Annotated in this window: 56 protein-coding genes, 1 tRNA gene, 3 pseudogenes and 1 riboswitch (1 of these 61 running past the window's edge); of the genes and pseudogenes, 32 read left to right on the plus strand and 28 right to left on the minus strand. The window is 63.7% G+C overall.

Features of this window, described 5'->3' with window-relative positions:
* The 3 genes and pseudogenes from ACOERD_RS19720 to ACOERD_RS19730 form a co-directional block, all read right to left on the minus strand.
* A pseudogene (locus tag ACOERD_RS19720) lies at positions 1-515 on the minus strand (hypothetical protein); the annotation flags it as partial.
* Positions 512-835 carry a hypothetical protein gene (locus ACOERD_RS19725; RefSeq protein WP_419737803.1) on the minus strand — a complete coding sequence of 108 codons (324 nt, stop codon included), beginning with the start codon at positions 833-835 and terminating at the stop codon, positions 512-514. The gene ACOERD_RS19725 and the pseudogene ACOERD_RS19720, both read right to left, overlap by 4 nt.
* Positions 832-1,569, minus strand: a complete 738-nt coding sequence (locus ACOERD_RS19730; protein ID WP_419737804.1) for a helix-turn-helix domain-containing protein — start codon at positions 1,567-1,569, stop codon at positions 832-834. The genes ACOERD_RS19725 and ACOERD_RS19730 overlap by 4 nt, the downstream gene beginning before the upstream one ends.
* Positions 1,570-1,842: 273 nt before the next feature.
* Here ACOERD_RS19730 and ACOERD_RS19735 point away from each other — a divergent pair, with 273 nt between their 5' ends.
* Positions 1,843-2,112, plus strand: coding sequence for a hypothetical protein (locus ACOERD_RS19735; RefSeq protein ID WP_419737805.1), 270 nt, complete (start codon positions 1,843-1,845; stop codon positions 2,110-2,112).
* A gap of 400 nt (positions 2,113-2,512) precedes the next feature.
* Here the strand turns inward: ACOERD_RS19735 and ACOERD_RS19740 are convergent, their stop codons facing one another.
* Positions 2,513-2,794 (minus strand): hypothetical protein, encoded by a 282-nt coding sequence (locus tag ACOERD_RS19740; protein ID WP_419738681.1) that lies wholly within the window; start codon positions 2,792-2,794, stop codon positions 2,513-2,515.
* Between the two features lie 44 nt (positions 2,795-2,838).
* Positions 2,839-3,069: a hypothetical protein gene (locus ACOERD_RS19745; RefSeq protein WP_419738680.1), complete on the minus strand. Its 231-nt coding sequence runs from the start codon at positions 3,067-3,069 to the stop codon at positions 2,839-2,841.
* Positions 3,070-3,376: 307 nt separating this feature from the next.
* Between ACOERD_RS19745 and ACOERD_RS19750 the strand changes: the two genes are divergently transcribed.
* Together ACOERD_RS19750 and ACOERD_RS19755 are read left to right on the plus strand one after the other, a co-directional pair.
* On the plus strand, positions 3,377-4,801 hold the full coding sequence (locus ACOERD_RS19750) for a S24 family peptidase (protein WP_419740176.1): 1,425 nt from the start codon (positions 3,377-3,379) through the stop codon (positions 4,799-4,801).
* Positions 4,802-4,841: 40 nt separating this feature from the next.
* Complete coding sequence (locus ACOERD_RS19755) at positions 4,842-5,237, plus strand: hypothetical protein (protein ID WP_419739072.1); 396 nt, start codon at positions 4,842-4,844, stop codon at positions 5,235-5,237.
* Between the two features lie 32 nt (positions 5,238-5,269).
* Here ACOERD_RS19755 and ACOERD_RS19760 read toward each other — a convergent pair whose 3' ends face one another.
* Together ACOERD_RS19760 and ACOERD_RS19765 are read right to left on the minus strand one after the other, a co-directional pair.
* Complete coding sequence (locus ACOERD_RS19760) at positions 5,270-5,752, minus strand: DNA adenine methylase (RefSeq protein ID WP_419739073.1); 483 nt, start codon at positions 5,750-5,752, stop codon at positions 5,270-5,272.
* Between the two features lie 185 nt (positions 5,753-5,937).
* Positions 5,938-7,119: an ISNCY family transposase gene (locus ACOERD_RS19765; RefSeq protein WP_419737631.1), complete on the minus strand. Its 1,182-nt coding sequence runs from the start codon at positions 7,117-7,119 to the stop codon at positions 5,938-5,940.
* Between the two features lie 161 nt (positions 7,120-7,280).
* On the opposite strand from ACOERD_RS19765, the gene ACOERD_RS19770 reads away from it, so the two are divergent.
* Entirely contained in the window at positions 7,281-7,826 is a 546-nt protein-coding gene (locus ACOERD_RS19770; RefSeq protein ID WP_419740177.1) for a hypothetical protein, read from the plus strand.
* A 70-nt stretch (positions 7,827-7,896) separates the two neighbouring features.
* On the opposite strand, the gene ACOERD_RS19775 is transcribed toward ACOERD_RS19770, so the two are convergent.
* The 4 genes and pseudogenes from ACOERD_RS19775 to ACOERD_RS19790 form a co-directional block, all read right to left on the minus strand.
* Positions 7,897-8,571: a 3TM-type holin gene (locus ACOERD_RS19775; protein WP_419740178.1), complete on the minus strand. Its 675-nt coding sequence runs from the start codon at positions 8,569-8,571 to the stop codon at positions 7,897-7,899.
* Positions 8,572-8,582: 11 nt separating this feature from the next.
* Positions 8,583-9,119, minus strand: coding sequence for a holin-associated N-acetylmuramidase (locus ACOERD_RS19780; protein WP_419740179.1), 537 nt, complete (start codon positions 9,117-9,119; stop codon positions 8,583-8,585).
* A gap of 97 nt (positions 9,120-9,216) precedes the next feature.
* The gene (locus ACOERD_RS19785) at positions 9,217-10,959 is read right to left on the minus strand and encodes an IS1634 family transposase (RefSeq protein ID WP_419737624.1); all 1,743 of its coding nucleotides are present in this window, start codon (positions 10,957-10,959) and stop codon (positions 9,217-9,219) included.
* A gap of 136 nt (positions 10,960-11,095) precedes the next feature.
* Positions 11,096-11,296 (minus strand): annotated as a pseudogene (locus ACOERD_RS19790) (glycosyl hydrolase 108 family protein); the annotation flags it as partial.
* A 192-nt stretch (positions 11,297-11,488) separates the two neighbouring features.
* Between ACOERD_RS19790 and ACOERD_RS19795 the strand changes: the two are divergent.
* The 19 genes from ACOERD_RS19795 (at position 11,489) to ACOERD_RS19885 (ending at position 30,498) form a co-directional block, all read left to right on the plus strand.
* A complete protein-coding gene (locus ACOERD_RS19795) occupies positions 11,489-12,907 on the plus strand; it encodes a hypothetical protein (protein ID WP_419740180.1) in 1,419 nt (472 codons plus the stop codon).
* Complete coding sequence (locus tag ACOERD_RS19800) at positions 12,904-13,473, plus strand: hypothetical protein (RefSeq protein ID WP_419740181.1); 570 nt, start codon at positions 12,904-12,906, stop codon at positions 13,471-13,473. The genes ACOERD_RS19795 and ACOERD_RS19800 overlap by 4 nt, the downstream gene beginning before the upstream one ends.
* Positions 13,474-13,719: 246 nt before the next feature.
* On the plus strand, positions 13,720-14,751 hold the full coding sequence (locus ACOERD_RS19805) for an IS110 family transposase (protein ID WP_419737613.1): 1,032 nt from the start codon (positions 13,720-13,722) through the stop codon (positions 14,749-14,751).
* A 57-nt stretch (positions 14,752-14,808) separates the two neighbouring features.
* Entirely contained in the window at positions 14,809-15,864 is a 1,056-nt protein-coding gene (locus tag ACOERD_RS19810; RefSeq protein ID WP_419737933.1) for a hypothetical protein, read from the plus strand.
* A gap of 12 nt (positions 15,865-15,876) precedes the next feature.
* Positions 15,877-16,407, plus strand: coding sequence for a hypothetical protein (locus ACOERD_RS19815; protein WP_419740182.1), 531 nt, complete (start codon positions 15,877-15,879; stop codon positions 16,405-16,407).
* Positions 16,404-16,844 carry a phage protein Gp36 family protein gene (locus ACOERD_RS19820; RefSeq protein ID WP_419740183.1) on the plus strand — a complete coding sequence of 147 codons (441 nt, stop codon included), beginning with the start codon at positions 16,404-16,406 and terminating at the stop codon, positions 16,842-16,844. Before ACOERD_RS19815 ends, ACOERD_RS19820 begins: the two co-directional genes overlap by 4 nt.
* The gene (locus ACOERD_RS19825) at positions 16,841-17,410 is read left to right on the plus strand and encodes a phage virion morphogenesis protein (RefSeq protein WP_419740184.1); all 570 of its coding nucleotides are present in this window, start codon (positions 16,841-16,843) and stop codon (positions 17,408-17,410) included. Before ACOERD_RS19820 ends, ACOERD_RS19825 begins: the two co-directional genes overlap by 4 nt.
* Positions 17,407-17,838 (plus strand): phage tail terminator protein, encoded by a 432-nt coding sequence (locus ACOERD_RS19830; RefSeq protein WP_419740185.1) that lies wholly within the window; start codon positions 17,407-17,409, stop codon positions 17,836-17,838. The genes ACOERD_RS19825 and ACOERD_RS19830 overlap by 4 nt, the downstream gene beginning before the upstream one ends.
* Positions 17,839-17,862: 24 nt before the next feature.
* The gene (locus ACOERD_RS19835) at positions 17,863-18,645 is read left to right on the plus strand and encodes a hypothetical protein (RefSeq protein ID WP_419740186.1); all 783 of its coding nucleotides are present in this window, start codon (positions 17,863-17,865) and stop codon (positions 18,643-18,645) included.
* 4 nt (positions 18,646-18,649) lie between these two features.
* On the plus strand, positions 18,650-19,177 hold the full coding sequence (locus tag ACOERD_RS19840) for a DUF6631 family protein (RefSeq protein ID WP_419740187.1): 528 nt from the start codon (positions 18,650-18,652) through the stop codon (positions 19,175-19,177).
* A 147-nt stretch (positions 19,178-19,324) separates the two neighbouring features.
* Positions 19,325-20,536: a hypothetical protein gene (locus ACOERD_RS19845; protein WP_419740188.1), complete on the plus strand. Its 1,212-nt coding sequence runs from the start codon at positions 19,325-19,327 to the stop codon at positions 20,534-20,536.
* A complete protein-coding gene (locus ACOERD_RS19850) occupies positions 20,449-21,948 on the plus strand; it encodes a phage tail tape measure C-terminal domain-containing protein (protein ID WP_419740189.1) in 1,500 nt (499 codons plus the stop codon). Before ACOERD_RS19845 ends, ACOERD_RS19850 begins: the two co-directional genes overlap by 88 nt.
* On the plus strand, positions 21,948-22,352 hold the full coding sequence (locus ACOERD_RS19855) for a hypothetical protein (RefSeq protein WP_419740190.1): 405 nt from the start codon (positions 21,948-21,950) through the stop codon (positions 22,350-22,352). The genes ACOERD_RS19850 and ACOERD_RS19855 overlap by 1 nt, the downstream gene beginning before the upstream one ends.
* On the plus strand, positions 22,349-22,852 hold the full coding sequence (locus ACOERD_RS19860; RefSeq protein ID WP_419740191.1) for a DUF1833 family protein: 504 nt from the start codon (positions 22,349-22,351) through the stop codon (positions 22,850-22,852). The genes ACOERD_RS19855 and ACOERD_RS19860 overlap by 4 nt, the downstream gene beginning before the upstream one ends.
* A gap of 13 nt (positions 22,853-22,865) precedes the next feature.
* Positions 22,866-23,330, plus strand: a complete 465-nt coding sequence (locus tag ACOERD_RS19865; protein ID WP_419737945.1) for a hypothetical protein — start codon at positions 22,866-22,868, stop codon at positions 23,328-23,330.
* Positions 23,327-28,951, plus strand: a complete 5,625-nt coding sequence (locus tag ACOERD_RS19870; protein WP_419740192.1) for a host specificity factor TipJ family phage tail protein — start codon at positions 23,327-23,329, stop codon at positions 28,949-28,951. The genes ACOERD_RS19865 and ACOERD_RS19870 overlap by 4 nt, the downstream gene beginning before the upstream one ends.
* Positions 28,952-28,979: 28 nt before the next feature.
* Positions 28,980-29,690 (plus strand): DUF4376 domain-containing protein, encoded by a 711-nt coding sequence (locus ACOERD_RS19875; protein ID WP_419737949.1) that lies wholly within the window; start codon positions 28,980-28,982, stop codon positions 29,688-29,690.
* 45 nt (positions 29,691-29,735) lie between these two features.
* Positions 29,736-29,912: a hypothetical protein gene (locus ACOERD_RS19880; protein WP_419737950.1), complete on the plus strand. Its 177-nt coding sequence runs from the start codon at positions 29,736-29,738 to the stop codon at positions 29,910-29,912.
* Positions 29,902-30,498, plus strand: coding sequence for a hypothetical protein (locus tag ACOERD_RS19885; RefSeq protein ID WP_419740193.1), 597 nt, complete (start codon positions 29,902-29,904; stop codon positions 30,496-30,498). Before ACOERD_RS19880 ends, ACOERD_RS19885 begins: the two co-directional genes overlap by 11 nt.
* A gap of 122 nt (positions 30,499-30,620) precedes the next feature.
* On the opposite strand, the gene ACOERD_RS19890 is transcribed toward ACOERD_RS19885, so the two are convergent.
* The 4 genes from ACOERD_RS19890 to ACOERD_RS19905 all read right to left on the minus strand — a co-directional run bounded on the left by ACOERD_RS19890 (position 30,621) and on the right by ACOERD_RS19905 (position 33,841).
* Positions 30,621-31,463 (minus strand): DMT family transporter, encoded by an 843-nt coding sequence (locus tag ACOERD_RS19890; protein ID WP_419740194.1) that lies wholly within the window; start codon positions 31,461-31,463, stop codon positions 30,621-30,623.
* 54 nt (positions 31,464-31,517) lie between these two features.
* Positions 31,518-32,189: an HD domain-containing protein gene (locus ACOERD_RS19895; RefSeq protein WP_419740195.1), complete on the minus strand. Its 672-nt coding sequence runs from the start codon at positions 32,187-32,189 to the stop codon at positions 31,518-31,520.
* Positions 32,164-33,264, minus strand: a complete 1,101-nt coding sequence (gene aroC / locus ACOERD_RS19900) for a chorismate synthase (RefSeq protein WP_419740196.1) — start codon at positions 33,262-33,264, stop codon at positions 32,164-32,166. The genes ACOERD_RS19895 and aroC overlap by 26 nt, the downstream gene beginning before the upstream one ends.
* A 139-nt stretch (positions 33,265-33,403) precedes the next feature.
* Positions 33,404-33,841 (minus strand): 6,7-dimethyl-8-ribityllumazine synthase, encoded by a 438-nt coding sequence (locus tag ACOERD_RS19905; RefSeq protein ID WP_419740197.1) that lies wholly within the window; start codon positions 33,839-33,841, stop codon positions 33,404-33,406.
* A gap of 75 nt (positions 33,842-33,916) precedes the next feature.
* A riboswitch (FMN riboswitch) is annotated at positions 33,917-34,071 on the minus strand.
* Positions 34,072-34,125: 54 nt separating this feature from the next.
* Between ACOERD_RS19905 and ACOERD_RS19910 the strand changes: the two genes are divergently transcribed.
* Positions 34,126-34,755 (plus strand): FMN-binding negative transcriptional regulator, encoded by a 630-nt coding sequence (locus tag ACOERD_RS19910; protein ID WP_419740198.1) that lies wholly within the window; start codon positions 34,126-34,128, stop codon positions 34,753-34,755.
* A 56-nt stretch (positions 34,756-34,811) separates the two neighbouring features.
* Positions 34,812-35,420, plus strand: a complete 609-nt coding sequence (locus ACOERD_RS19915; RefSeq protein WP_419740199.1) for a glutathione S-transferase — start codon at positions 34,812-34,814, stop codon at positions 35,418-35,420.
* Between the two features lie 3 nt (positions 35,421-35,423).
* Here ACOERD_RS19915 and ACOERD_RS19920 read toward each other — a convergent pair whose 3' ends face one another.
* Positions 35,424-35,867, minus strand: coding sequence for a c-type cytochrome (locus ACOERD_RS19920; protein ID WP_419740200.1), 444 nt, complete (start codon positions 35,865-35,867; stop codon positions 35,424-35,426).
* A 153-nt stretch (positions 35,868-36,020) separates the two neighbouring features.
* Here ACOERD_RS19920 and ACOERD_RS19925 point away from each other — a divergent pair.
* The 4 genes and pseudogenes from ACOERD_RS19925 to ACOERD_RS19940 form a co-directional block, all read left to right on the plus strand.
* Positions 36,021-36,119: pseudogene (locus ACOERD_RS19925) on the plus strand (hypothetical protein); the annotation flags it as partial.
* 210 nt (positions 36,120-36,329) lie between these two features.
* Positions 36,330-36,914: a ubiquinol-cytochrome c reductase iron-sulfur subunit gene (gene petA / locus ACOERD_RS19930; protein ID WP_170379708.1), complete on the plus strand. Its 585-nt coding sequence runs from the start codon at positions 36,330-36,332 to the stop codon at positions 36,912-36,914.
* 14 nt (positions 36,915-36,928) lie between these two features.
* Positions 36,929-38,260, plus strand: a complete 1,332-nt coding sequence (gene petB / locus ACOERD_RS19935) for a cytochrome b (RefSeq protein ID WP_170379706.1) — start codon at positions 36,929-36,931, stop codon at positions 38,258-38,260.
* Positions 38,261-38,277: 17 nt separating this feature from the next.
* Positions 38,278-39,066: a cytochrome c1 gene (locus ACOERD_RS19940; protein ID WP_419740201.1), complete on the plus strand. Its 789-nt coding sequence runs from the start codon at positions 38,278-38,280 to the stop codon at positions 39,064-39,066.
* Positions 39,067-39,206: 140 nt separating this feature from the next.
* Here ACOERD_RS19940 and mtaB read toward each other — a convergent pair whose 3' ends face one another.
* Positions 39,207-40,463: a tRNA (N(6)-L-threonylcarbamoyladenosine(37)-C(2))-methylthiotransferase MtaB gene (mtaB, locus tag ACOERD_RS19945; protein WP_419740202.1), complete on the minus strand. Its 1,257-nt coding sequence runs from the start codon at positions 40,461-40,463 to the stop codon at positions 39,207-39,209.
* Complete coding sequence (gene dapF, locus ACOERD_RS19950; protein ID WP_419740203.1) at positions 40,460-41,302, minus strand: diaminopimelate epimerase; 843 nt, start codon at positions 41,300-41,302, stop codon at positions 40,460-40,462. The genes mtaB and dapF overlap by 4 nt, the downstream gene beginning before the upstream one ends.
* Positions 41,303-41,513: 211 nt before the next feature.
* Here dapF and ACOERD_RS19955 point away from each other — a divergent pair.
* Positions 41,514-41,589 (plus strand) — tRNA-Lys (locus ACOERD_RS19955).
* A 576-nt stretch (positions 41,590-42,165) separates the two neighbouring features.
* On the opposite strand, the gene ACOERD_RS19960 is transcribed toward ACOERD_RS19955, so the two are convergent.
* From ACOERD_RS19960 to ACOERD_RS19980, 5 genes are read right to left on the minus strand one after another with little or no spacing between them, the layout of a single operon-like run.
* On the minus strand, positions 42,166-42,708 hold the full coding sequence (locus ACOERD_RS19960) for a DUF3833 domain-containing protein (RefSeq protein WP_419740204.1): 543 nt from the start codon (positions 42,706-42,708) through the stop codon (positions 42,166-42,168).
* The gene (locus tag ACOERD_RS19965) at positions 42,705-43,322 is read right to left on the minus strand and encodes a DUF3833 domain-containing protein (protein ID WP_419740205.1); all 618 of its coding nucleotides are present in this window, start codon (positions 43,320-43,322) and stop codon (positions 42,705-42,707) included. The genes ACOERD_RS19960 and ACOERD_RS19965 overlap by 4 nt, the downstream gene beginning before the upstream one ends.
* On the minus strand, positions 43,319-44,542 hold the full coding sequence (locus tag ACOERD_RS19970) for an MFS transporter (RefSeq protein WP_170379558.1): 1,224 nt from the start codon (positions 44,540-44,542) through the stop codon (positions 43,319-43,321). The genes ACOERD_RS19965 and ACOERD_RS19970 overlap by 4 nt, the downstream gene beginning before the upstream one ends.
* On the minus strand, positions 44,542-45,087 hold the full coding sequence (locus tag ACOERD_RS19975) for a hypothetical protein (RefSeq protein WP_419740206.1): 546 nt from the start codon (positions 45,085-45,087) through the stop codon (positions 44,542-44,544). The genes ACOERD_RS19970 and ACOERD_RS19975 overlap by 1 nt, the downstream gene beginning before the upstream one ends.
* A complete protein-coding gene (locus ACOERD_RS19980; protein WP_419740207.1) occupies positions 45,041-46,372 on the minus strand; it encodes an NAD(P)/FAD-dependent oxidoreductase in 1,332 nt (443 codons plus the stop codon). The genes ACOERD_RS19975 and ACOERD_RS19980 overlap by 47 nt, the downstream gene beginning before the upstream one ends.
* Before the next feature lie 228 nt (positions 46,373-46,600).
* Here ACOERD_RS19980 and ACOERD_RS19985 point away from each other — a divergent pair, with 228 nt between their 5' ends.
* On the plus strand, positions 46,601-47,326 hold the full coding sequence (locus tag ACOERD_RS19985) for an SDR family NAD(P)-dependent oxidoreductase (RefSeq protein WP_419740208.1): 726 nt from the start codon (positions 46,601-46,603) through the stop codon (positions 47,324-47,326).
* 16 nt (positions 47,327-47,342) lie between these two features.
* Here ACOERD_RS19985 and ACOERD_RS19990 read toward each other — a convergent pair whose 3' ends face one another.
* Together ACOERD_RS19990 and ACOERD_RS19995 are read right to left on the minus strand one after the other, a co-directional pair.
* Positions 47,343-48,995 (minus strand): DUF6504 family protein, encoded by a 1,653-nt coding sequence (locus tag ACOERD_RS19990; RefSeq protein ID WP_419740209.1) that lies wholly within the window; start codon positions 48,993-48,995, stop codon positions 47,343-47,345.
* A 61-nt stretch (positions 48,996-49,056) separates the two neighbouring features.
* Complete coding sequence (locus tag ACOERD_RS19995; RefSeq protein WP_419740210.1) at positions 49,057-49,344, minus strand: I78 family peptidase inhibitor; 288 nt, start codon at positions 49,342-49,344, stop codon at positions 49,057-49,059.
* A 130-nt stretch (positions 49,345-49,474) separates the two neighbouring features.
* Here ACOERD_RS19995 and ACOERD_RS20000 point away from each other — a divergent pair, with 130 nt between their 5' ends.
* Positions 49,475-50,587, plus strand: coding sequence for an S-(hydroxymethyl)glutathione dehydrogenase/class III alcohol dehydrogenase (locus ACOERD_RS20000; RefSeq protein WP_419740211.1), 1,113 nt, complete (start codon positions 49,475-49,477; stop codon positions 50,585-50,587).
* A gap of 54 nt (positions 50,588-50,641) precedes the next feature.
* Here the strand turns inward: ACOERD_RS20000 and ACOERD_RS20005 are convergent, their stop codons facing one another.
* From ACOERD_RS20005 to ACOERD_RS20015, 3 genes are all read right to left on the minus strand, one after another.
* Complete coding sequence (locus tag ACOERD_RS20005) at positions 50,642-51,580, minus strand: DMT family transporter (RefSeq protein ID WP_170661794.1); 939 nt, start codon at positions 51,578-51,580, stop codon at positions 50,642-50,644.
* A 142-nt stretch (positions 51,581-51,722) separates the two neighbouring features.
* Positions 51,723-52,136: a group III truncated hemoglobin gene (locus tag ACOERD_RS20010; RefSeq protein ID WP_419740212.1), complete on the minus strand. Its 414-nt coding sequence runs from the start codon at positions 52,134-52,136 to the stop codon at positions 51,723-51,725.
* Positions 52,137-52,184: 48 nt separating this feature from the next.
* Positions 52,185-54,623, minus strand: the 3' portion of a protein-coding gene (locus ACOERD_RS20015) for an error-prone DNA polymerase (protein WP_419740213.1). 480 nt of this gene lie beyond the right edge of the window; the window shows 2,439 of its 2,919 coding nt (coding positions 481-2,919); its start codon lies beyond the right edge, outside the window; the stop codon is at positions 52,185-52,187.

A 54,623-nucleotide genomic window follows, 5' to 3' on the forward strand; every position in this document is an offset into this window, starting at 1 on the left:
CCTGCCTCGATATCGGCGCGCACACCATCAACCACGCGCCGCGCCGCATCGGGCCCCGCCCGCTCGGCCTTCAGCGCCTCGATCTCCGCCTTCAGTCGCGCGTTTTCACGCTCGGCACGGCCCCTTGCGGAGCGCTCCGCCATCACGCCGCGCAGCCGGTCCACGGACCAGTTGTAAAGCGAGGCCTCGGCCAGAACCGCGTCGCCCTCTTCCGGCTCCAGCCCCGCCACTTCGGCATGATGCGACCAGCTCAGTTCGTCCCGGCGTCGGGACGGTTCGATCCGCCGCGCCACCGAGGCGCGGTTCTTCAATGTGCCCAAAGGCACGTCCAGCTTTTCCGCCAGCCGCGTCATGTCGCCATAGGCCGTCGGGCGCTCGGCAACCCAGTCACCCATCTCCCAGGCAATGCCGTCAAGGCCACGGTCGAACGCCCTTTCGCGCGCCACAATCGAAAGACCCTTCTCTTCCCATTCGGCATCAAGGCGCGCCTCTATCTGTTCGCGGGGCTCAATCATTGCGCGTCCTCTTTTCCAGTGTGGCCTTGCTGATCTTCGGGTTCCGGCAACACGGGGGCGCGTTCGGGCGCCCCTTGAGCCGGTGGCGGGACCGGCCTCACAAGCCGGTAGAGAAAGATGCGCTCCATCGTCATCGGATCGATACCCTGGCGGCAGGCAATCTCCGCGCCGTTGGCGCGCAATTCCGCCACGGCCGCATTCACGGCGCAGACATCCGCCCCCGTCACGATCTCGCGCGTCGAGTGCTCCCGCCCGTCGCGCAAAAACGCGTGCAGGCGCTGCAGGCGCGGGGAGCGGGAGAGGCGCGCCGCATGCATCATGAGCGCCCTCCCCCACAGGGCGCACCGCCACCCGCAGGGGTCTCGTTGAGATGCGCAAGCACCTCCGCCACCATCAGCGCCGCCCCATCACAGGCCTCGATGCGCGCCTGCGCCCGGGCAATGCCACGGGTCACCGCCTTATGATCGCGCCCGCCAAGGGCCGCACCGATGCGCCCATACGTGGCTTGCGTGAGGGCAGCGCACAGGCACATGGCCATCTGCCGCGCCTGTGCAACCTCCCGATCCTTGAAACCCCCGCGCAGCGCATCCGCCTCCAGCCCGGCCACATGGGCGCTCACCAGGACAATCCGCGCCAGCGCGCGGTCCTGCCCGCCCGGCAGATGCGGCAGCGGCGCAAGCTCGCTGAGCAGGGCGCGCAGCTCCGCGCGCGAAAGGGGCGGTGTGTCGCTTTGCGGGACGGGTGCGTGCCCCGTCGCAGGGGATGTTTCCGGGGTTATCTCGGGGAGTGTTTCGGGGGCGGTCTTGTCGTCCGCCTCGCGCCCGATCCTGTCGCCCGTCTCAAACGCCATCACGCCGGTGAGCGCCGCCTCTGCGCGGGCCATCGCGCCGCAGGCTTCAAGCTCTGCGCCAAGGGCCGCCGCCTTGCGCAGTCCGCCCAAGGTGGCTTTGGCGGTGCGGGCATCCATGCGGCCGCAGGGTTCGGCCGGGCCGATCGACCGGCCCGCCTCCGCAAGGGCGCGGCGCAATTGCCGGAAATCGGAGGCGGCGCTCATGGGCTCACCGCCCAGGCAAGCACCAGCAGAACCCAGAGTGCCCCGAACAGCGAGACCGCGCCAATGAGATCGCTCAGCCAGTGATCGTCCAGGGCGCGGACGAGCCGGGCAAGAAGGCCTCCACGGACAGGGCCGTGGGGGCAGGTGCTGCGCGCTACAGGCGGGCGCGCAGAGCCAGGGAGTAACCGGTCAGGGGTGGCGGCCGGGTCAGGCGTGACGCCCTCCCCCGCCGCCGGTACCATCGGAGATGCAAACCAACCGATGGAGGAAAAGATGGATCCAGATAACGCCGAAATAATCGCCAAGGTCGCAAGCCGCTCAGCCCGAAGCACACACCATTTACTGATCGCGCTGATTGCCTCCCTGATCGACAGCGGCGCGCTATCAGCGGAGGTATTTGCGGAAAAACTCAACGATATGGAGCGCACCATTCGGAGCGTCAGCCCCGAAGACGCCTGGGATGAACTGGAGATGAGGGTCACGATCAGCCTCATTGATCAAATTCGTGATCTTGTTTCTGGCGGCGAGAAAACGTCACCCTGAGCGCGGCGGCGATCGGCCCCCTGCAATCCATCTCGTCGACGAGCACATTGATCAGCCGATCAGCCGGATCGGCAATCTCGTCAAGATTCGGAGTAGGATGGTTATGCATGGCCGTTACCTCGTTGCTGCAGGGGTGTCGGGCGGGCGGATCATGACAGACCCTCCGCTTTGGCAGGACCGGGCGTAACGCCTGGTCCCGCCGCCGGTTCCATCGGAGATGCAAACCAACCGATGGAGAGATAAATGGATGCGGAAAAATACATGTTAATGACGGAGATCGACCGGCGTATAAGTGAGGCCGGCAATCGGGATTTTGAAACGATCATGAGCATTATGCGCCCCCTCATGGCTGTGGTCAGGGCAGGCCTGCTTTCGGGCGCGATTTCTGTTGATGACGCCATTAAGCTGCTGCCCCCGGGCCGGAATGAGGATCAGGATCGCGGGACGATTGAGCAGTGGGCAAACCCGCGATCCGGCGAATGAACGCACGATCATAGTCGTTTATCTCGATACCCGCCCCGGAGAGATCGTACTCAATCCAGAACACGCCAAGGTCCGAAGATGCGGTGGCAAAGGCGGCGATGACCTTGCGGGTCGCAAGGCGTTCCACCGGGTCTTTCCGGGTTGCCAGAACATCCACGCCACAGATGTATTGTTGCCTGTCGAAGAGTGTGGTGATCATGCAGTCCGGTCCTTGTTCATAGCGTGAGGCGGGCGTGGGGGAGATCATGACAGGCCCTCCGCTTGCGGCCCGGGCGTGCCGTCCCCGCCGCCCTCCCAGACCGGCAAGAGGCCCGCCACGCGGGTGGCCAGCGCGTCCCGGCACGGTGCGCAAAGTGCTGTCATGCGCGCGCAGGCCACGGCGTCGGGCTCCATCAGGTGATCATCCACCCGGATCAGCGCCAGCTCGTAGACGCCCGCAGGGCCGCCGCCGCAGTGATCGCAGCGCCCGCTCATGCAGCCGCCTCCGCAGCAGGCGAGCCCGGCGTCGGTGTCGGGCGCGGGATGTCAGAGGGCCAGTCAAGGTCCGAAGGCCAGTGGTCGGAAAACCATTGGGTGACGCGGATGTGGAGACCGGTCGTACAGGTCCGCTTTCCCGAAGCGAGGTCCACGAAGAAAGAGCCCCGACCAGCAGCAAGATGCCCAGCCCGCCACAAGCCGATATTGCGGGCTTTGGCGTAGGTGCGCGCAAGGATGACGAGTTTTGCGTCTAGGACATTCATACCCCACCTAATGGGGTAAATATGTCCTTGTGTCAACTTAGATGATGACGAATAGGGTAGATATGACCTATTTGAATCCCGTATTTGAAGCACTGGCCGCGAGCGGTCGCTCTGCCCGCGATGTTTCATTAGAAGCCGTTGGTCACGATGCAGCAGTTAAAAACATAAAGCGGGGGGTTGATCCAAGAGGGCTTACGCTCATTAATCTCTGCCGCGCCCTTGGCCTCGAGTTCTACATCGGCCCGCCGCGCGATGGCGCGCCTGTCGAATCGCCGCGCGTGCCGAACTGGAGCGCCTTCACCAATGCGACCCTGCCGCACCGGGGGCTGGCCACCTGCTCGGTGCAGGGCTGGTCGAAGAGCCAGCCCTTGCGCGACCCCCTGCCCAGACCGGAGGATATCATGGACGATGACGCTTTCTGGGTTTCGGCCACGGGGCAGTCGATGATCCCCGAAGGCATCGACGGGGGCTGCGTGTGTCTTGTTTCGCCGGGCCGTGAGGTGCGGGACGGGGACCGGGTCTGGATACTGGATTTTCAGGGGCGCGCGGCGATCAAGCGTCTGGTGGAAAAGACAGAAACCGGTTCCCTCAAACTCCGGGGCTGGCTGCCCAAACGCGACGGCGAGCAGCAGAGCTTTGACGAGGAGCGGCTGCCGGCGGGCATCCGCGAGGTCTACCCGGTGGTGGCGGTGTTCCGGGGCAAGCCGGGTACGGAAGGGGCCGAATATATCCCCGACCCGAAAGCGCCTGCCCCCGCCGCGCCACCCGAGGGATCAAATGTCGCCCCTGTGGAGCGGGTGCCGAAGGCGATCACCGACATGCTGGGCCTGCCCGAGGGCGCAAGCGCGGATGCGGTGCTGAAAGCGATGGAGGCAAAGATTGCCACCCGGGGCACGGCCCATGCCACGCCCGTGGCGGCGCTGGAGCGGAAGGTGGCGCGCACGCTCAAGTCCGAGACGCGGTCCCTGAAGGACGATCTGGAAGCCAAGCTGGATGCGCTTGCCGCCCGCCTGCCGCCCGCACCGGACGAGGACGAGACCCGAATCAGTCTGCCCTTTGCCGGCGACGTGCGCGCGGCGGCGGGTGCGGGCGAAGAGGTGTTCGAGGAAACGGAAATGAACTTAAGCATTCCGAGCGAGGCCCTGCCACCGGGCCTGAAGCCCGAGCGCGCCATTGCGCTCCGCGCCGAGGGCACATCAATGCACCCCACGATTCGCTCGGGCGATATCCTGGTGATCGATCACGGCGACCGGGAGGCGCGCGAGGGCACGGCTTTCGTAATCCGCACCGAGACCGGTCTTGTGGTCAAGCGGCTCAGACAGAAGGGGCACGGGGGCACGGGGGAATGGATCATGACCAGCGACAACCCTGAGGGCTACCCGCCGCGCCCGGTCGGGCCGGGGGACCATATCCTGGGCCGGGTGATCTGGTTCGGGCCGGAGAAGGCCGTTGTGGTGGGGGGGTGATGATAGGATCAAACGGCGAATCAGTGATGAGGATGGAGATATGGACAGCAACCGAATTATTAACGGCGCTATTAACGGCGCGATAAGTGCAGTATTGGCAACGGTGTTTATTGGGCTGCTCACCGCCGCCGCAAATTTGTTGTCCAACGGCAAAATGGCTGAAGCCCTGGGCGCGGTATCTGATCGAGAGATGAAACAGGTCATCAGCGATTTCGACAAAAAGATCGCACCGAAGCTTGAGGCTTGCAGGGTGTGTTTTCGGGAGGTGGCTAAATCACCAAATCAGTGCAAGCCTCAATATCCGGAAGCGGAAACTTGTAGCGGGTGGAGCACATCGTCTGCAAAAGGCCCGTGGACGCAGATATTTCTCGACGACACAGACGATGGTGCGGGCGGTTGCAAGTATCAATGGCGTCTTGAGTGCCGCGCGAATTAGCCTTCATCAATGGCTTGAACTCCAGCAGTGCCTCACCCGCCGCCTGAGATCAGCAACTCGCTGACCCGCTTGCTGGCCTTTGCATTGGCCGAATAGCGCGTCTCGACCTCTTCGCAATCGGCCCATGCGAAGATCTCGCGGATCTCTGCCCGGTCATTGATCGACAGGATGAACCTTCCCTTGATGCCTTTCAGCAATTCCGCCATGCGCGCAAAATCGGCGCGCGCGAACATGTGCGGGCCATAATCGCCCTCATGGCCCAGGTAGGGCGGGTCGAGATAGAAGAGCGTGCCCGGCGCGTCATAGCGGGCAATGAAGGCCTCCCAGTCCAGGCATTCGATCACGACCCCTGCCAGGCGGGTGTGCAGGTCTTCCAGCAGGGGCTCCAGCGTTGTGAGGTTGAAGCGCGCGGGCCGCTCCTTGCTGACCCCGAAGCTGCGCCCGGTGACCTTGCCGCCAAAGCTTGTGCGCTGCAGGTAGAGAAAGCGCGCGCCGCCCGTCTTGCAGCGGACCATGGTCCGCTGACATTCACGGCGAAGTGTTGGCCCCTTCGGGCGATGGTGTCGAGAACATTCTGAATTGTCCGGTGTAGGTAACATGCCAATTGTCCGCTTCAGTTGATTGCGCGGTGGCCCAATTCGGAGGGAGCCGTAGGCGACCGTAGATTTGGGCCACCGCGTTCGCGCCACGTCGAAGCGGGTCACGCGACTTTGTGTTTGCTATCCTCCTGTGTGATGGGTGATCCGTCAGGCTGGTAGCGGCCAATGCATCTCGGGCCGTGGAAGATGACCAGTTGACCATCGGGGTATTCGTGGACCCTGACCTTCGCCTTGACGAAATGATGACGGTGCCTGTCTGCCGCGATCTGCATGACCAGGCCCTTGTAGCGCACCGTATTGTCGTTGCCGACGACGCGGTCTTCCTGCACACACAGGGTGTCGCGCACATTGCCTGTAAACGGCACGAAGGCCGAGGTCGTATCCTCCGGCTCCTTTGCAAACAGGGCATTGTGTTCGGGAAGATAGACCTCTTTCAGGAACTGATTGGCCTCTTCAATGGTTGTGATCCCATGGGACCGCAGTTCCTGCGGCAATCGGTTCTGGAACGTGCCAAACATGCGTTCAGACCGTCCACGGGCCTGCGGTGAATAGGCCGGGATCAGCTCAATGCCGAGTTGCTGCAAGGCGCGCCCGACCTGGGTCAGATTGTCCTTGTCCACTTTGCCGCCCGCTTCGGGCGTATGCCAGTAATGAGAGCCCCGATCGGCATAGAGCGAGCAAAACAGACCTTGCGCCTCGATCACCTCTGTCAGCCCCTGAAAACTGCTCATCGTCCCTTCTTCCTCGACAAAGAATGCCGAATAAACCCGGTTGGTGGCATCGTCCATGGTGACGATCAGATCCCACCACTGACCCGGAACCCATTCATGGCTGGAGCCGTCCTGATGCAACATCATGCCAACCATCGGACGGCGGGGCCGCTTGCGCCGATGGGCACCTCGTCGGGGTGCTGCCTGAACCCGGCCGTGGCGCTGCAGTGTAAGCCGCACCCAGTTGTAGCTCTGTGTGAAACCATGGTGGGCCACCAGCTTCTCGTGGAAATGCTTCGGCGTGTAATCCCAGTACTTGGTATCAAACAGTTCAAGCATCTCCATGACCTTATCCGTGGCAACACGATTGTTGGCCAGTTTGCCAAGCCGACGGTCGTACAGACCTTCTGCACCATCCGCCTCAAATCGATCCTCCCAACGCCTGACGGTGCGCACGGATACACCCAGTATCTCAGCCGCCTGTTCTTGCGTCAGCTTGTTCGCGCTTCGCCGCGAATACACATCTTCAAACTTCATCAGTCGAACTTCCTGTAACACTTCTGCTCGGTTCATAACGCCTCCTCTCAGAGACAGAATAGAACCGGACAGATCGCATGTTACATACACCGGACATATCGCGTGTTAGCGACAGCCCCTTCGGGCGATGGTTGCGGTGAGATTCACGGGGACATAAGCTGTAAACGTGGGGGAATCTGAATCGGAAGGAGAAATTGATGGGCGATTTTGATCCGACATGGATAGCTGTCAGCGTTACATTACTGGCCTTCCTTTGCGGCGCGGGCATATGGATCGGCTCCGTGAATGCAGACCGCAAGTCCTTCAAAGCCTTTATGGCGGAGGTCAGGGATAAGCTGGACAACATTCTGTCACGGCTGCCGCCGCCGCGAGGGGTGGCACCGGGAAGCCCTTTGCAGTTGACGCCATTTGGCGAGAGGCTTTTCAAGGAGATTGAGGCAAGCGTGATCGCAACCAAACTTCTCGGCGAACTCCGCGACAAAATCACGGAGGAAATGACGAACTACGACGTTCAGCAAATGTGCTTCGATTATGTGAAGTTGGAATGGGAGCCGCCGCGCGAAACTGAATTGGCGATCAAGGAAACTGCATATCAAAACGGCACGGATATCGAGACAGTACAGGATGTTATCGCGCTGGAAGCATTTTCATTGCTATCCATGGACGCTGTCGAACAGGAAAGGTCCGCTCCAGATCTGCAAAGTGAACAAAGCAGTTCGCACATTTCTGAATCGGACAGTTGATTTTCACGTCGAGATCACAGACCGCCGCTCGGACATCGAGGAACCGGTCGGCCGCCTCAATCGTGTCTTCTCACGCCGTTCCGGCCAGCCATTCATCAAGGGCGGCATTGCCTGTGGTTTTGCGGGGCTGTTGGGCCTCGCGCCTGGCGGTGCCTGCCCCGGTGCCGGGTACGCGCGGTTCGGCACCCGCGCCCGCTGACATGTCGTGGCCTTCGGGCTCTGCCGGGGTGCCGTGATGCGCGCCTGTTTCCCCTGCCGCTTCCCCTGATGCCGTTTCGCCCGATGGACGATCCTGAGCCGGTCTCAGCCCTTCGATGGCGGCCATGGTCTTGAGGGTGCGGGCGACGTCTTTTGGCGGGCGGGACCTGCGCATTTTCTCAAAAGTGCGCGCCCCGAAATAAAAGCTCATGATCATGCCCAGGATGATCCAGAGATTGTCGGGAACAAGCTCGAGCGCGGTCATGCGGATGGCAAAGCCCTGGGGGTCCCACATGGCGAAGGCAAAAAGCGCGATGGTGCCGAGCGCCATGACCGGGCGTGGCAGGCGGTTGAGCGCGTTGACGACGCGGTCGAAGGCTCCGGCGGGCGGGCTTGCGAACTCGGCGGCAAACTGCGCCAGGGCGGCGGCTTTGGCATCGGCGGCGCGCTGTGCGGAACTTTCCGCATTGGGGCGGAAGGTTTCGATCACCTCGGTGGCGACATTGCGGGTGCCGCCGAAGAGGCCGGAGAGGATGCGCAGGAACATGTGGGGCCTCCTCAGGTCCAGGTGGCAATGCGGGTTTCGAACTGGCGCTGCGAGAGATGGAAGCGCGGGGCGATGAAGTCTTCCGCGCGGCGGATCCAGCCGCCCTTGCCGCCATCGCGGCGGCGCACGTATTTGCGGAACTGCGCCCGGCGCTCGGCGAGGCGGAAGTAATAATCGCGCCGGGCGATGCCATAGGCGTCCGCCAGAGGCGCGCCCTGTGCGGCCAGCGCGTCTGCTGCCCGCGCGGTCTGGGGTCCGATGGCGCCATCGACGCTGACGTCCTGGCCGCAGAGCCGCAGCAGGCGCTGGAGGATCTTGATGGCGTTTGAGCCCGCGTTGACCTGCATGTCGAAGACGCTGGCGTGCAGCGCCTGCGGCAGCCAGTCGATGCGGGGCGCGCGAAAATAGTGCCGCAGGAAGATATCGACGGCCATCTCCTGGGTGAGGCACCTGACATCTTCGCCATCCACATCGCCGTCGCCGTCAAGATCAAGCATGAGGGTGCGCATGGTGTGGATCGTCACGCCCCATTTCCTGACTTCCGACATTTTTTCGTATAAGTCATTGATATTATTATGCCTTGGTTGCCAAAAGGCACTACACGGACTTTTTTCGCCAGCGATTGTTTCGGAGTGTTGAGGGAGCTCAGGCTTTGGTCTGGCCAGTTTTTCGGGTGCGCCCGGGGGGTATCTTGAAAGGGGCTTCGTTCCAGGTCAGGCCGACGCAGGTGAGGATGCGTCTGGCATCGACCGTGGCATGGCTTGGCATGCCGTAGCGGTCAGGGGTGCCTTTGTGGCGCAGGATCGAGAGCTGCAATGCGTTCAACTCGTTGCGGATACGAGCCGGGCTCATCGGGTGTCCGAGCAGGTCCAGATGCTTGCGCAGGTGCTGCAGGCAGCAGAAGGCCATGTAGCAGATGGCGATATGGGCCCGGACCCGACGCGGCGACCAGTGATAGATGGGCCGGATTTTCAGATCGTGCTTGTTGGTGCGGAAGCAGGCTTCGATCTCCCACAACTGGTGATAGCGGGCAATGACGTCCTGTGCCTCCAGTTCGTCCGCACCATGAACAACAATGGCATGCAGCCCGTCCCATTGTGCCGCTGCCTTGATCTTTGCATCATCCAGCGTGACGTCCCCGCTGTCGGGGAAGGCCAGGAAGCGGCCATATCCCCGGCTGCTGAAGCTGCCGGGTTTGCGAGAGCGCTTGAGCTTCTTGTGCAGCTTTTCGATTGCCTTGTCGCGCTTGTGGGCATCATTGCGTGCCCGGGTGGGTGACCAGGTCACAATGACCCGCGCTCCCTCCTGGTCGATCACCTTGTACCAGCCCTTCTCGGTTGCCTCTTCAGAACCGTGTCCAGCCCAAGGCTGGCGTCCCTCCGGGCTCAAAATGTTCGCCTTCACGGCGGCCGGGGCGGACTTCATGCGATAGCCGAGGATGTAGGGCAGACCCTTGTTCTGCAACATCTGCTGGTTGTCCTTGCTGAGCATGGCGGCATCGGCCACGAACGTGACCCTGGCCACGTCGAAGCGTCCCTCCAACGCCTTCAGCGCAGCTTCCAGCGTATGACCTTCCCAGGTGTTTCCCGGGAAGAGTTCATAGCCCACAGGCAGCCCATCGGAGGTGACGATCAGCGCCAGCATGACCTGAGCGCGGTGATGCTTGCCATCCTTGCTGAAGCCCTTGGCCAGAAGATGATCCTGCTCGACCCCGTCCGCATCCTCGGCCGGGTCCTCGCGCTCGGTGTCAAAGGCCAGGGTCGTGCAATCGTAGAACAGCACGGTCACTGGCCCGCCCAGCAACTTCTCTGCCGCCGCGTGAGAGGTTTTGCAAATCCCGTCTATCACCGGCGTATTGATGTAATCCATGCTCCGATAGACCACGTCCAGATTGAGCGTGATGCCTGCCTGGTTCTCCAACGCCTCCACGGTCGCGCGCTTGCTCTCGGGCTGTGCGATCCGCGCCATAACCAGCTCTTTCACAATGCGATTGGCACTTTTACGCGCCGCCCCCAGAAGGGCCCCCCAACCCAGTTGGTCATACATCGTCCCCATGACATCCCGCAGACCCAGAGAGACCCGCGCCTCCTCACGGCACTCGGCAAGATCAACGCCAAGCTTGTCCGGCCGCGGAGCGCGGCGCACCAGCGCCTGCAGATCGGCATATTCCGTGGGCGTGAACAGTTCCATTTGCGGCGAGCGATCAATGCGTAATTGCTCCATCAAGCGGCCCGCCAGACGCTTGATATCCTCAATCTCGCTGTCGTTATGGGCCACACCCACATGGCGCAGGATCTTCTGGCGTACCTTGGAGCCGGTGCGGACGGATTCAACGATCTGGATCCGTGTGCGGTTGAGCTTTGCGTCATGTTTGGTGCGGATGAACATGGGCGAAGAGGTTAGCCATCTGAAGGCCCATGTCAATACTTTTTATAATAATGGGGCACTACAACGCGCCTCTGAGCAACCACACCTGAAAACAAACCAAAAACCCAGTCAGATCAACAAAAAGGTCGGAAGTCAGGAGGCACCTGACATCTTCGCCATCCACATCGCCGTCGCCGTCAAGATCAAGCATGAGGGTGCGCATGGTGTGGATCGTCACGCCCCATTTGGTGGGCCCGCCGGGATCGTCCGGGTCATCCACATAGCCGCCCTCGCGGGCCACGATCTCGCGGGCGATGGCCTCAGGGGTCTGCTCCGGGTGTTGCTCCGGGTGTTGCATGGCGCGCTTTCGTCACATGGGAGGGAGGGGCCGCCCCGCCGCGAGCGGCCCCCCCCCCCGATATGGTCGCGCCTGTCGGCGGGCGCGCTCGGGGTATATGTGTCTGCGCTTCAGGGTAGCGCGGTTTGGGCTCTTGCGTCAGCGGACCATGGTCCGCTGACGCGCAGGGCTGTGGCTGATAGCCTGGGCCTCATGAGAGTTTCCGCCGCCCCTGCCGCAGCCCCATCCGCTGCCTCTGCCGCCTTTTCCGCGCTGGACGGGTGGATCGATATTTTCCGGGCGGGCACCCATACCGATGCCCATGGGCGGCGCGCGACCTGGACGCAAGGCGATCTGGCCGCGATCGTGGGTGATTATGCCGGGGCCGACCCGGCCCCTGTGGTGCTGGGCCATCCGGACACGGACGGGCCTGCCATGGGCTGGGTCAGCGGGTTGCGGGTGACAGGCGATCGTCTGCAGGCGCGTCTGAGCCGCCTGGATGCGGGGTTTCGGGCGGCGGTGGAGGCGGGGCGTTATGGGCCGCGCTCGGTGGCGCTTGCGCCCCTGTCCACGGGCTGGCGCCTGCGGCATCTGGGCTTTCTGGGCGCATCGCGCCCGGCCATTGAAGGTCTGTCACCTTCGCAGTTTTCCGCGCGCGCCGATGGCGTGCTTGTCTTTTCCTGTCCCCAACCGGAGGGTGTGATGAACCAACCCGTTTTCACCAGCGCAAGGGTGCCGCCGCAGGCTGCGGCCCTGCCGCTTGACGCGCAACCCAGCCCCGTGATGCAGCCCGTGATGGACCCGGGGGCGGCCCGGTTCACGGCCCAGCCTGCAGAACAGATGCAAGTACAGCCCGCAGGACAGATGCCAGCACAGCCGGGTGGTGCGCTTGAGGCCCATCCCCTTTCACAGGATGTGGCGCCGCAATTTGCGGTGCAGGCGGCCCAGCTCCCCCAACAAACCCCTCAGCAAGCCCGGCAGCCGGCTCTACAGTTTGTGCCTGTCTCACAGCCGCAGGGTGCGGTCCCGCCGCTTTTTGCGGCCGCGCCGCCCGCCGGGGCGCTGCCGCCGGGGGCCAGTGGTGTGACGGGGCCCCAGACCCGGGATGCGGCGGAAGTGGCCGAGCTGGCCTCGGAACGCCAGCTGCTTTTTGCCGAGCGCCAGCAGATCGCGGCCGAACGCCTGGCGCGCGAAGGCATGGATCGCGAGCGGGGCGCAAGCGCGCGTGTGGCGGCGCATGTGCAGGCCGGGCGTGTATTGCCGGCGGAAGCGCAGGCCTATGCGGCGCTGTTCTGCGCGCTCGATCAGGGCGGCGGCCAGATCACTATGGCGGGTGTGGACGGGCGGCCGATGGCGCTCAGCCCGTCCCAGGTGCTGGATGGGCTGATCTCGGCCCTGCCGCAACGGGTGCCGCTGGGGCAGGGCACAGCCCTGCACCCCGCGCATGTCCCTGCCCCCGCATTCGCGCAGGTGGGCGGGCCGGGTGCACAGGTTTCACCGGAGGCACAGTTCACGGCGGCCACCCAGGATCTGGCCAACCGGGCGCGGGCGCTGATGGCGGCGGACAAGAGCGGTGCGCTTGATCTGCCCACAGCGATCCACCGGGCCGCAAACGGGGAGACGGCGCAATGATGGAGTATCTGCTCACAAAGAGCTTCAAGGCCGGTGCCGGTGTTGCCGCGCGCCGGGTCTGCCGGATCACCGATCCCGACGCGGAAGCGGTTCAGGCGGCAGGTCCGGGCTTCCTGCCGCTCGGGATCAGCGCCGATCTTGGCGCCAGGACCGGCGGGGCGGTGGACATTCATCTTGCGGGCATTGCGATGCTGGAGGCGGGGGGCGCGTTCAGCGCCGGCACCCTGGTGAGCGGCGATGCGAAAGGCCGGGGCATTCGCGCCCCGCGCGGCGGTCTGCATCAGCGTGTCGTGGACGGGGGTGCGGCGAATGCAGCCCTTGCGGTCCCGGGTCTGGGGGCCTCTGACAGGCTTGTCGGTGTGATCGAACTGGCAGACGGCTATGCCGACCGCCTGGGCCAGGCCACCCTCACGGATGATGCGGGCCTGAGCATATCGGTGGCGACCACCGGGGACCGGCTTCTGGTGAGCTGGCAGGCCCGCGCGCATGCGGTGGGCATCGCCCTGCAAGCCGCGCACGCGCCGGGGGACCTGATCCGGGTTCTGATCGTGCCGCAACAGATCTGAGGAGGGGGTATGAATGATTTGTGATCGGCCAAACGCCCTGAATCTGTTAGAGGATTCGGGGAGGCGGATAGGTCTCAGGCTGAATTGTGTCTTAGGGCATTGTGACCCTGTTGAGGAGCTTAGCTTTCGCCTGTTTCCGAACAGCCCCCATAGGGCCCGGTTTTGGCCGGTGATCCTGCATAGGAGCTTGGTTTGGCCGTTCACGCCCCATTGGGGGCTCCGCCTCCTTGAGCAGGGAGTATAGCCATGGCTTACATAGGTGTCGATCTTCATACGAATTCCTTCACGATCTGTCGGCGTGAGACGGACGGATCGGAAACATTCCAAACCTTTCATCTGTCCGCGCAGGCGCTTGAGCGGTTCTGTCAGAGCCTTGATGCGGATGACGAACTGGCGGTCGAGGCCACCGGCAACACGGCCTGGTTCTGCGGTGAGGTGGAACCCTGTGTCGGCCGGATCGTTGTGGTCAACCCGCGCCAGTTTAAAGTGATCCGCACATCGGTGAAAAAGACCGACAAGAACGATGCGCGCGCTTTGGCCTTCTTCCTGTCGAAGGACATGCTGCCGGAAACCCGGCTCAAGTCCACTCAGGAAAGCGAACTGGCCTCGCTGACCCGGACGCGTGACATGCTGGTCAAACAGCGCACCATGCTGCTGAACGGCATCCACGCGATGTTTGTCCGTCACGGCATGAAGCTGAAGAAGGAAGGGTTGTCCAGCAAGAAGCGCCTGCGCGACCTGGATCTCAGCCGCTTCACACCGCTTGAGCAGGTCGAACTGGCGGCATTGCGGGACCAGGCGCTCGGCCTGACCGAGACCCTGAACCGTATCGACAAGGCCATCGAGGAGGCCGCCTCGGCCATGAAAGGCTTTGAGGGGCTCACCAGCATCAAGGGGATCGGTGCGCGATCTGCCGCGGTCCTGCTGGCGGGGATCGGCAGGGTTGAAGACTTCTCCGACGCGGACAAGCTGGCCGCCTATGTCGGCATCGTGCCCAAGGTGAGTAACTCGAACGAAACCGAACATCACGGGCGGATCACGAAGCGCGGCAACAAGCTCATGCGCACCACGCTGGTGCAATGTACGCTCATCGCGATCCGCTATTCGGGATATCTCAACAGTTATTATCGGCGCATCAAGGAACGCCGTGGCGCGGGCAAGGCGATCATAGCCACGGCCCGCAAGCTGCTCAAGATCATCTATGACACGCTCAAGAACGGCTGGGTCTTCGACGATTTTGCCGAATTTAAAATCAAACAAAATCAATGCCCTGCTTGACAATCATCATAGGAGGCAGTCATGTTCCAGTTTCAACATCCCGATCCGGCGTAGCTGATGCCGGTTGCGGCCGGGGGCGCGCAGGGGCAGCCCATTCAGGGCGGGGGCCTTCCGGGCCCCGCGCTCTTTGCGACCCCGCCCGGTCAGGGCAACCTGCCGCCCGGCGCGCGCTTTGCCGCCGGTCCCGCGCCCAGCCCCTATCCGGTGGATTTTCATCGCTCGGGCATTGCCGTGGGCTATGCCAATGATGAATATATCGCCGATCTGATCCTGCCGCGCCTCGCGGCCCTGATGCGCCGCGAATACCGGTTCAACCGCTATCCCATTGAGGAGCATTTCACGGTGCCGCCCACCCGGGTGGGGCGCCGCTCCGCGCCTGCCATGGTGCATCTGAGCTCGGCCGAGGACACCCGGTCCGTGGAGGATTACGGGCTGGATGACGCGATCCCGGCCGATGACGTGACCAACACAGCCCCCACCGCGATGAACCCGATCGACCGCGCGTCGATGGTGCTGACCGATCTTCTGATGATCGCGCGCGAATTGCGCGTGGCGGAACTGGTGTTCAATCCGGCCCATTACCCCGACACCAACAAGATCACCCTGTCGGGCAGCTCGCAATGGACCCATGCCGACAGCAACCCGCTCAGGGATATCGTTGCGGCGCAGACCGGCATGATCGTCAAGCCCACCGATATCGCCATGGGCGAGGAGGTCTTTGCCGCCCTGCGCACCCATCCGCGCATGCTCAAGGCCACCCATGCCAATGACGGGGATTCCGGCATTGCCAGCCGCGAGGCGATGGAGCGGGTGTTGATGCTGCGCATCCATGTCGGCTCAGCCCGGGTCAACACCGCCCGGCCCGGCCAGGCGGCCAACCTGGCCCGCTGCTGGGGCAAGCACGCGCTGCTTTATCGCCGCGATCCCAACACCGACTATAAAGGCCCGCCCAGCCTGGGCTTCACCGCCCCCTATCTGGGCCGCCAGGTGATGGTGGGGTTCGATCCGCGCATCGGGGTGCGCGGCACCTATGTGGTGCGCGTGGTCGACAGTTGCGACGAGGCGATGGTTGCGAAACTGGCGGGGTATTTCTTCCGCAACGCGGTGGCGTGAGAGGAGGGGCGCATGACACGGACACAAGCTGCGAACGCAGGCGCACATCCCGCCCCGGCCGTTCAGAAAGGTGATCTCGAGATCCGGCTTTTGAGCGCAGTCAAACATGACGGGCTGCATTACCCGGCGGGCGCGGTCGTGACCTGGCCGCGCGCCGCCGCAGAGCCGCTCATCGCGGGCGGGGATGCGGTGGTGCCCGGCGCGGGGGCCGACACCGACCTGCCTGACCCGGATGCCCCGCCCGGCCCGCCCGGCCCGGATGCCCCTGCTCCCCCTGCCGACCCGGAGCCCACGGAGCGCACAGAGCCCGCGCAGCGCAGAGAGGCCCTGATCCGCGCGATGGCCGCCCTGGAGCCGGGCCATCCCGATCACTGGACGCGGGGCGGCAAGCCCGAGGTCCGTGCGCTGGCTCAGATCACCGGGCTGCGCGACATCCGCGCGGCGGAGCGCGATGCGGCCTGGGAGGCCGCGCAGGCCGCAGAAGGCGGCAGGGCGGAGACGGGGGCAGAGACAGGGCGAGAGACGGGGCGAGACACCACATGAGCTACGCGGCGGCAGCGGATTTGCGCGCCCGCTTTGGCGCGGACGAGATCGGCCAGCTTCTGGATCAGGACGCTGACGGCCGGCCCGATGACGGCCGGCTTGAGGCGGTGCTTGCGGATGCGGCGGCGGCGATCGATGCGCGCCTTGCCCGCCTCTATGATCTGCCCCTGCCGGAGGGCGATTACCCGCTTTTGCGCGCCATCGCCTGTGATCTGGCCCGCGCGCGTCTTTATGATGACGAGATGTCCGATACGGTCAAACACGGCGCCCGGCGGGCGCGGGCGCAGCTTGGCGCCCTGGCCGGGGGCCAGGCCGTTCTGGTGCGCGCGGACGGCAAAGCGGTGAGACGGCGGGCGCAAACCCCGCGCATCGCGGCCCCTCAGGGTCCGGTCGCGGACGGCTTTGGCGACACATCCTGCCCGGAGCGCGGGCGATGAGCGGGGCGCGGATCGAGATCGCGCTGGAAGGCAGCGCGCTGCGCACCACGCTGGGCGCTCTGGCCGAACGGCTTGGGGACGCGTCCGATCTCGCCGATCTCCATGACGCAATCGGGGCGCTGCTGGCCGACGGGGTGCAGCGGCGCTTCATTGCCGCGAAAGACCCCGACGGCACCCCCTGGGTCGAAAGCGATCGGGCAAAAGCCGGGGCGCGCGGCGGCAGGACACTGACCGATACCGGGCGTTTGCAGCACTCGATCACCTGGTCGGTTGAGGCCGATGGCGTGCTGGTGGGCACCAATGTGGAATACGCCGCCATTCACCAGTTCGGCGGCGAGATCGAACAGAGCGCGCGGGCCCAGGTTCTGGCCTTCGATGGGCAGGGGCGGTTTGCCGCGCGCAAGAGCACGCGCCGGCGCAAGACGGGCAGTGTGCCCATTGCGATCGCGCAGATCGGCGCGCGGCGCATCACACTGCCCGCGCGCCCCTTTCTCGGGATCGACGCGGAGGATCGCGCGGGCCTTGCCGGGGTGATGCAGGACTGGCTTGAGGCCGCGCTGCCATGAGCCGGGTGACGGGACATGAGGCGCCCCGGGCCATCGTGGAGCGGCTCTCCGAGGCGGGCGGGCTTGAGGGTGTCGAGATCTGCGAGAGCCTGCGCGGGGTGCCGCAGATGAAGGGCAAACCCGTGATCGCGGTGCTGACCTTGCGCGAAAGCGGCGCCGATCCGGTGAACCGGCAGAGCGCTGCCGCCCGGATCATCACCCGCCTGGCCGTGGTTGTGGCAATCCCGCTGCGCAACGATCCCGGAGGATCAAGGGCCAGATCGCAGCTGACACCGATCCTGGAGACGATCCGCACACATCTTGCGGCGTTTTGCCCGCCCGGCGCCAAAGAGCCGCTCATCTGGCGCGAGGGACGCCTGGCGGAACTGACCCCGTCGCGCGCGGTCTGGGAGGAGGGGTTTGATCTCATCTGGTGGGTGAAGACCTGAACAGCACATGGAAGGAAAGACGCGATGCGCGAGGAGCACCATAAAAACCAGATCGTGGTGGGGGCCGGCTGGCTCTACCTGATCGAGCCGGAAGGCGGTGAGCGGTACCTGGGCGAACTGCCCTCCTGTTCCGTCACCGTGACAAGCGAGTATATCACCGTGGAAAGCAGCAACGGGCCTGTGCGCCGCCGCCTGGTGCACAAGCCCCGCAGCGTGACGCGGCGGATGGATATCGAACTGGAGGATATGAGCGCAAAAAACCTCGCGCTCTTCATCCTCGGCGAAACCGGCCGTGATGCGCAATCCGCGCAGGTGGTGGAAGGCGAGCTGCTCTCCGCCTTGCGCGAAGATGTCTGGTACCAGCTGGGCGTGAGCCGCGCGCGCCCCGAAGGGGTCTCGGCCATCGCCGCCACCCCGGCGGTGACGGTCAAACAAGGCGCGAGCGGCAACACCGCCCTGGACGCGGCGCATTACAGGATCGATCATGGCAGGGCCCGGATCCTCTTCACCGATCTCGAGCCCATCAGCGGCGCCTCCAAGGCGGTGCGCGTGAGCTACACCCCGGTGGCACAGACCCTGGCCCGCGCGACCTCCTCGGAGGCACAGCTGCGCGAGTTCGGCCTGCGCTATATCGAGGATGCGGTGGAGGGCGTGGGCAAGCGCCTTTTTGCGCCGCGCTGCACGGTGTCGCCCAACGGGCAGATGGCCCTGAAAAACCCGACCCAGGCGCAGCGCATCCCGCTGCAGGTGGAAATTCTCGAACCAGATGCGGGCGCGGCGCTGGTGATCTACGGACCGGAGGGCTGATCCGATGCGCAAAACCCGCAAACATACCGCAGAGACAGATCCCGGGACAGCGGAACCCGGGACCCCCGATCCGCGCCAGTGTGAGGCGGCGGTTCTGCTCCCGGACATGGAACTGGTGCTGCAGGACCCCGAAACCGGCGCGGAGGTGAGCGTAACCGTGCGCGAGTTCCGCTTTATGGACGGGCTGAACGTGCAGGCCCGCGCGCGGGGGCTCATCGAGGACCTGGCCGCGCTTCTGGGGGAGCCCGAGGGCATGACGCCGGCGCGGGTGGCGGAAGTTCTGGGCACACATGCCGATCTCTGGGCGGATATCTGCGCGCGCGCAACGGGTCGCGCGCCGGACTGGATCGCGGCGCTGCGCGAGCCCTGGGCGGGGATGCTCACGATGGCGGTCTGGCAGGTCAACACCGATTTTTTTACCGCGCGTCTTCTGGGCCAGCACCTGGGCCGGGAGACGATGAGCGCATATTGGGCCTCGCTGAGCTCCTCAGCCTTCTTGCCAGCGCAGGACATGGACGCCCCGACGAGCTGATGGCGACCCTCACCTGGCGGCAGATGGTGCTTTACGGGCGCGCCGCCGAGCGGCAGCGGATGCGCGGCCTTGAGAGGATGATGGCGGCGGCGCTCATGGGCGGGGGCGGAGGAGAGAGCGGAGGAGAGAGCGGAGGAGGGGGCGGAGATGGCGGGTAACACGCTTGAGCTGGCCCTGCGCATCACGGCGGATACAAAAGCGGCCGCGACGCAGGTGCAACGGCTGGGCGGGGTGATCAAACGCTCAAGCCGGGAGGTGGCGCGCGCCAATGCGGTCGCTGCGCAATCGGCGGGTGAGGCGGCGCGCGCCGCGCATGAACTGGAACGCGCCCAGGCAAAGGTTGGACGCGAACACTCGGACGCCGCCCGCACAGCGCTGGAGGACGCGCGCGCAAAGGACCGGCTGGCCCGCGCCGCCCTGCGCACAGCCCGCGCGAATGTTCAGGCCGCAGGTGCCACGCAGGCGGCGGCGCGCGCCGCGGCCCGTGCGGCGGGCGCGATGGACATGCAGGCCGCATCTGCCAGCCGCGCGGCCAATGCCAACCGCGCGCTTGCGGGCGCAGGCCGCTCCAGCCGCGCGGCGATACAGAACGTGGCTTTCCAGGTACAGGATTTCGCGGTGCAGACCGCCGCCGGGACAGCCGCCAGCGTGGCGCTGGCGCAGAACCTGCCGCAGCTTTTGGGCGGCTTTGGCGCCCTGGGGGCGGTTCTGGGGGCCGTGGTCGCGGTGGGCCTGCCGCTGGCGGGAGCGCTTTTTGACCTGGGCGAAGAGGCGGGTGAGGCGGGTGAGGCCTCCGAGCGGCTGGCGGAGGCCGCCGAGCGGCTGCGGTCCCTGCGCGCCCTGGCGCGCGACGTCGAGGCGCTGGCGGAAAGATACGGGGCCGCCGCCGACCAGGCGCGCGGATTGATTGCCGCCCAGGAGGCACTGGCGCGGCGCGATGCGGCGCGGGCCGTTGCGGAGGTGATCGGAGAGCTGGAGGATGCGGCTGGCCCGGCCTCTCTTGCGGCCACGCGCCGGACACGAGCCGATGAAGAGACGCTGCTGGCAGATCTGGCCGCCCGGGCCCGGGCGGCGTTTTCCGGCCCGCTTGAGGACCTGGTTAGCCAGGTCACCGAGACACGGGAGGCGGCGCAGGCGGAACTGGCGCAGATCTTTGAGGGGCCCGAGCTCAACGCGGCGGCGCGGCGCTTTGGCGTCACGGTGGAGGCGTTGCTGGAGGAGATTGCCCTTCAGGCGCAACCGGAGGCGTTTGCGCGGGCCTCGCGCGCGACATGGACGATCTGGGCGCGCGGGCGCGCGCGGCACAGACAGAGCTGGCCCGGGCCTTCGGTCTCACCGAAGAGGCCGCCGCCCGGGTGATCGAGGCCTTCCGGGGCTTGCGGGCGGGTGAGGGGGCCGAGGCGCGCAGGGCAGCCTTTGAGGCGCTGCGCGCAGCGCTCGTCACCACGGGGGCGACAGTGCGGAGCCAGAGCGAGACCCAGCGCGCCGCCCTTGAGGCCTTTATCCGCAAGGTGCTGGAGGCCGAGGACCAGGTGCTCGCGCTGGCCGGTGCCGGCGCGCAGATCGCGCCGGGGCTGGAAAGCGGGGTTCTCGTGGCCGACCGCCTGGCCGAGCGGTTGCGGCAGGCGGCAAGCGAGATGGAGCGCTTTGGCAGATCGGCCGATGCGCGCCTGGACGAGGCCAGGCTGCGACGCGCGCACGCGCACGATCCGGTGGCGCTGGCGCGCGCGCTCAGCCTGCACAGATCAGAACGCGAGATCGCGCCTGTTGAACAGGGCTATGTGGCAGGTGGCCTCACGGCCGAGGAAGCACGCGCCCGCACAAGGGGCCTGCGCGAGACGGCGGAGGCTGCGGCGGAGGCGGCAGCCGAGACCGCCCGGCTCGGGGCGCAGTTGCGTGCGGCAGGCAGCGCCGAGCGCGCGGGGTCTCGCGCGGCCGCCCGCGCGGCGGCAAGACTGCGCCGCGAGATGGAAAAGGCGCGGCAAGAGGCGCGCAAGCTGGAAACCGCGCTGGCGCGGACGCTGGGCACTTATGCGCGCGATGCCATCGAGAGCCGCGACGAGGTGGCGCAGGCCTGGGGTGCGGGGTTTAAGGGGCTGGAAGACGCCCTCACCCGCTTTGTCACCACCGGCAAGGCGTCTTTTGGCGATCTGGCCAATTCCATCATCGCCGATCTGGCGCGGATCGCCATTCGCCGGAACATCACCGGGCCGCTGGCCGATGCCCTGGGCGGGGTGTTCGGGGGCGGTGCAGCCCCCCGCAGCTCCCCGCGACCCAAAGCCCGCCCCTTCCATATCGGCGGGGTGCCGAAAGCCTCCCCCGCCGACCGCCTTGCGGGCGCGTTTCTTCCCGGTGAGGTGCCGGCGGTGCTGATGGAGGGCGAGGCGGTGCTGACCCCGGCGCAATCGCGCGCGGTCCTGGGCGGCGTAGCCCAGGGCCCCGATCAGGCCCGGGCCTGGGAGATCCTGCGCGAGGCGGCGCGCTATCATGCCGGCGGCGTGGCCGGTGTGCCGGGCGTGCCGGGGCTGCGCGGCCACGATATCCCCAGCCTGCGCCTGCCGGGGCGCAGCGGTTCAGAGGCATCAGGGGCCGGGCCGGGACCGCGCGTTGATATCTCGATCGACAATCGCGGCACCGCGCAGCGGGCGGTGGAGGCGCACGCCAGTTTCAGCCCCGATCGCTGGGTGATCGGCCTCGTCGTCGAGGACATCCTCACAAACGGCCCCATCGGCCAGGCCGTCCGCACCACCACCGGGGAGAGCCCCTACTGATGTCCGCCCCCCTCTCTCCCACAAGGCCCGCATGGCCCGCTTATGCACGGATCGACCCGGGCCGGCAGATCCTGCCCGTCACCGTGGTCGAGCGCACCGGGTTCGACGATGGCGCGATACGCCAGGTGCGCCGCTTTACCGCCACCCCCGCCCGCCGCCGGATCCGCGCCTGGCTCCTGGGCAGCCGGGAGGCAGGTATCACGCGCAGCCCCGATGAAGACCTCATCCGGTTCCGCGCCTGGGCCGGGGCCAATGCCCATCGCCCGTTTCGCTTTCCCGACGAGACCGGGGCGCGGGTCATGATGCGCGTGGTGGGCGGGGATGGCGGCATCAGCTACCGCGCGCATGTCGCGCCCGCCGGGCGGCGCAGCTGGGAACTTGAGATGGAGCTGGAAACCACATGAGCAAAGCCGAAAACGCCGCGCGCGCCCGCGCGCGCATTGCCGCAAGCCCGAAAGACAGCCAGTTGGCGGCGCTGGAGATTGCCCACCCGGAGCTTTCCGCCCGGGTGCGCATCATCAATGACGGCCAGAGCCGCGACCGGGTGGTCGGGGGGCGCAAATATATCGCCCTGGGCTTTGAGGCCCGCATCGCCACGGACGCGCCCGACCGGGTGCCGGCGGCGGAACTGGCGATTGACAATGTGGGCCGCGAGATCACCGCCTGGATCGATGGGGCGCGCGCCACCGCCAGCGGCATCCACGGCATCACCGTGCGGGTCATGATCGTCACCGCGCGCGAGAACACCCCCGTTGCCACCCCCGATTATGACGTCACCATGGATGTGCTGCAGATCACCGCCACCAGCCGCACGGTGACCGCCCGGCTGGGCTTTGATCCGCTCCTGGGCCGCGCGGGTGTAACCCTGCGCCACGATCCCGCCACCTCTCCCGGCCTGTTCTGATGGGGCTGTTCTGATGGAAGCTCAGCTGATGGAGACGCACTGGACAGAGCGCTGGATCGGGCATCGGGCGGAAGATTGCGCCGCGCTGGTCTCGCATGTGCTGCGCGTCGAGTTCGGGTCCGACATCGCCCTGCCCGCCGCGCCGGGCGGCATCCGCGCCAATGACGCGGCCATCCGGGACGCGCTCATGTGTGAAGCCGGGCGCAAAACCGGATGCGCAACCGGGCGCGCAACCGAAGGCGGGATCGCCCGGCGCCTGGGTGCGCGCGAGAGGGCGTGCGACGGGGACGGTGTGCTGATGCGGGCGCGCGGACGCCGCGCGGGGCTGGGCCATCACATCGGGCTTTATGCCGACATGACCGAGCCGGCCTGCCTGCACTGGCAACCGGGGCTGGGCACGGTGCTGCACCGGTTGCGCATATTGCCCGCACGCGGGCTTGTGGTGGTCGGGCTCTATCGCTGGGAGACAGGATCATGACCTCAAAAACACCCTCAAAAACACCCTCAAAAACACCCTCAAAAACACCCTTCAAACCCCCTGTGACGGCCTCTCAGGTCGGCTTTGCAAGCGCCGATCTGTGGCCGCACCCGCTGACCGCGCAGGCCCGGGTGCCGGAGATCATCCTGCCCCTGCCCGCGCGCACCCATGACGCCCCACCTGAACCCTTGAGCGTGGCCCAGGCGCTGGATCTCGCCTGGCCCGCGCGGGGGTCCCTGCCGGTAAACGTAAGCCTTGACGGGATCGCCCTGCCGCCCGGGGCCTGGGCGCACACGGCCCTGCGCCCCGGCCAGCGCCTCACATTGCGCGCAGCCCTTCAGGGCGATGATTCCAACCCGCTTGCGGCCATCCTGACCATCGCCACCATCGCCATCGGCGGCTGGGCCGCCTCCGCCATCGCCTCAAGCGGCGCGCTTGGTTTTGGGGCCGGCAGCCTGGGGGCACAGGTTGCCGGCGCCCTGGCCGGGGCCGCCATCTCCACCGCCGGCGGGCTGATCATCAACGCGCTGGTGCCCGTGCGCGACGCGGACGGGCTGGACCAGGACGCGCCCGCCCGCCGCGATTATTCGCTGAGCGGCGGTGCCAACCGGGCCCGGCCCTACGCGCCGCTCCTGCTCACCTTCGGACGCCACCGCGTCTTTCCCGATCTCGGCGCAAAACCCTGGACCGAGTTCGAGGATGACGCGCAGTTCCTCAATCTCAGCCTCACATTCGGCCTGGGCAACCTGCATCTGGAGCGCGCCGACCTGCGCATCGGCAACCAGCCGCTGTCGGACTTTCCAGGCGCACAGGCGCAGATCCTGCGCGGGCCCGATCCCACATGGCCTGCCAATGTCGACACCATCCAGGGCGCAGAGCTCGAAGGCCGCCGCCTGATCTCGCGCCGTACAAGCCCCGGCACCAACCGCTTCGATCTCGACATCACCGGGCAGCTCTTCGGTCTGCGCAAACGCTCCGGCAAACCCTACGCTCTCTCCCGCGAGATCGTGATCAGCTATCGCAGGGTGGGCGTGCGCGAGGGCTGGACCCGCCGCCGCGTCACGCTGCGCGCAAATGGCGACAGCCCCCGCGACGGGCTGCGCCGCACCATCCGCATCCACCCCGGGGCGACCGCGCAGTGGGAGGTCCGCGTGCGCCGCCGCACCGCGCCCTCGGGCGCGGATAACGAGATCGACGCGCTGGCCTGGGCCGCGCTGCGCTCCTTCCAGCCCGATACCGCCGACTATAGCGGCCAGACCCGGCTGCGCCTGCGCCTGCCCGCCTCGGCCCAGGCCTCCGGCCAATTGCCCGCCATCCACGCCATCACCCGGCATCTACTGCCCCGCTCGGTCTCGCGCCGCGCCAAACCCCGCGCCACCTCCAACCCGGCCTGGATCCTGCTCGCCTTCCTGCGCGGCGGCTTTGTCTCGGGCCGCCTTGCCTGGGGGCTGGGACTGGCTGACCGGCGCATCGACCTGCCCTCCTTCACCGCCTGGGCCGCCTGGTGCGAGAGGCAGAACCTCACCTGCAATCTCAGCCTCGACCGCCCCGTTCCCTCGGCCCGGATCATCCGCACCATCTGCCAATGCGGGCGGGCCAGCCCCACATGGGCCAGCGGCAAGCTGGGCGTGGTGTGGGACGACCCCGCAACCCCCGCCACCGCGCTCATCACCCCCGGCAATATCATAGCGGGCAGCCTCGAGATCACCTGGTCCGGCGAAAAACCCGCCGATGAGATCGCCGTGCGCTATCTCGACCCGGACGCCGACTGGCAATTCCAGACCCTGCGCCGCACCATGCCGGGCGTCACCACGCCCAAACGCACCGCAACCCTCACGCTGCCGGGCGTCACCACGCCCGCCCAGGCCGCCACCGAAGCCAATCTGCAGGCCGCCCGCCAGCTCTATCACCGCCGCCGTCTCACATGGGAGATGGCCGCCGAAGGGCTCTCCATCGCCCGGGGCGACGTGGTGCGCCTCACCCATTCCCTCATCGATGGCGGCCAGACCGGACGGCTCGTCACGGTCCTGCCGGCTGACGCCGCCAGAAACCTTCCCGAACGCTGGGACCTGGGCCAGAGCTTCGAGATCGCGCAAGACGAGAGCTGGTATGCGATGCTGCGCCTGGGCGATGGTCGCCTCATCACCCGCGCGATCACCGCCGACGGAGCCCTGGTGCGCCCCGCCAGCGCCCTGCCCGATGACTGGCAGCACGAAGAGACGGAGGTGTCGGATGTGCTCTGGCGCGTCTATCCCGGTGACGCCCCGCCCGCGCCCCTGCGCATCGTGGGCTTTGAACCGGTCTCGGCCACGCGCATCCGGCTCGAGGCCATCGACGAGGTGGCCGCCTATCACAACGCCGCCACCGCCGATCTCAGCGCGCCCCTGCCGCTGCCCGCTCCCCAAAGCCCGGCCGTGCTCGATGCCGCGATCACCGATCGGGCGCGCGCCGACGGAACCACCGAAGTGACCCTGCGGCTCACCACATCCGGCCCCTGGCAGGGCGCGACCATCCGCGCCCGCGACAGCCATGGCTGGCGCGTCGTGGCAGACGACCGGCAGGCCGTCACCACATATATCTTCTCAACCGATGATGCCTCCGGCCGCGAGATCGACATCGAGATCACCCCCGGCTCCCGCGCCGCCCCCCTCGGGCCCGTCTTCACCACCACCCATACCCTCATCGGCGACAAAACCGTCCCCATCGCCGCCCCCGAAGGCTTCGGGGTCGAGATGCTGGGCGATGGCGCCCGCCGCTTTACCGCCACCCCGCCCCCTGACGGGCGCGTCGCCGGCTACGCCCTGCGCTACGGGCCCGCGCGCGCTGCGGCCACATGGGAGGCGCTCACCCCGCTCCTGCATGGCCGGATCACCGCCCTGCCGCTCGAGACACGCCTGCCACCCGCCGGGCGCTGGCGCTTTGCGCTCGCCGCCCTGAACAGGGATGGCGTGCCCGGAGAGGCCGCCTTCACCGGCCCCGTCGATCTGGCGGATGCGGTCAAACTGCCCGTCACCCAATATGCGTTCCGCGCCAGCGCCACGCAGAACGCGCCACCCGCCCGCCCGGGGCCTGGCGGCAGCGACAGCGATACCCATCTGCCCGCAGGATGGCAGCGCATACCGGTCAGCCTCACATCCAAGGCCCCCTTCCAGTGGATCACCGAACGCAAGGGCCGCACCGGCGGCGGGCCCTGGACCCGCTGGAGCAGCCCCGCGCTCTGGTCCTCCCTGGGCGCGCAGGGCCGGCCCGGACAGGACGGACAGGACGGGCAGGATGGACAGGACGGCGCCAGCGTCGAGCGGCTCTTCACCCGCACCGCCCATGCCACCCCGCCACCGCCGCCGGGGCTGACCGGCTCAGGCACGCAAGAGGACCCCCATGTCCTGACCACCCCGCTCGGCATCCGCGCGCTCGATATCTTCCCCCTCCTCAAGGGCCTCGACCCGCCGGGCCCGGCCTGGACCGCCACATGGTTCCGCTTCACCGCACCCCGGGGACGCGCCGGCACCTGGCGCATCACCATGGACGGCGCCCCCGACCAGGGCACCGACTGGGCCATCTTCAGCGCCAAGGGCAATGCCGCGCGCCGCGGGGCAGATGATCATCTCGACATCACGCTGAGGGCCGGCGAGCGCTTCACCTTCCGGCTGCTTTTCTACAATCTGCGCTCCCGCGACACCGTCACCGCCATGACCCTCAGCCTCACCCCGCCCGCGCAAACGGGTGAGGCGGCAACAGGGGCGGCAACAGATCCGGCCCAGATGCCCGGCTACACGCCCCCGCCCTGGTCCGCCACGCCCCTGGGTGTCACCGTGGAGCAGCCATATGAATGGATCAGCGAGCGGCGCGGGCGCGCGGGGCTCTGGGGGGCGTTTTCGCGCCCCGCGCTCCTGGGCAGATATGCACGCGACGGCATCCCGGGGGCCGCCGGTCAGCCGGGACGCGACGGCACCGACGGGGACCCGGGCCAGGACGGGCAGCCGGGACGCGACGGGCAGGATGGGCGTGACGGGCAGGATGGCGCTGGGGTCGAGATGATCTTCCGGCGCACCGCCACCCGCCGGGCGCCCGCAAGACCGCAGACAACGCCCGCGCAGTCCAGGGCAAATGATCATGTGCCCCCCGGCTGGTCCGATGATCCCGTCGGGATCACGCGCGACGCGCCCTATCTCTGGGCCAGTCGCCGCACCGGCTCTTCGGGCAACTGGGGCGCGTTTTCGCCACCCGAGCTTTGGGCCCGCTATGCACGCGACGGCGCCCCGGGGCGACCGGGCAGGAAGGGCGATACCGGCGATACCGGCCGGCAGGGGCGACCGGGCCTTGATGGTCCGGGTGTCGAGTTCATCTTTCGCGCCACCAGCACCCCGATCCGCCCCGCCACCCCGCGCACAACAGCCACCCAGCGGCGCCTCGACGATCATGTGCCCGAGGGCTGGGTTGATGATGCCCCTGACGTCAGCGCCGCCAGACCCTATCTCTGGGCCAGCCAGCGCAAAGGCTCCTCCGGCAACTGGGGGGCGTTTTCCCGACCGGTGCAATGGACCAGATATGCACGCGACGGCGCCCCGGGGCGGCCGGGCAGGAAGGGCGATACCGGCGATACCGGCCGGCAGGGGCGACCGGGCAGGAAAGGCGATACCGGCGGCAAGGGAGACAGGGGGGACAAGGGAGACCCCGGCCGCAACGGGCGTGACGGGCGCAACGGCATCAACGGGCGTGATGGCAGCAATGGCGCGCGCGGGGCGGGCAGCTATGCCCGGCGCGTCAGCGCGCGCGGCTGGGTGAACAGCATCGCCGATCGCGCAACCCCCGGCGCCAATGTCACCGGCGATGTGGTCACCCTCACCGACAGCGCCGGAGGCTGGGCCGAAACCCGCGCCTGGACCGGCACCGCATGGCTCCCCGTCACCCATGTCATCAACGGCAATACCGTCATCCCCGGCACGCTGCTGGCCGAGGCCCTCGCCGCCGGCCAGATCGACGGCACCCATCTGCGCGCCGACACCGCGCTCATCACCGGCGGCGTCCAGATCGGCCCCGGCCTCATCACCCTCACCCATCTCGATGACAGCCTCATCGGCGATGTGGCCCGGGGCGCGCGCTGGCGATTGGACGCGTCGGGCAGGGCGCGCACAAGAAAAAACCAGCGCTTCTCCACGCGCCGCAGTGATGGCGGCTCCGATATCGTGGTGCGCAGGGACAGTGCCGACGAGATCATCCGCTACGCGGTCGAGGTCTCGGGCGGCGGGTTCACCCCGCCTTCCTCGTCCTATTGGTACGAACATAGCCGCAACAGCGAGGGTTCAGAATCGGCCGTGGGCACAAGATACAACAGCGCAACCTTCAACGTCCGGCTCGAGGTCCGGCTCGACAATGTCGTCATCCGGACCCTCAGCATCAGCGTCACCACCGGCGCCGCAGGCCGTGCCGTTCTCAGCGGGGTGCTGCCCGCCCGGCTCACCCCGGTCGGCCGGCAGAAAAGGCTCACCCTGCGCGCAACAGGAACCGTACGCACCGGGGGCGCGAGCGTCGCGGGTATCAGAGGCGGCAGCACACGGGTCGCATGGAGTGCTGCCGCATATCTCACCCTCACCGCACGAGAAACCCGCCCCTTCGCCTGATCCCGTCGCCTGACCCAGGATATGACCCATGACACAAAGCCCAGTGACACAAAGCCCAGTGACACAAGACCCCACCGCACAAGACCCCGCGCCACAAACGCTCTCCTACGACGCCTTCGCACAGGCGCTCCTGGCCCTCACCGAGACAGGTCTTGCCCTGCCTCACGACATCCTGCCATGGACCGCTTTCCCCGAAGAGGCCGAGCCCCCGGAGACCATCACCAAAACCATGTGGGACCGCTACACATGGAACCCGCCGCAATTCGCCGCCGCCACACAGCCCGACCCCTATGGCCGCGAAGATGCAAAGGCCGGCGACAAGCCCGCATGGGACAGCCTCACCCGGCACGCCGTGCACCAGGCCTGCGAAGAGGCCCGGCAGCACAAGCACGCCCAACTGGCCGCAGAGCTTGCACGCCGCACCACCTTCACCCACAACGCCCGCACCTGGCAGGGCGATACCAAAAGCGCCGCAGCCATCACCGCCGCCGCCCTGCGCGCCGCCGCAGAACCCAACTGGCCCAAAGACTTCGTCTGGATCGATGCCGCAAACACCCGCGTCCCCATGCGCGCAGAGGACATCACAGCCCTCGCCAAAGCCCTCTCGGCCTGGCAGAGCGCCCGCCGCATCCACGCCCGCACACTCAAGGATGCCATCACCGCCGCCACAACCGCAGAGGCAATCCTTGCCATAAACGTCGCACAAGGATGGCCGGAGCACGCCACCCAGCCCCAATGACGCGCCCGCGCGGATATGCTAAAACACGTACAACGGAGATCGGACATGAGCCAGTACACACCGTCCTCAATGGAATATCTCGCCGCCAGAATCGACGACAAGCGCAAGGAACTCGAGGCGCTCGAGGCGCTCCACAAGACCCTGCTTGAGGCTTTCGGCCGTCGCCTGCCAAATGAAGCCGCCGATCTGGCCCTTTCAGAGATCCTCCTCAATGGCCGCTGACGGGCAGTTCGTCACACGGCTTGTCATGCAGGAGGGCGCGACCAGCAGATTTGAGCCCCGCACCTTCACGCGATGGCTCGGCGTGTTCCTGTCCGACATCGAAGCCATGCTGGGGCCCAGAGATCCCGCCTTCACTGTCCTCGGCATCGAGTTTGTCGATACATGCCATGAAATGCCCAAGACATGGTTCCCGGACACCCATCCTCATGGCAAGCATGTCATTGTGCACTTGAACCGGTCCGCAATGCAGGACGGGGCAAGGGCGCGCTGGCAACTCGCCCACGAATGCGTTCACCTCATTGATCCCGGGCAAGGCGTTGCCAGTGTAATGGAAGAAGGTATCGCGACCTGGTTCCAGAATACCGCAACCACACGCAGCTTTCACAACGGCAGCGGGCCATATGCAGAAGCCGAACGCCTCGTATCACCCGTGATCAGGGAACTCTGCGACACGATCAGGTTCTTCAGAACGCAAAACCGCCTGCACCTTGATGATATCGCGCCAGTACACCTTCAGAACCGCAACCCGAACTGGTCCGGCGACTTCTGCCGCGCTCTCACCGAGCCGTTTTCTGCCCTCCGATGAAGAAAAGGCCGATCACAACTCCCGCCCCCGTAATTTGACTGCAGCCGGTTCCAGCACACAATACCGTCGCATCAAACACCAAATTGAGCACGAAACTGTCGCGCCAGAAATCAACGCGAAAATCACAGGGATTGAGCACGAAACTGTCGCGGATTGAGCAATAATTCTGTCGCGCTACAGATTGCAATGGCGAAAAGCATGGTTGTGTAGTCATAAGGTGCCAGCATCGACGCCTGACCAAACCGATAGGACGAAGTGACAAGGATCTGCGCAACCCCACCGATCAGGCCCACAACGACCAATAACAGAGCCTGATCCAGTGTCGGCATGGTCCAACCCCAAAACACGGTCAGCGATGAAAGCAGCGTTGCCGTGATCGAGAAATAGAACACGATGGCGGCGGGGTGGTCGACCTTGACCAATTGCCGGATATGGATTTGCACAAAAGCCCGCGCGATGGTTGCAGCCAGAACGCAAAGGGCGCCAATCGTTGCCGCCACCTCCATTTCAGTGCTTCCGAGCCGCGGCCAGAGCATGATCAGAACCCCCACCAGCCCCAGCATCACCGCACCGATGCGGATCATGCGAATGCGCTCGCCCAATAGTAGGGCGGCTAGGACGAGGGTGAAAATTGGGGTCGCGTAGCCGATGGCGGTGACCTCAGGCAGAGGCAGCAGGCTGAGGCCGGTAAAGGTCAAACCCATTGCGCTGGTGCCCAGAACGCCACGCCAGAAATGGCCAATGGGTTTCTTGACGACAAAGCCTTGTGACAACTCCCCGCGCCAGATCAGCCAGGCAATGATGACGGGAATCGCCAGGAGCGACCGGAAAAAGACCAACTCACCCGGTGGGAAGTCCTCGGACAACGCTTTGACCAAGGCCGACATCAAGGTGAACAGCATCAAAGCGGTCAATTTCAGGCCCACAGCAAGAGCCGGGCGGTGCGATGTCAAGGATTGTGCCATTGGCCGGGAACCTGCGCTTTTGGCGCGGAAAGATCAACGACAGGATTGTACCAATCAGGGGGAATTCCAGGCGTCGGGGACAGGGTGGCCGATTTCATCCGCGAAGGCCCTGAGGAATTCAAGCATCTGCGCCCGGCGTTCTTGCGCCAGAGCATGGCCCGCCTCGGTCAGCATGTCGTCGGGCAGGCTCAGCAGTTTCACTTTCCAGTGGTCGATCGAGAAATTCAGGTCGTCCAGATCGCGCGCCTCGGCAAAGGGATCTTCGGGGTCATATAGATCCCGGCCCAATGCACCAGCCACCGCAAAGGTGCGCGCGATACCGATGGCCCCCAGCGCATCTAGCCGATCCGCATCTCGCAGGATACGAGCCTCGGGCGTGCGCGGCAGTATGTTGGCCGAGAAGCTGTGCGCTTCGATCGCGTGTTGGGTGGCTTGGATATGTTCGTCGGAAAAGCCCAATTCCTCCAGAATAGGCTCTGATTCCTGCGCGGATTGGCGTGAGGCCAAGTGGCGGTTCGGGTCGTTCTTTGGCAGGTTGATCAGATCATGTAGATAGCTGGCGGCCAGCAACACAGACAAGTCCGCCTGATCATCTGCAATTGCTTGCACGTTTCGCCAGACACGGTCCAGATGGGCCAGATCATGGGCAGGATCGGTCTGCATTCGCTGCGCGACGATGCCGCGGAGGCGGGTGCGCAGATCAGCCAATATGTCCACGGTTCTCACCAATCTGGCCTCGGTGCAGCAGCAGATGGTCAAGGATCACGCAAGCCATCATCGCCTCACCCACCGGTACCGCGCGGATACCGACGCAGGGGTCGTGGCGGCCTTTGGTGATGATCTCGGTTTCCTCACCGGATTTGGTGATCGTCTTGCGCGTGGTCAGGATCGACGAGGTCGGTTTGACCGCAAAGCGAACCACGATGTCCTGTCCGGTGGAGATGCCACCCAGAATGCCGCCCGCATGGTTAGAGCTGTATTGGGGGCCGTTCTGGCCCATGAAGATCTCATCAGCGTTGGCCTCACCGGTCAGTTCAGCTGCGGCCATGCCTTCGCCGATCTCGACGCCTTTGACGGCGTTGATCGACATCATCGCGGCGGCCAAATCAGTGTCTAACTTGGCATAAATCGGCGCGCCGAGCCCGGCGGGGATGCCGCGCGCAACGACTTCGATGATCGCGCCGACCGAGTTTCCGGACTTGCGCAGGTCATCCAGATAGGCGGCCCAATCCTCGGCGGCTTGGGCGTCAGGCGTCCAAAAGGGGTTCTGTTCGATCTGCGACCAGTCAAAATTGGCGCGGTCGAATTTGTGCGGGCCGATCTGGGTCATGTAGCCGGTGATCTGCACATTGGGTGCGATCTGTTTGATCGCTTCACGCGCCAGCCCTCCAGCCGCAACGCGCGAGGCGGTTTCACGGGCCGAACTGCGCCCTCCGCCGCGATAGTCGCGGATGCCGTATTTCTGCCAGTAGGTGATATCGGCATGTCCCGGGCGGAACTTCTCCATGATATCACCGTAGTCTTTTGAGCGCTGGTCGGTGTTTTCGATCATCAGCTGAACGGGCGTGCCGGTGGTCTGGCCTTCGAACACGCCGGACAGGATTTTGACCTGATCAGGTTCGCGCCGCTGGGTGGTGAACTTGTTCTGCCCCGGTTTGCGCTTGTCCAGCCAGTGCTGGATCATCGCCTCGTCGATCTGCACGCCCGGAGGGCAGCCGTCGACCGTCGCGCCCAAAGCGGGCCCGTGGCTTTCGCCCCAAGTGGTGACGCGGAAGAGGTGTCCAAAGCTGTTCATCGACATGGGGCGGGCTCCTTTGCGGGTTGTGATTAGCGGGGAGAGCCTTTGGCCTCAAGTGGATTTGCGTCTGAAATGGGGGAGGGGGCTCTGCCCCCGTCGCGCAAGCGCGCCTCCCCCGAGGTATTTTCAAACAGAAGAAGGATCAGGCCGCCTTGATCGCCTGACGGGTTTTCGTGATGTTGAGGGCGGCGGTGGCGGCCTCGCGTCCTTTTTGTACGAAATGGTCTCGGTAGATGGCGTTGTGGTGGTCGGTTTCCTGATATTGATGTGGTGTGAGCGAGACCGACAGGACCGGAACGCCCGTGTCGAGGCTTGCGCGCATCAGGCCGTCAACCACGGCCTGGGCCACGAAATCGTGCCGGTAGATGCCTCCATCAACCACGAAGGCGGCACAGGCAACAGCTGCATATTGGCCGGTTTGGGCCAGATCGCGTGCGATCAGGGGCATTTCAAACGCGCCGGGGACGTCGAACACATCAACCTGATCGGCGGGGATGAGTTCCAGAAACCCCTCGAGCGCGCGGTCAACGATATCGGAATGCCAGTTGGCTTTGACAAAAGCATAGCGGGTGTGTGTCATCAGGATCTCCTTAGCAAAACAGACACTTCACCCAAGGCGATCACGAGCAGACACGCCGAATCATCGACGCGTCTGGCACGTTCTCTTTCATCCGGACTTTAACCGTCGGCTCTGGCCTCTCACCAGATCTGCTGACACCTTTCCGTAAACACGGTGAGGCCGCTCGCGGGCTTACGGGTCACCGCCCGCATACCGCCGGTGGGGAATTTCACCCCGCCCTGAGAACGAGGCGGACCTTGCATAGATTGGGCCTCCTCTGCAAGAGATTTGGCAGGAGGAATCTCATGCACCCGAATCCCGCATTTCGCGCTGAGGAGATCAGCCGACATATCGCCTTTGCTCGCGAACGCGCCTTTGGCGTCTTGGCCGTGTCGACGGATGCCGCGCCATTGATCAGCCACGTGCCGTTTCTGCTGTCCGAGGATGGCTCGGTGGCTGAGCTACATCTTGTTCGGTCGAATCCGATTGTTCGGCTGCTGAAGGCACCGCAGGCAGCCCGGATCGCGGTTTCTGGACCGGATAGCTATGTGTCGCCCGATTGGTATGAGGTGAGCGATCAGGTGCCGACATGGAACTATGTCGCCGTTCACCTAACCGGCTTTCTGGAATTGCGCCCGGCGGAGGAGATGCCAAACCTGCTGGACCGGCAGTCGGCGTTTTTCGAAGACCGGTTGCGCCCGAAGCTGCCCTGGCACAGCAGCAAAATGGAGGGCGACGCGCTGGAGCGGATGATGCGGATGATTCTGCCCTGCCGGATGCGGGTCGAGGACATTCAGGGCACGTGGAAGCTTAACCAGAACAAGCCCGATGACGTTCGGATGCGGGCGGCGGAGCAGGTCGGGAGTTTTGGAATCGGCTCGGAGGTGCAGGCCCTACAGGCGTTGATGCGCGCTGTAGAGCTCTCGGGGAAATGACGGCTTTTGTTTTCTGTACCCTGTTGTAAGGTCGGCCCAAACAAAGGAGTGCGCGCATGAAACTCTATCACAGTCTGACTTCGCCCTATGTCCGTAAGGTTATGGTTTTGTTGCATGAAACAGAACAGCTAGAGGATGTTGAGTTGGAAACGGTGGCAGGTACACCTTTAACCCCGGCAGGGCCCTTAATCGGAAAGGCTCCTTTGACCAAGGTTCCGGCGCTGGAGCGGCCCGACGGCCCGACCCTGTTCGACAGTCGCGTGATCTGCGCCTTTCTGGATGACCGCGCCGGGGGGCGGTTTTATCCCGAAGGTGCACGGCGCTGGGATGTTCTGACGCTTGAGGCGCTGGCAGATGGCATTTTGGATGCGGCGCTGCTGATGACCTATGAAAGTCGGCTGCGTCCCGAAGGCAAGCAATGGGATGAATGGGTGGATTCGCAGTGGGTCAAGGTCGAGCGCGCCTGTGCCGTCCTGAACCAGCGCTGGATGGCGCATCTGTCGGGTCCGCTGGACATGGGGCAAGTGGCCGTTGGCTGTGCGCTGGGCTATCTGGATCTGCGTCATGATGCGCGAGGCTGGCGCAAGGGCAATGATGCCCTTGCAACCTGGTTTGCCGAGTTTGACGCGCGTCCGAGCATGGTCGCCACGCGCCCTGTGACGTAAACCTTACTGGCTGAACGTCGCTAGGTAGGCGGCGATGTCGTCCGCGCCTTTCTTGAGCTTCACGCTCATGTTCGGGCGGGCGGTATCGTCCTGAAGAAACTCCTTGATGAACCCGATCGGGTCTTCGGAGTATGCGGCGATGTTTTCCTCGGTCCAGACCAGACCTGCGTCACCGGCGCGGATCATGTCGTCGGTGAACATGCCGATGGGCAGGCGTTCGCTGCCATAGCGATAGTCGTTCTCGGATCCGGCGGTGCGGCCCACGACCCCGTATAGGTTGGGGCCTGTGATGCCGCCTTTGACTAGAACCTCGCCATCCTTGATGATCGCGTGGCAGGCCGAGCAGCGGTTGTAGAGCTTTTCGCCTTTGGCGGGGTCTCCGGCCGCGGCGGCTTGGGTCGAAACAGAAATCGTTAACAGAACGACGGCCAAGTGGGTCTTTGACATGGGGGGTCTCCTGATCGGCGTTCGCGCGAAACCGGGCATCAGGTATTCGCGCAATAAGTGCAACAGGAAACAGGCCCGTTCGGCACGCGAAAAATCGTCTATTTCAGGCATATGATTTGTTGCTGAACAAACCCGGTTTCGTATGTCGGATTTTTCAGGTTTTCGCACCAATGCGACCCGCTTGTGCTGTCGGCCCAGGTTCGCTGGTCCCGGTCAGATTGGGGTCACAGGGCGCGAATCAAGCGGGGCTGATTCGACGCTTCGTTGAAACATGAGGACGAGAAACATCAAAAAGACTGCCCCGCGCGATGATAAATTACGCAGATGCGGCGTATTGCGCATTCAACACCGCTGGACGAATACTATTCTGCTCGGTAGAGAATTCCGCTAAGACCCGGCATCCGTGCCGGGTTCCAGCTATTGGCCCGTTCGCACGGGCGCTAGACAATCGGAGAAAACCTCGTGTCCCACGTAGAAGACCACGAAGGCACCCGCAGAGATTTCCTGTACTACGTCGCGGGCGGCGCAGGGGTCGTTGCGACCGGTGCTGCGGTATGGCCTATGATCAATCAGATGAACCCGTCGGCGGATGTGCAGGCTCTGTCCTCGATCCGTACGGATGTAAGCGGGGTTGAGCCGGGTACACAGCTGACGGTCAAGTGGCTGGGTAAACCGGTCTTCATCCGTCACCGCACAGGCGCTGAAATCGCCGAAGCGCAGCAGCAGGACGAAGAAGCGGTAGGTAACCTGCCTGACCCGCTGGCCCGGAACTTCAACATCAACGCCGATGCACCCGCGACCGACGCAAACCGCGTCATGCCATCGCCCGAAGGCGAGGCAGAGGGCGCGTGGATCGTTCAGATGGGCGTTTGTACCCACCTGGGTTGTGTGCCTCTGGGTGATGCCGGCGACTTTGGCGGCTGGTTCTGCCCCTGCCACGGCTCGCACTACGATCTGGCAGGCCGGATCCGCAAAGGCCCCGCGCCAGAGAACCTGCCGATCCCACCGGTCGAGTGGGTCGACGCTTCAACCATTAAACTCGGCTAAGGGAGACCCAACTTATGTCCGGCATTCCCCACGATCACTACGAGCCGAAGTCAAACGGCGAAAAGTGGCTACACAGCCGCCTGCCTATCGTCGGCCTTATGTACGACACCCTGATGATTCCCACACCCAAGAACCTGAACTGGATGTGGATCTGGGGCATCGTTCTGGCCTTCTGCCTGGTGCTGCAAATCGTCACCGGCATCATGCTGGTTATGCACTATACGCCGCATGTCGATCTGGCCTTCGCCAGCGTCGAACACATCATGCGTAACGTGAATGGTGGTTATTTCATCCGCTACCTGCACATGAACGGCGCGTCGCTGTTCTTTGTCGCGGTCTACATTCACATGTTCCGTGGTCTCTACTACGGCTCATACAAGGCCCCGCGTGAGATCACGTGGATCATCGGTATGCTGATCTACCTGATGATGATGGGCACCGCCTTCATGGGCTACGTTCTGCCCTGGGGCCAGATGTCCTTCTGGGGTGCGACCGTGATCACCGGCCTGTTTGGCGCGATCCCGTTTGTGGGTGATGCGTTGCAGACATGGCTGCTGGGTGGACCCGCAGTGGATAACGCCACGCTGAACCGCTTCTTCTCGCTGCACTATCTGCTGCCGTTCATCATTGCGGCGCTGGTTATCGTGCATATCTGGGCCTTCCACACCACCGGCAACAACAACCCTACGGGTGTTGAAGTACGTCGCGGCTCAAAGGCCGAGGCCGAGAAAGACACGCTGCCCTTCTGGCCGTATTTCGTGATCAAGGATCTGTTCGCTCTGGCGGTCATCCTTGTCGTGTTCTGGGCCATCGTGGGCTTCATGCCGAACTATCTGGGCCATCCCGATAACTATATCGAGGCCAACCCGCTTGTGACGCCTGCACATATCGTGCCCGAATGGTACTTCCTGCCGTTCTACGCGATCCTGCGCGCCTTCACCGGCGAGGTCTGGGTTGTTCAGTTCGCCAGCTTCATCACCGGCGGCATCATTGATGCGAAATTCTTCGGTGTTCTGGCGATGTTCGGTGCGATCCTGGCCATGGCGCTGGCGCCCTGGCTGGACACCTCGACCGTGCGTTCGGGTCGGTATCGTCCGATGTTCAAATGGTGGTTCTACCTGCTGATCATCGACTTCTTTGCCCTGATGTGGCTGGGTGCGATGCCCGCGGAAGAGCCCTACGCGACCTTCTCGCTGATCGCCTCTGCGTACTGGTTTGCGTATTTCCTCGTAATCCTGCCGCTGCTTGGCGTGATCGAGAAACCTCTGGCCCCGCCTGAGACCATCGAAGAAGACTTCAACGCGCATTATGGCAAGGCTGACGCCGACGCCACGCCGGCCGAGTAAGAAGAGGGACCGGAAACATGTTCAAGAAACTTGCAATCGGCGCTGCGTTTGCCCTGGCCCTTACCCCTGCCGCTTCCTTTGCGGCAGGCGACTATGACACTCATATCGAGGATTTCGACTTCTCGTTTGAAGGTCCGTTCGGAACCTGGGATCAGAACCAGCTGCAACGCGGCCTTCAGGTCTATACCGAAGTCTGCGCGGCCTGCCACGGCCTGCAATACGTTCCTTTGCGCGATCTGGAAGCGCTGGGTTACAGCGAAGAGCAGGTGATCACTTACGCGGCGGACAATTTCGAGGTTTTCGACCCCGAATTGGACGATTTCCGCCCGGCGATCCCGACCGACCACTTCCCGGCGAATAACGGTGTTGGCGCGCCGGACCTGAGCCTGATGGCCAAAGCCCGCGCGGGCTTCCACGGCCCCTACGGTCTTGGCATCAACCAGCTGGTCAAAGGCATGGGCGGCGCGGAATACATCGCCTCTCTGCTGGACGGCTACACTGGTGAGGAGAAGGAAGAGGCAGGCACGATCCTTTACGAAAACAAGGCCTTCCCTGGAGGCTGGATTTCGATGGGCCCGCCGCTGTCCGAAGATCAGGTTGAATTCGCCGATGGCCACGCGGCCACCGTCGAAGCCATGTCCGAAGACGTTGCAGCCTTCCTGATGTGGGCCGCTGAGCCCAAGCTGACGGACCGTAAGAACGCCGGTTTTGTCGGCGTGATCTTCCTGACCGTCCTGTCGGTGCTGCTGTATCAGGTGAACAAGCGCCTGTGGGCACCGCACAAAGGCAAGCTGCGCGAGCAGTGAAGCTTTTGAGCTTTTGAAATTGAAAACCCCCGCGCCTTTCAGGTTGCGGGGGTTTTTCTTTTTGAAGGGGCAAATGGGCCAGCCCCTCTTGGCCTGCGGCCAATTCACCCCGAGATATTTTTGGCCAGATGAAGAGTGGATCAGGCTTGTAGCTGGGTCGCAGTTTGTCCGGTGATCGTCGCGGTGACGATTTGACCTTCGGGATGGGTGGTGTCGAAACTGACTTCAGTGAATTGTTCGGTGCGGCCCATATGCGGGTTTTCCATCAGGATGTGATGGGTTTGACCGATCTGAGCTGAGAGGTGTTTGGCGACCTGAGCCTCTCCGGCCGTGCGCAGGCGCGCGGCGCGGTCCTTGATGATCTTGCCGTTGACCTGCTGTGGGATTCGCGCCGCTGGAGTGCCTTCGCGTTTGGAGTAGGGGAAGACGTGCAGCCAGGTCAGGTTGCAGTCCGTGACCAGCTTGAGGGAGTTTTCGAAATGCGCTTCGGTTTCCGTAGGGAAGCCAGCGATGATGTCAGCACCAAAGGTCATGCCGGGGCGCAAGCTGAGGGCCTCTTCGGTGAAACGGATCGCGTCATCGCGCAGGTGGCGGCGTTTCATCCGTTTCAGGATCAGGTCGTCGCCATGCTGCAGTGACAGGTGCAGATGCGGCATCAGTCGAGGCTCGGTCGCGATGGCCTGCATCAGGTTTTCGTCCACCTCGATTGAATCGATCGAGCTGATGCGCAGGCGCGGCAGATCGGGCACGAGTTTCAGAATGCGCATGACCAGATCGCCCAGTTTGGGCTGTGCGGGCAGGTCAGCGCCCCATGAGGTCAGATCAACGCCGGTCAGGACGACCTCGTTATAGCCTTTGTCGACCAGCCGTTTGATCTGATCCACGACTACACCAGCGGGCACGCTACGTGAGTTCCCGCGGCCATAGGGGATAATGCAGAAGGTGCAGCGATGGTCGCAGCCATTCTGGACCTGCACATAGGCGCGTGAGCGGGTGCCGAACCCGTCGATCAGGTGCCCTGCCGTTTCGGTGACCGACATGATGTCATCGACTTGAACGGTTTCAGTCTCGCCGATGAAGTCAGCCGCCATGCCTTTCCATGTGTCAGGCTGCATCTTCTCGGTATTGCCGATCACGGCATCAACCTCGTCCATGGCCGAGAAGGTCTGCGGTTCCGTCTGCGCTGCGCATCCGGTCACGATCAGCCGCGCATTGGGGTTTTCGCGGCGCAGCTTGCGAATCTCTTGCCGTGCCTTGCGCACCGCCTCGGCTGTCACGGCGCAGGTGTTCACGATCACCGCATCTTGCAGACCCGCTTGCTGAGACAGCTCTTTCATCGCCTCAGTCTCATAGGCGTTCAGGCGACAGCCCAGAGTGGTGAATTTGGGGGCGCTCATCCCAGTGACCTCAGGAATTCTGGGGTCAGAGTGCCTGAGAAAACATGGCAGGTCGGCCCGGTCATCCAGACGCCATCACCGCGCCAGTCGATCCAGATTGTGCCGCCGTCCAGCTCGATCTGCACCTTGCGCCCCGTCAGACCGCGCCGTGCCGCAGCAACGGCCGTGGCGCAGGACGAAGACCCTGAGGCCAGCGTGATGCCCACACCCCGCTCCCAGACGCGCATACGGATGTGGTCCGGTCCGATCACCTGAGCCACCTGCACATTGGTGCGTTCGGGGTAAAGGGGGTGGTGTTCGTAACGCGAGCCGAACTCGGCCAGGTGGATCGCTTCGGCGTCGTCCACGAAAAACGTGCAATGGGGGTTGCCCATGCCTGTTGCCGAGGGCGCGCCCTCAATTGGCAGTTCCAGCGTGTCCATCTCTTCGGCCAGAGGTATGTCCTGCCAGTCCAGCTGGGGCTGCCCCATATTGACTGATGTCAGGCCGTTGCCTGCATCCTGCGCGTACAAGGTGCCGCGTTCGGTCGTCAGGGTCAGGTATGTTTTGCCACTCTCTTCCATCAGGAAACGGGCGATACACCGTGTGGCGTTCCCGCAAGCGGCCGAGGTCGACCCGTCCGCATTGTAGAACACGAGATGCGCGTCGGCCGCTCCGTTTTCGATCACTGCCAACTGATCGAATCCCACACCAAACTGCCGGTGTCCGATTCCCTTCGCCAATGCAGCGCTGATCAGCGTCGCCTGCGCGCGCGCGTCGACAATAACGAAGTCATTGCCCAGCCCGTGCATCTTCATGAAGGGCAAACCGGTATCGAGTCTCTGTTGCATGGCGGGCATATAACGTTGGTCCTGCGATGAATCCACCCTGCGGTGACGATTCCTGAAAAAAGGCTTGACCCCCCTGCGCCACCTGCCTAATTAGGCCGCCTATCGGGTCGCCGGAAACACTGATTACTCTGGCGAAACGAGGTGCAAAATAAGGTCTTGAACCCGGTTGGGAAAATGCCTTAAAGAGCGCCACGGATCGTAAAGATCCAGACAAAAGAGTGGGCCGTTAGCTCAGTTGGTAGAGCAACTGACTTTTAATCAGTGGGTCGCAGGTTCGAATCCTGCACGGCTCACCACTTTTTCAGAGCGATCGAAGGAATGGATGAGAGTTCTTATCGCCTATAGCGGGAGACTTGTATCCAAGCGAAACACATGTGCGTCCATGCCAGGTTTTTGAGGATCGGCTTTAAATCCACCAAAACGGGAAGCGCTTGAGATGGCGGTGCCGACCCGCGACACCACCTTTGGTTGCTTGTGAAATTTCCATTTATATTCAAACGTGTTGAATGGCGACTTTCCAGTGGATTTCCGCCTGCGGAATTCGAAAAAATTGGCAGATTCAGCTAGATTTGCTATCCTTTGACCAAAGGGCGTCAGAAACCCGGGGGGGCAAAAATCGAGCAGAAATCAGGCAAATCCTCACAGGTGGTGTGGGTCAAAATACCCGAGGATCTCAACGGCACGCGACGTGGGTTGTTCTTCTTGTGGGCCGAGGTCGAGCGGGCGCAGGTGAAATCCAAAGCTGCGCCTCCGCCCACTGAGCCACGCGCACCTGAGGCGAACAAGATGTTCGGTTGGGTTGATGAATTTATCTTCTACGAACGCGACAGGGCGGAGCAGCCGGATCAGCGCGCCGAGGCCCCGTCGGGCCGTCACAGTTTCTCGAAGAACAGGATGACCTCGCCTATACGGACGCCAAAACGCGAAACATAGGCGCGGTTCAGAAGGCGGTCCTCTTCCAGAAGCCACATCCAATCGTCAAAGTTGACACGCATGGTGCCCTCTTTGATCGGCAGGTCGATCTTGTATTTCCAGTTGAAGGTATCGCCACGCTCAATCCCTTCAGCAACACCCAACACGCCCGGCGCGGTGCCGGTCCAGGTATCTTCGCCGGTTTTGGTCAGGGTCCAGATGCGCTGTTCCGTTGCGCCGTCATCGTAGACGAAATCCTCGACCAGGGTCAGGGTTTCTCCGTCCCATGTGCCGTCAATCTCAACCGTGAAACGGCGCGGCACGTTGCCCAGAATGTCCTGGAACTGACCATAAGCCACGGTTTTGCCTTCGAAGAACTCTTCGAGGTTCAGCTGCCGGTCGGACAGAAAGCTTTTGGGCACCCGCGGTTTAGCCGAGCAGGCCGCGAGCAGCGTCAGGCAGGCGATTGCGACCAGAGAGATCAGAAAACGCAACCGGGTCATTGCAGCGGCCTGTTTTCAGCATCCGCATCATACCCGTTTGCTCCGGGTACATGCGCGGTCTGCACCTCAGGCGCTGGGCGCATGGTTGCCACCAGTTCCGCGACCTTTAGGCCGAATTTGCGCATCTCTGAGCGGTTCATGATCGCCCCGTTCTCGGTCAGGTACATCCAGTCGGTCACGTCCAGCGTGTGCCCTCCGGCGTCGTCGGGCAGGATGATCCGATAGGACAGCTTGACGGTCGAGCCCGAGATCACGCCTTTGCCTTCACCGACAATATCGTCTGCCGTGGCTGTGAACGTGTTGCCGGTGCCCAATGTCAGATACCACTTTCGGGTCATCTGTTTGCCGTTGGAATAGGTGAACCACTCGGCCAGAGTGCCTGTGTTCCCATCCCATTCGCCAACCATGCGCGCGACAAAGCTGTTCGACATCTTGCCGTTGGGGCCATAGATCAGCCCCTCGGAAAGGATATCTCCGTTCAGGTGTTTGGTCAGAGAAAACTCTGGTCCCGTTCCCGAATAGTCAGCCGGGGATTGTGAGCGAAAGCTCAGGAACCGTCTTTTGACCGCCACGACAACGAGGATGGCGAGCAAAATCACAACAAGCGTATTCATTTGGCTGTGACCTCCGTAGGCAGGGTCAAGACCATCCCGAATGCGCCCAGCTTTAGGATGCAGGGTAGCAGGGCATAGGCGAATGTGAGCGTGTTTAGAGCCTGTGCCGAGTTGGCTTGACCGGGTGAAAAGCCGCTGCGTTCCAGCAGGGGCAGGGTGAAAAAGGCAGCGAGCGCGAGGCCCAGCTTGCCAGCAAAAGACCAGATGCCAAACGCGGCCGAGGCATTCAGCCCCGCGCGTGTCAGCACCACGGAAAACATGGCGGGCAGGATCACGATATCCGCTCCTGCGGCTGCGCCCGAGGCCAGGCAGATCACGGCAAAGGCGGTCAGCTCTCCGGCCGAGAGGGTGGCCGCGCCGATGAAGGAAGCGATGCCCAGCGGCATGGCGATCATCAGCGTCTGCTTCGGGCCGATCCGATTGCTGAGTCGCGCCCAGAGGGGCACGCTAGCCCCAGCGCTCAGGAAGAACAGGATCAGTAATGGGCCGGCCATACCGGAAAGCTGCAGTTTGTCCTCGACGAAGAACAGAAACAGCGTGGCTGTCAGGGCAACCGGCAGGCTGTTGATCAGCGCCAAAACCAGCAGGCGGAGGGCGCCGGATTGTCCGAGCGCGGTGAACGAGATGCCCTCGCCCGTGATCGGCGTACGACGCCACATTGGTATGGTGACGATGAGGGTTAGCAACGCCAGCGCACCCAGAAACAGGCCAAAAGCGGGATAGCCCTGCCCCTGCGCGCCGAAGGCAACGAACAGCGCCGGAGCGCTGGCGGCAAGAACGACTCCGGTCAGTTGCCCGCCTTCGCGGAAGGCGGCGAGGCGCATCAGCTCTTGCGGGTCGGCCTGTTTGGCCAAAGTTGCGCTGCGCCCGTAAAGCAGGATGGTGCCAAGGCTGTAGGCCGAAAACAGCAGTACGAGGATGGCGACCAGCGCGCCAACGCTGGCCCCGTCCGGTAGGCCGAACAGCAGCGGAAACCCAACAGCCAGCCCAAGCGCCGCCAGAGCGGCAAACAGCAGCTGCGCGCCTGGCCAGCGGTCGATGGCCCAGCCTATCAGCGGGTCTTGCACCAGATCGACCAGGCGGATCACCAGCAGAACAGTTCCGATCACCCCAAGGCCAATGCCCAAATTCACCGCCGCAAAGCGCGGCAGGTGAATATAGAGCGGGATACCCGCCGCAGCGAGCATCAGCGCATAAAGGCTGACCCGGGGATACAGCATCACTGCCCCTTCAATTGCCGTGTAAAACTGGCGGACCGAGTGTTGTCGCCAAGAAAAATCGACATGAACGATTTCTTGATGCCGGTGTTGGTTAGTGTGCAGGTTTGTGCACCATTGCGCCAAAACCCAACTTTGTTAGGTCCTTCGGATATGGCCAGATAGCTGTCACCTTTGCTGACTGCTTGAAAGCAGGCCTCTAGCTGGGCCTTTGTCGGCGCGGGATTGCCTTGCCTTGCCATCTCATCCAGCGTCGACTCTACAAGCGCTTTTTGTGCGAGGTTTTTTCGATAAGTCAGTTGCAACCCGAAATCCTCGGTCCAATTGAATGCCGCTCCAGCAGGCGTGAATAGCTTGGCGTCATAGACAGGCAGGCCCAAGAACCTAAATGTCGAGCTGCCTAAAAGCTTGGGATCACTCAGTTCGTTGGACAGAGGCGACGCCACTGCCCCACCACTCGACAGTAAGGCGATCGACAGCAGCGCCGCGCGCAAAGTGGATTTATTCGGCGGCCACATGGATGGCCGGATCTTTTTCAAGAATGCCATTGTCAGCTCCGGTAATGTGCGGGGCGCCACGCAAGCGTTCGACGACATGCATCGCGCTGGCGATCCCGTCTTCGTGAAACCCGTGCCGGTTATAAGCTCCGGCGTACCAGGTGTGGTTCTGTCCCTGCATGTCGCGAATTTGTCCCTGCGCTTTCAGCGCGGCTTTGTCGAAAACCGGGTGGGCGAACTCGACTTGGTCATAAATCTTGTCCTCGTCAATTTGCGAAGACGCGTTCAACGATACAAAGAGCGGATCGCTGTCCGGGATGTTCTGCAAGCGGTTCATCCAATAGGTCACGCCGACGTCCCCGGCTTGTGAACGATAGGTCCAGCTGGACCAGCAGGCGCGCAGCTTTGGCATCTGGCTTTTATCACAATGCAGGATCGCGTGATTGGGCTGATAACGGATCGCGCCAAGGGCCGCGGCCTCATCCGCCGTGGCGTTGTCGCCCAAAATGGCCAGCGACTGGTCCGAGTGGGTCGCAAGGATAATCTCGTCAAATTGATCGGCATGGCCCTGGCTAGTGACCGTGACGCCGGTCTCATGACGCTGTACGTGATCTACCGGAGCCGCCAGACGGATGTCGCATCCGCGCGACCGCAGCGCAGCATCAATTCGGCGCACATATTCGATGCTGCCGCCTTTGACCGTATACCACTGGTGCTGGTTGGCGCGTCCGCTGGCCAGCAGGGCGTGGTTGCGGAAGAACTGCACCAGCGAGCGAGCCGGGAATTGATCCACAAATTCAACCGGCGTGGACCAGATCGCGCCGCACATCGGCATCAGGTAGTTGTGGCGGAACCAATGACCCAGACGCATCTGGTCCACCAGTTCTCCGATGGTTGTGTCATCATCCTTCGCCGCATCCGGGGCTTCTTTACTAAAGCGCAGGATGTCCGAGATCATCTTGTAGTAAGACGGGCGCAGCAGGTTGCGTTTCTGAGCTGTCAGAGTGCGCAGCGTATTCAACCCGTATTCAATGCGACCATTGTCGATGGTCGCGCCGAAGCTCATCTCGCTTTTCTCAACGGGGACGTTCAGCTCATCAAACAGCTTGGTCAGGTGGGGGTAGGTCGCGTAGTTGAAGACGATAAAGCCGGTATCGACCGGTTGATCTCCGTTTTTGCCCGCCATCACGGTTCGGGCGTGCCCGCCAAGGCGCGGTTCGGCCTCATAAACGGTAATATCGTGCTGTTCTGAAAGGTAGTAAGCTGCGGAAAGTCCTGAAATGCCTGCACCTATGACTGCGATTTTCTTGCGCTCGCCTCGCGTTTCGTCGAACATGTGATCCCCTTAAGTGCGACATTTATCTATGGATACGTAGCAGGTTCTGACGCGGATCAATCAGGTTAGATTATATTTCCCAACGCACTATATTGTGACTTCGTGGCAAAATTCACTCAGCTGGGGATGATCCGACCGGTTGGCTTGGTCGTAAAATATACATGATAGCTGAAGCAGAACCGTAGCCGCGCATGGGGCGTTGTTTCATGGTTCCACGTTGGGGCAGGCATGACCGGTTTCGAAGGAAAGACGTATTGGATTGTAGGCGCGAGCGAAGGGCTCGGGCGCGCTTTGGCCCAAGGGCTCAGCGAGCGCGGCGCGCATCTTGTCCTGTCGGCGCGCAATGCGGATCGGCTGGCCGAGATCTGCGCAACCCTTCCCAATGCGCGTGCCGTGCCTTTTGACGTGACCGACCTTGAGGCCGTGCGCCGTGTCGTGGCTGAAGTCGGAGAGGTCGATGGTCTTGTCTACAACGCCGGAGCCTATGAGCCTATGCGCACCGGTGATTGGGATACCGAGGCGGTATTGTCGATGACCGACGTGAACTACACTGGTGCCCTTCGGGTGTTGGGTGAAACCGTACCGGGCTTCGTGAGCGCCGGACGCGGGGATATCACTCTGATCGGCTCTCTGTCCGGCTATCGCGGTTTGCCTGCGGCGGTGGGCTATGCGGCCAGCAAGGCGGCGCTGGTCTCGCTGGCCGAGACCATGCGGTTTGATCTGGCGGGTACGGGCGTGACGGTTCGGATCGTCAATCCCGGCTTTATCAATACCCGCCTGACTGAGAAGAACAATTTCAAAATGCCCATGCTGATGTCGGCTGAAGACGCGGCAGAGCGTGTGATCAAAGCGATGTCGCGCCGCCGGTTCCGCACCGATTTTCCGGCCCCGTTTTCCTGGGTGATCCGGTTGCTGGACTATTTGCCCGATATCCTGATTTATCGCGGAAAATAGACCCTAATTAGGACTTCTAGCCAAATTGCCCCTGGCAGAACCAGCCTGCGGACATGGTGCCGCCGTGGCCAAAAAACAGCCAGAGCCTCTCGCCCTGTTCGGTCACCACAACCCAGTAATCGCGCACGCCGCTGCGCCAGTTGGGGTCATCCAGCCACCATTCCGGCGCGATCCGTTCCGGGCCGGTGGCTTGTGCCAATTGCCAATCACGCCCGCGCCAGCGAAAGGCGGAGGGCACATCCGGGGTTTCCGGGGCTATTACCGGCTCGGGCTGCCACATCTGCAGGGGGCGCGGGCGTGGCGGCGCAGGCCAGTCTCGCGCCGGTTCGGACCATGCTGCCGCTAGCACCTGCGCGGTTTTCTCGGGGATATGCGATGCCGCGGGGTGACGCCTTGTAATGACCTCCAGCCCCACCCGTGCGCCCAGTTTGGCCATAAGGTCTTCGACGGCGGTGTTGCCCTCAAGCCGGTTGCGGGCCACGCGGCGGGCCTCGGCATGACCGGCAATGGTGCGGGCGTGGATGGGTTCCGTCTGCACCGCCTCAAGCCGCAGCATGTCAATGCCATAGCCCGCGTCGATCTTGTCAATTTTCATCTCTAACAAAGGGCGAATGCGGTGTTTGTCATGGGTCGGGCGGGCCAGCCCAACCTCGATGACCTCGGCCGCCTGATCGGCGCGATGGGCCTCCAGCCGCAGGGTGCGGACGCCGCGGCCCTTTTCTTCCAGCTTGGTGCAGAGTGTCGGCAGAACCCGGTCGATGGCGGCCATCACATCCTCGACCAGCCCAATCGGATTGGGCAGAGTCATCCGCACCGCGAAGTGATGCGGCGGGCGGGCCGGAGAAACCGGCTCGGGCGCGCTGCCCATCGCCTGATCCAGCCGCAAGACCAGCCCACGTCCGAACCTGCGGGCGAGGGAGGCGCGCGGTTGGCCCAGCAGATCCCCGATCCGCCGCAGGCCCAGACGGTTCAACTGCGCGACTACCTGATCCTCCAGCCGCAGCGCCGCGATGGGCAGCGGGCTGAGCGCCCCATAAGACTGCCCCGGGGCTGCGATCCGCGCCCCGCCGCCCAAGGCCACCACTTGCGGTGCGGCCCCGCCCTTGGTCCAGTGTCGTCGCTTGCTGGCCCGGGCACGGGTGGCGCGGGCCTCTTGGCTGATGGCGTCGCCGTTGCGGTCGGATATGGCCTCTTGCCCGGCATAGCGCGCCAGCGCCCAGGCCGCGCCCAACGTATCGGCAATGCCCATCTGCACGCTCAGACCCATATCGGCGCAGTCGACCTCAAGCACGCGCAACAACGCCTCTTCCCCACCAAACAGATGCGCGCAGCCCGAGAGATCAACGATCAGCCCGTCCGGAGCCTCTTCGGCGACCCAAGGGCTGAACTTGCCTGCCCAGCGGCGCAACGCGGTCAGGAACGCGGCCTCGGCCGGGGCGTTGCGGTGCCGCGTGATCAGGGACGCACACATGGCATGGGCATCGCGCACCGGCTGACCCACCTGCAGCCCGGCGGCCTGAGCTTCGGCGTTCAGAGAGGTGATCACCTGCATGTTCGACTGCTCGGCCACTACAGCCAAAGGCCCGACATGCAGCCCCCGCGCGGCGCGGATCAGCCGTTCAGCCCCCAGACGGGGAAACCAGAGTGAGAGTATTCGGCGTTTTGGCATCGGCAGACATCAAAATGTTCCCACTTTGTTCTTGCCCGAGAATCAGCGCTCGAGTCCACCCCTACCCGCAAGTCAGGCGCTGAATGATGCCCGCACCGTTCACGAAGACATTCAGCCGGTCGATACGGTAATCCTGTGTCGCAATGTCATTGGGTCCCAACACCCGCGCGCGCTCGGGCAGGCTGGCCTGAATGGTCGAAACCGGCTGGCCGATGGAATCCGCAAACGGATCGCCTTTGCAGAAGGCTAGATCGACAGGCGCAGCCTCGGGCTCAAGGTCTGCACCTTGCGGGGCAGAGGTTTCGGCGCAGGCGGCCAGAAGGATCAGGATCGGGATAAATCGGTGCATTGGCGTTCCCCAGTATGACAATGTCGTTTCTGCAATATCAAATGTTTAGCCAATCTGCCATGAAAGTGCAGTTGAAAACACCCTGCATTTGACGCAGGGTCGGGTCAAACAAGACTGGGAGACAAGCACCATGCGCACCCGTGCAGCCGTCGCCGTTCAGGCTGGCAAACCTTTGGAAGTGATGGAGGTGAACCTCGAAGGCCCCAAGGCGGGCGAGGTTTTGGTCGAAGTGAAGGCCACCGGCATCTGCCATACAGATGAATTCACCCTGTCCGGTGCAGATCCCGAAGGCCTGTTCCCGGCCATTCTGGGCCATGAAGGCGCAGGCGTCGTGGTCGAGGTGGGCCCAGGCGTTACCAGCCTGAAGCCGGGCGATCACGTGATCCCGCTCTACACGCCCGAATGTCGTGAGTGTGAATACTGTCTGCATCCAAAAACCAATCTGTGTCAGGCGATCCGTGAGACACAGGGCAAGGGCCTGATGCCCGATGGCACCTCGCGCTTCTCGACTTTGGATGGCGACCCGATCCTGCACTACATGGGCTGTTCGACCTTCGCCAACCACACAGTCCTGCCTGAGATCGCGCTGGCGAAAGTGCGTGAGGACGCGCCCTTCGACAAGATCTGCTACATCGGTTGCGGTGTCACCACCGGCATCGGCGCTGTGATCAACACCGCCAAAGTGGAAATCGGCAGCCGCGCCATCGTGTTCGGTCTGGGTGGTATCGGTCTGAACGTGATTCAGGGCCTGCGTCTGGCCGGAGCTGACCAGATCGTCGGTGTCGACCTGAACCCTGCCAAAGTGGAAATGGCGACTAAGTTCGGCATGACCGATTTCGTCAACCCGACCGAGGTCGAAGGGGATCTGGTGCCCTATCTGGTCAACCTGACCAAAGGCGGTGCGGACTATACCTTTGACGCCACCGGCAATGTCGGCGTGATGCGGACCGCTCTGGAAGCGGCGCATAAGGGCTGGGGTGAGTCGATTATCATCGGCGTTGCACCTGCGGGGGCCGAGATCTCGACCCGTCCGTTCCAGCTGGTGACCGGACGTTCCTGGCGCGGCACCGCCTTTGGCGGCGCGCGAGGTCGGACCGATGTACCCAAGATCGTCGACTGGTACATGGAAGGGAAGATCGAGATCGATCCGATGATCACCCACACCATGGGTCTGGACGACATCAACCACGGTTTCGATCTGATGCATAAAGGCGAGAGCATCCGCTCGGTGGTCGTCTACTAAGGCTCTAAACCAGTTGAATTCGCTAAAGCGGCGCGCTGTCTGGCGCGCCGTTTTTCATTCACCGGGCCGTGATGCGCCCGTATCCGATCGTGGTGACCGCACGCGCAGTACCGGCGTGTTGGCCGAGGTGGTGTTCGACCGGCTCTCGCGCCAGACGACGAAGATGCCCGAGGCGATGATGACGCTTGCGCCGACCGCGACCCAGCCGTCCGGGTGTTCGCCAAAGAAGATCATGCCGAACAAGGTGGCCCAGATGATCTGACTGTATTGGCTGGGGGCCACGACACCCGCCGGGGCCGCGCGATAGGCAAGAATGATCAGATGTTGTGCGATGACCGAGAACACTCCAACGAGCGCCATCATCGCCAGATGCAGCAGTGATGGCGGTTGATAGACTGCCGGTTGCATCAAGCTCATGACCACGATCGCCAGCAGCATCGGGTAGAGGATCAGCACGGCCGAGCGTTCCTCATTCCCGATCTTGCGCACCAGAACAGAGCCTAACGCGCTGCAAAACGCGGCTGTCAGGGCGGCCATGTGGCCTAGCGTGATATCCGTCGCTCCGGGGCGCAGGACGATCAGAACACCGATCAACCCGACGCCAACCGCGGCCCAACGTTGGAAACGCACGACCTCTCCTAGAATCGGAATCGACAAGACTGTGACGAACAGGGGGAAGGCAAATAGCAGCGAATAGACCTCGGCCAGAGGCAGGACCGAAAAGGCATAGAAAGCGCACACCATGGATGTAACCATCAGCGCCGACCGGAGCAGGACCAGCCATGGGTGGTGTGGCAGGAAATTCCCGGTCGTGCGGTCTGTCAGGATCGTCACTGCCATTGGCACAAAGGAAAACAGCGTGGCGAAGAAGATGATCTGCATTACCGAGTAGGTCCCGCCCAGCACTTTGATCAGCGCGTCATGGCTGGCAAAGACCGCGAATCCCAGAAACGCGAAACCAAGTCCCCGGAGGGTGGTGTTTTGAGTGCTCATGATCTGGCCTCAGGCGATGTCGGTGTGGTGGCTTTAAGCCGGCGCAGCCAAATGGGCTGTCTTTTCCCTGAGTAGACGCATTTTCCCGGACCGCATAGCCCCTATTTTACCGCTAACACGGCAAAGCCGCCATGTTGTGAGATCAACGCAGGATCGGCGGCGCGTCCTTGGGCTGTCGGGCGGATTGCACGCCCGCCTTCATCCCCACACCGATCCGTTGGGCCAGCGCGACCCAAGGGGTGGCCGTTTCCTGAGGTAGGGTTTGGGTGGCGACCTCCTCAAAAAGGTCCAGCCAGTGGGCGAACATTTCGGGCTGCACGTCGGGCCTTTCGCTATGTACCCGTTGCGGATTGCCGTTGTAGCTGCGCTCAAAAAGGATGGCGTTGCGCCAGAAGGCGGCGATCTTGTCCTCATGCGCGGGCCAATCATGGACGTGCTTGTTGAACACTGGCCCCAGAACGGCATCCTCGCGCACGCGGGCATAGAAGGCGTGGACCTGCGCGTTGATCTGGTCCGTTGTTGCGGGAAAGCGCGGGGGCAAGGTGGGTCTGGTCATGGTGGTCTCGGATTTCGACTCTAGCCCGGGACATATCTGGGGCGGAGGTCAGGCAACAGGTGTGGTTTTGTCGCGCGGCTCGGGCGTCAGCAGGTGCCGGATCAGGGCCACTGGGTGTGCCTTCAGGCTGAGGCGGGTGGCGACGTAATCCTCGACCACCTGTTCGCCCAATGTCATCTGCGGCAGGTAGGCTTCGGGTTCATCCAGCGTCTCGCCTTCCAGATCCTGTGAGAACAGCGGCAGAGGCTTCGCGGTCGCAATCGCCTTGGCCTGCCACAGAGCCTCGCGCCGGGTCAGATCGCAGGCAGCGAAGGCATCGGCCTCGGCCAAACGTTCGATCACCGATGGCCCCAACCCTGCGCGACGCCAGACGTCATCCACTTGGGTGTAGCCGTTGCCCCGTGCGGCGGTCAGCCAACTGGCGTCTTCCTCGCTGAGGCCCTTGATCTGGCGGAACCCCAGCCGTAGGGCCAGCCCACCATGGCCATCAGGTTCCATCACATTGTCCCAGAAACTCGCATTGATGCAGACTGGCCGCACCTGAACCCCGTGTTCGCGGGCATCCCGCACGATCTGGGCGGGCGCGTAGAAGCCCATCGGTTGCGAGTTCAGCAGCGCGCAGGCGAAGATGCCCGGATGGTGGCATTTGATCCAAGCCGAGGCATAGACCAGCAGCGCAAAGCTGGCCGCGTGGCTTTCGGGAAAACCATAAGATCCGAACCCTTCGATCTGGGAAAAACAGCGCTCCGCGAAATCCTGTTCGTAACCGTTGCGTTTCATCCCGCGTAAAAAGAGAGCGCGGAACTCGCTGACATTGCCATGTTTCTTGAAGGTCGCCAGTGAGCGTCGCAGCCGGTCCGCCTGTTCCGGGGTGAAGCCCGCGCCGACAATGGCGATCTGCATCGCCTGCTCCTGAAACAGCGGTACGCCCAGTGTTTTGCCCAACACATCCCCCAACGCGTCCGAGGGGAAGCTGACCTCCTCCTCTCCGTTCCGGCGGCGGATATAGGGGTGGACCATGTCGCCCTGAATCGGGCCGGGGCGGATGATAGCGACCTCGATCACCAGATCGTAGAAATTGCGCGGTCGCATCCGGGGGAGGAAGTTCATCTGCGCCCGGCTTTCCACCTGAAACACCCCAATAGAGTCTGCTTTGCACAGCATATCATAGACCTCGGGGTCCTCGGGCGGCAGGGTGGCGAGGGTATAGCCGGTCTGATGATGCTGTCCGATCAGGTCGAACGCCTTGCGGATACAGGTGAGCATCCCGAGGCTGAGGACATCGACTTTCAGGATACCCAAGGAGTCGATATCGTCCTTGTCCCAGCAGATGACCGTGCGCCCCTCCATCGTGGCGTTCTCGATGGGAACAAGCTCGTCCAGACGTCCCTCGGTGATGATGAAGCCACCAACGTGCTGTGACAGGTGACGGGGGAAGCCGTCGATCTCATAGACCAGCATTAGAGTCTGTTTTAGCCGTCGATCTTCAGGATCGAGGCCGATTTCGCGCATCCGATGCGCCTCGAGCCCTTTGGTCGAGAAAAAGCCCCAGAGCTGTGAGGACAGGGCCGAGATCGTGTCCTCGGTCAGACCCACGGCGCGGCCGACCTCACGAATGGCACGCTTGCCGCGATAGTGAACAACCGTGGCGCAGAGGCCCGCGCGTTCGCGGCCGTAGCGGTCGTAGATATGCTGGATCACCTCCTCGCGGCGCTCGTGTTCGAAATCGACGTCGATATCGGGCGGCTCGTCGCGGGCCTCGGAGACGAAGCGCTCAAAGACCATCGTTCCCATCTCGGGGCTGACCTCGGTGATGCCGAGGCAGAAGCAGACCACCGAATTGGCGGCCGAGCCACGCCCCTGACATAGGATGTCGCGCGAGCGAGCGAAATGGACGATATCCCGGACGGTGAGGAAATAGGGTTCATATTTCAGTTTGCCGATCAGGGTGAGCTCATGGGCCAGCATCTTTTTCGCCTTCTCGGACGCGCCCGCCGGATAGCGCCATTTCAGCCCCTCATGGGCCAGACGGTGCAGGCGTTGGGTCGGAGTTTCCTGTTCGCTGCCTTCGCTGGGATATTCATAGCGGAGTTCATTGAGCGAGAAGGTGAGTTGCTCGCTGAGGTCATGGGCACGGGCGACAGCGCCTTCATGGCCTTTGAAAATGCGCAGCATTTCACCCTCAGACCGCAGCCGCTGTTCGCCATTGGCCAACGCGTCGCGACCCAGCTCATCGACTTTGCGGCGCAGGCGGATGGCGGTCAGCACATCCCCCAGCTTGCGGCGCGCGCCGTGATGCATCAGCGGCGTGGCGCTGGCGAGGGTGGGGATGCCGAGTTGCTGGGATTCAATCTCTAATAAGGAGAAATAGGTGCTATCTGCGCCATCATATCGAGGGTGCATCAGCAGATGCATCCGCCCACCAAAGCGGCGCGTCAGCTGTTGCGCCTGTGTCCGCCATACACTCGCGCCGCCCTTTGACCGGCC

The sequence above is a fragment of the Ruegeria sp. genome, from assembly GCF_965199275.1.
In the GTDB taxonomy this organism is placed as follows: domain Bacteria; phylum Pseudomonadota; class Alphaproteobacteria; order Rhodobacterales; family Rhodobacteraceae; genus Ruegeria.

Bases quoted from the DNA above. Each gene is read 5' to 3' on its own strand.
- ACOERD_RS19725 (WP_419737803.1), bottom strand. From the start codon at position 835: ATGATGCATGCGGCGCGCCTCTCCCGCTCCCCGCGCCTGCAGCGCCTG.
- ACOERD_RS19730 (WP_419737804.1), bottom strand. From the start codon at position 1,569: ATGAGCGCCGCCTCCGATTTCCGGCAATTGCGCCGCGCCCTTGCGGAG.
- ACOERD_RS19735 (WP_419737805.1), top strand. From the start codon at position 1,843: ATGGATCCAGATAACGCCGAAATAATCGCCAAGGTCGCAAGCCGCTCA.
- ACOERD_RS19740 (WP_419738681.1), bottom strand. From the start codon at position 2,794: ATGATCACCACACTCTTCGACAGGCAACAATACATCTGTGGCGTGGAT.
- ACOERD_RS19745 (WP_419738680.1), bottom strand. From the start codon at position 3,069: ATGAGCGGGCGCTGCGATCACTGCGGCGGCGGCCCTGCGGGCGTCTAC.
- ACOERD_RS19750 (WP_419740176.1), top strand. From the start codon at position 3,377: ATGATGACGAATAGGGTAGATATGACCTATTTGAATCCCGTATTTGAA.
- ACOERD_RS19755 (WP_419739072.1), top strand. From the start codon at position 4,842: ATGGACAGCAACCGAATTATTAACGGCGCTATTAACGGCGCGATAAGT.
- ACOERD_RS19760 (WP_419739073.1), bottom strand. From the start codon at position 5,752: ATGGTCCGCTGCAAGACGGGCGGCGCGCGCTTTCTCTACCTGCAGCGC.
- ACOERD_RS19765 (WP_419737631.1), bottom strand. From the start codon at position 7,119: ATGAACCGAGCAGAAGTGTTACAGGAAGTTCGACTGATGAAGTTTGAA.
- ACOERD_RS19770 (WP_419740177.1), top strand. From the start codon at position 7,281: ATGGGCGATTTTGATCCGACATGGATAGCTGTCAGCGTTACATTACTG.
- ACOERD_RS19775 (WP_419740178.1), bottom strand. From the start codon at position 8,571: ATGTTCCTGCGCATCCTCTCCGGCCTCTTCGGCGGCACCCGCAATGTC.
- ACOERD_RS19780 (WP_419740179.1), bottom strand. From the start codon at position 9,119: ATGTCGGAAGTCAGGAAATGGGGCGTGACGATCCACACCATGCGCACC.
- ACOERD_RS19785 (WP_419737624.1), bottom strand. From the start codon at position 10,959: ATGTTCATCCGCACCAAACATGACGCAAAGCTCAACCGCACACGGATC.
- ACOERD_RS19795 (WP_419740180.1), top strand. From the start codon at position 11,489: ATGAGAGTTTCCGCCGCCCCTGCCGCAGCCCCATCCGCTGCCTCTGCC.
- ACOERD_RS19800 (WP_419740181.1), top strand. From the start codon at position 12,904: ATGATGGAGTATCTGCTCACAAAGAGCTTCAAGGCCGGTGCCGGTGTT.
- ACOERD_RS19805 (WP_419737613.1), top strand. From the start codon at position 13,720: ATGGCTTACATAGGTGTCGATCTTCATACGAATTCCTTCACGATCTGT.
- ACOERD_RS19810 (WP_419737933.1), top strand. From the start codon at position 14,809: ATGCCGGTTGCGGCCGGGGGCGCGCAGGGGCAGCCCATTCAGGGCGGG.
- ACOERD_RS19815 (WP_419740182.1), top strand. From the start codon at position 15,877: ATGACACGGACACAAGCTGCGAACGCAGGCGCACATCCCGCCCCGGCC.
- ACOERD_RS19820 (WP_419740183.1), top strand. From the start codon at position 16,404: ATGAGCTACGCGGCGGCAGCGGATTTGCGCGCCCGCTTTGGCGCGGAC.
- ACOERD_RS19825 (WP_419740184.1), top strand. From the start codon at position 16,841: ATGAGCGGGGCGCGGATCGAGATCGCGCTGGAAGGCAGCGCGCTGCGC.
- ACOERD_RS19830 (WP_419740185.1), top strand. From the start codon at position 17,407: ATGAGCCGGGTGACGGGACATGAGGCGCCCCGGGCCATCGTGGAGCGG.
- ACOERD_RS19835 (WP_419740186.1), top strand. From the start codon at position 17,863: ATGCGCGAGGAGCACCATAAAAACCAGATCGTGGTGGGGGCCGGCTGG.
- ACOERD_RS19840 (WP_419740187.1), top strand. From the start codon at position 18,650: ATGCGCAAAACCCGCAAACATACCGCAGAGACAGATCCCGGGACAGCG.
- ACOERD_RS19845 (WP_419740188.1), top strand. From the start codon at position 19,325: ATGGCGGGTAACACGCTTGAGCTGGCCCTGCGCATCACGGCGGATACA.
- ACOERD_RS19850 (WP_419740189.1), top strand. From the start codon at position 20,449: ATGGACGATCTGGGCGCGCGGGCGCGCGCGGCACAGACAGAGCTGGCC.
- ACOERD_RS19855 (WP_419740190.1), top strand. From the start codon at position 21,948: ATGTCCGCCCCCCTCTCTCCCACAAGGCCCGCATGGCCCGCTTATGCA.
- ACOERD_RS19860 (WP_419740191.1), top strand. From the start codon at position 22,349: ATGAGCAAAGCCGAAAACGCCGCGCGCGCCCGCGCGCGCATTGCCGCA.
- ACOERD_RS19865 (WP_419737945.1), top strand. From the start codon at position 22,866: ATGGAAGCTCAGCTGATGGAGACGCACTGGACAGAGCGCTGGATCGGG.
- ACOERD_RS19870 (WP_419740192.1), top strand. From the start codon at position 23,327: ATGACCTCAAAAACACCCTCAAAAACACCCTCAAAAACACCCTCAAAA.
- ACOERD_RS19875 (WP_419737949.1), top strand. From the start codon at position 28,980: ATGACACAAAGCCCAGTGACACAAAGCCCAGTGACACAAGACCCCACC.
- ACOERD_RS19880 (WP_419737950.1), top strand. From the start codon at position 29,736: ATGAGCCAGTACACACCGTCCTCAATGGAATATCTCGCCGCCAGAATC.
- ACOERD_RS19885 (WP_419740193.1), top strand. From the start codon at position 29,902: ATGGCCGCTGACGGGCAGTTCGTCACACGGCTTGTCATGCAGGAGGGC.
- ACOERD_RS19890 (WP_419740194.1), bottom strand. From the start codon at position 31,463: ATGGCACAATCCTTGACATCGCACCGCCCGGCTCTTGCTGTGGGCCTG.
- aroC (WP_419740196.1), bottom strand. From the start codon at position 33,264: ATGTCGATGAACAGCTTTGGACACCTCTTCCGCGTCACCACTTGGGGC.
- ACOERD_RS19905 (WP_419740197.1), bottom strand. From the start codon at position 33,841: ATGACACACACCCGCTATGCTTTTGTCAAAGCCAACTGGCATTCCGAT.
- ACOERD_RS19910 (WP_419740198.1), top strand. From the start codon at position 34,126: ATGCACCCGAATCCCGCATTTCGCGCTGAGGAGATCAGCCGACATATC.
- ACOERD_RS19915 (WP_419740199.1), top strand. From the start codon at position 34,812: ATGAAACTCTATCACAGTCTGACTTCGCCCTATGTCCGTAAGGTTATG.
- ACOERD_RS19920 (WP_419740200.1), bottom strand. From the start codon at position 35,867: ATGTCAAAGACCCACTTGGCCGTCGTTCTGTTAACGATTTCTGTTTCG.
- petB (WP_170379706.1), top strand. From the start codon at position 36,929: ATGTCCGGCATTCCCCACGATCACTACGAGCCGAAGTCAAACGGCGAA.
- ACOERD_RS19940 (WP_419740201.1), top strand. From the start codon at position 38,278: ATGTTCAAGAAACTTGCAATCGGCGCTGCGTTTGCCCTGGCCCTTACC.
- mtaB (WP_419740202.1), bottom strand. From the start codon at position 40,463: ATGAGCGCCCCCAAATTCACCACTCTGGGCTGTCGCCTGAACGCCTAT.
- dapF (WP_419740203.1), bottom strand. From the start codon at position 41,302: ATGCCCGCCATGCAACAGAGACTCGATACCGGTTTGCCCTTCATGAAG.
- ACOERD_RS19960 (WP_419740204.1), bottom strand. From the start codon at position 42,708: ATGACCCGGTTGCGTTTTCTGATCTCTCTGGTCGCAATCGCCTGCCTG.
- ACOERD_RS19965 (WP_419740205.1), bottom strand. From the start codon at position 43,322: ATGAATACGCTTGTTGTGATTTTGCTCGCCATCCTCGTTGTCGTGGCG.
- ACOERD_RS19970 (WP_170379558.1), bottom strand. From the start codon at position 44,542: ATGCTGTATCCCCGGGTCAGCCTTTATGCGCTGATGCTCGCTGCGGCG.
- ACOERD_RS19975 (WP_419740206.1), bottom strand. From the start codon at position 45,087: ATGGCATTCTTGAAAAAGATCCGGCCATCCATGTGGCCGCCGAATAAA.
- ACOERD_RS19980 (WP_419740207.1), bottom strand. From the start codon at position 46,372: ATGTTCGACGAAACGCGAGGCGAGCGCAAGAAAATCGCAGTCATAGGT.
- ACOERD_RS19985 (WP_419740208.1), top strand. From the start codon at position 46,601: ATGACCGGTTTCGAAGGAAAGACGTATTGGATTGTAGGCGCGAGCGAA.
- ACOERD_RS19990 (WP_419740209.1), bottom strand. From the start codon at position 48,995: ATGCCAAAACGCCGAATACTCTCACTCTGGTTTCCCCGTCTGGGGGCT.
- ACOERD_RS19995 (WP_419740210.1), bottom strand. From the start codon at position 49,344: ATGCACCGATTTATCCCGATCCTGATCCTTCTGGCCGCCTGCGCCGAA.
- ACOERD_RS20000 (WP_419740211.1), top strand. From the start codon at position 49,475: ATGCGCACCCGTGCAGCCGTCGCCGTTCAGGCTGGCAAACCTTTGGAA.
- ACOERD_RS20005 (WP_170661794.1), bottom strand. From the start codon at position 51,580: ATGAGCACTCAAAACACCACCCTCCGGGGACTTGGTTTCGCGTTTCTG.
- ACOERD_RS20010 (WP_419740212.1), bottom strand. From the start codon at position 52,136: ATGACCAGACCCACCTTGCCCCCGCGCTTTCCCGCAACAACGGACCAG.